The organism is Bacillus luti (genome assembly GCF_001884105.1).
GTDB classification, from domain to species: domain Bacteria; phylum Bacillota; class Bacilli; order Bacillales; family Bacillaceae_G; genus Bacillus_A; species Bacillus_A luti.
In genome coordinates this window covers 57,672-111,820 of sequence record NZ_MACI01000047.1, presented here as the reverse complement: position 1 = coordinate 111,820, position 54,149 = coordinate 57,672, and the positions used below count along the sequence as shown (strand labels likewise).

The 54,149-nt window shown below is 35.9% G+C and carries 61 protein-coding genes and 3 pseudogenes; 40 read left to right on the top strand and 24 right to left on the bottom strand.

What is annotated here, in order from left to right; all coding sequences use genetic code 11:
* Nucleotides 1-185 precede the first annotated feature (185 nt).
* From BAQ48_RS28240 to BAQ48_RS11260, 3 genes are all read left to right on the top strand, one after another.
* Complete coding sequence (locus tag BAQ48_RS28240) at nucleotides 186-389, top strand: hypothetical protein (RefSeq protein ID WP_071711136.1); 204 nt, start codon at nucleotides 186-188, stop codon at nucleotides 387-389.
* 14 nt (nucleotides 390-403) lie between these two features.
* Entirely contained in the window at nucleotides 404-709 is a 306-nt protein-coding gene (locus tag BAQ48_RS11265; protein ID WP_071711135.1) for a DUF2087 domain-containing protein, read from the top strand.
* A 64-nt stretch (nucleotides 710-773) separates the two neighbouring features.
* The gene (locus tag BAQ48_RS11260; RefSeq protein WP_071711134.1) at nucleotides 774-1,283 is read left to right on the top strand and encodes a GNAT family N-acetyltransferase; all 510 of its coding nucleotides are present in this window, start codon (nucleotides 774-776) and stop codon (nucleotides 1,281-1,283) included.
* A gap of 135 nt (nucleotides 1,284-1,418) precedes the next feature.
* On the opposite strand, the gene BAQ48_RS11255 is transcribed toward BAQ48_RS11260, so the two are convergent.
* Nucleotides 1,419-1,919 carry a DinB family protein gene (locus tag BAQ48_RS11255; RefSeq protein ID WP_071711133.1) on the bottom strand — a complete coding sequence of 167 codons (501 nt, stop codon included), beginning with the start codon at nucleotides 1,917-1,919 and terminating at the stop codon, nucleotides 1,419-1,421.
* 92 nt (nucleotides 1,920-2,011) lie between these two features.
* A complete protein-coding gene (locus BAQ48_RS11250; RefSeq protein ID WP_071711132.1) occupies nucleotides 2,012-2,953 on the bottom strand; it encodes a helix-turn-helix transcriptional regulator in 942 nt (313 codons plus the stop codon).
* A 197-nt stretch (nucleotides 2,954-3,150) separates the two neighbouring features.
* Between BAQ48_RS11250 and BAQ48_RS11245 the strand changes: the two genes are divergently transcribed.
* The gene (locus tag BAQ48_RS11245) at nucleotides 3,151-4,164 is read left to right on the top strand and encodes a LacI family DNA-binding transcriptional regulator (protein ID WP_000103723.1); all 1,014 of its coding nucleotides are present in this window, start codon (nucleotides 3,151-3,153) and stop codon (nucleotides 4,162-4,164) included.
* Nucleotides 4,165-4,203: 39 nt separating this feature from the next.
* On the opposite strand, the gene yhfH is transcribed toward BAQ48_RS11245, so the two are convergent.
* Nucleotides 4,204-4,332 (bottom strand): protein YhfH, encoded by a 129-nt coding sequence (gene yhfH, locus BAQ48_RS11240; protein WP_000567010.1) that lies wholly within the window; start codon nucleotides 4,330-4,332, stop codon nucleotides 4,204-4,206.
* A gap of 179 nt (nucleotides 4,333-4,511) precedes the next feature.
* Here yhfH and BAQ48_RS11235 point away from each other — a divergent pair, with 179 nt between their 5' ends.
* The 5 genes and pseudogenes from BAQ48_RS11235 to BAQ48_RS11215 all read left to right on the top strand — a co-directional run bounded on the left by BAQ48_RS11235 (nucleotide 4,512) and on the right by BAQ48_RS11215 (nucleotide 8,901).
* Complete coding sequence (locus BAQ48_RS11235) at nucleotides 4,512-5,246, top strand: MBL fold metallo-hydrolase (RefSeq protein ID WP_071711131.1); 735 nt, start codon at nucleotides 4,512-4,514, stop codon at nucleotides 5,244-5,246.
* 9 nt (nucleotides 5,247-5,255) lie between these two features.
* A complete protein-coding gene (lplA, locus tag BAQ48_RS11230) occupies nucleotides 5,256-6,245 on the top strand; it encodes a lipoate--protein ligase (protein ID WP_071711130.1) in 990 nt (329 codons plus the stop codon).
* Between the two features lie 180 nt (nucleotides 6,246-6,425).
* Nucleotides 6,426-6,843, top strand: a pseudogene (locus BAQ48_RS11225) (hypothetical protein).
* A gap of 161 nt (nucleotides 6,844-7,004) precedes the next feature.
* Nucleotides 7,005-8,537, top strand: coding sequence for a fatty acid--CoA ligase family protein (locus BAQ48_RS11220; protein WP_071711128.1), 1,533 nt, complete (start codon nucleotides 7,005-7,007; stop codon nucleotides 8,535-8,537).
* 112 nt (nucleotides 8,538-8,649) lie between these two features.
* Nucleotides 8,650-8,901, top strand: coding sequence for a hypothetical protein (locus BAQ48_RS11215; protein WP_000435466.1), 252 nt, complete (start codon nucleotides 8,650-8,652; stop codon nucleotides 8,899-8,901).
* 179 nt (nucleotides 8,902-9,080) lie between these two features.
* Here the strand turns inward: BAQ48_RS11215 and BAQ48_RS11210 are convergent, their stop codons facing one another.
* From BAQ48_RS11210 to BAQ48_RS27930, 3 genes are all read right to left on the bottom strand, one after another.
* Complete coding sequence (locus BAQ48_RS11210; RefSeq protein WP_071711127.1) at nucleotides 9,081-9,446, bottom strand: hypothetical protein; 366 nt, start codon at nucleotides 9,444-9,446, stop codon at nucleotides 9,081-9,083.
* Between the two features lie 293 nt (nucleotides 9,447-9,739).
* Complete coding sequence (locus BAQ48_RS11205) at nucleotides 9,740-10,447, bottom strand: M15 family metallopeptidase (RefSeq protein ID WP_071711126.1); 708 nt, start codon at nucleotides 10,445-10,447, stop codon at nucleotides 9,740-9,742.
* A 135-nt stretch (nucleotides 10,448-10,582) separates the two neighbouring features.
* Nucleotides 10,583-10,723: a hypothetical protein gene (locus BAQ48_RS27930; protein ID WP_165613791.1), complete on the bottom strand. Its 141-nt coding sequence runs from the start codon at nucleotides 10,721-10,723 to the stop codon at nucleotides 10,583-10,585.
* A gap of 385 nt (nucleotides 10,724-11,108) precedes the next feature.
* On the opposite strand from BAQ48_RS27930, the gene BAQ48_RS11200 reads away from it, so the two are divergent.
* A complete protein-coding gene (locus tag BAQ48_RS11200) occupies nucleotides 11,109-12,215 on the top strand; it encodes a metallophosphoesterase (RefSeq protein ID WP_071711125.1) in 1,107 nt (368 codons plus the stop codon).
* Between the two features lie 73 nt (nucleotides 12,216-12,288).
* On the opposite strand, the pseudogene BAQ48_RS11195 reads toward BAQ48_RS11200, so the two are convergent.
* A pseudogene (locus BAQ48_RS11195) lies at nucleotides 12,289-12,635 on the bottom strand (CPBP family intramembrane glutamic endopeptidase); the annotation flags it as partial.
* A 297-nt stretch (nucleotides 12,636-12,932) separates the two neighbouring features.
* On the opposite strand from BAQ48_RS11195, the gene BAQ48_RS11190 reads away from it, so the two are divergent.
* From BAQ48_RS11190 to BAQ48_RS11175, 4 genes are all read left to right on the top strand, one after another.
* Nucleotides 12,933-13,490 carry a TetR/AcrR family transcriptional regulator gene (locus BAQ48_RS11190; RefSeq protein ID WP_071711124.1) on the top strand — a complete coding sequence of 186 codons (558 nt, stop codon included), beginning with the start codon at nucleotides 12,933-12,935 and terminating at the stop codon, nucleotides 13,488-13,490.
* A gap of 14 nt (nucleotides 13,491-13,504) precedes the next feature.
* On the top strand, nucleotides 13,505-13,867 hold the full coding sequence (locus BAQ48_RS11185) for a DMT family transporter (protein ID WP_071711123.1): 363 nt from the start codon (nucleotides 13,505-13,507) through the stop codon (nucleotides 13,865-13,867).
* Nucleotides 13,864-14,280 (top strand): YvaD family protein, encoded by a 417-nt coding sequence (locus BAQ48_RS11180; RefSeq protein ID WP_016093106.1) that lies wholly within the window; start codon nucleotides 13,864-13,866, stop codon nucleotides 14,278-14,280. Before BAQ48_RS11185 ends, BAQ48_RS11180 begins: the two co-directional genes overlap by 4 nt.
* Before the next feature lie 356 nt (nucleotides 14,281-14,636).
* On the top strand, nucleotides 14,637-15,614 hold the full coding sequence (locus tag BAQ48_RS11175) for an HD domain-containing protein (RefSeq protein WP_071711122.1): 978 nt from the start codon (nucleotides 14,637-14,639) through the stop codon (nucleotides 15,612-15,614).
* Between the two features lie 45 nt (nucleotides 15,615-15,659).
* On the opposite strand, the gene BAQ48_RS11170 is transcribed toward BAQ48_RS11175, so the two are convergent.
* Both BAQ48_RS11170 and BAQ48_RS11165 read right to left on the bottom strand, forming a co-directional pair.
* Complete coding sequence (locus BAQ48_RS11170) at nucleotides 15,660-16,778, bottom strand: anti-sigma factor (RefSeq protein ID WP_071711121.1); 1,119 nt, start codon at nucleotides 16,776-16,778, stop codon at nucleotides 15,660-15,662.
* A 5-nt stretch (nucleotides 16,779-16,783) separates the two neighbouring features.
* Nucleotides 16,784-17,287 carry an RNA polymerase sigma factor gene (locus tag BAQ48_RS11165; protein ID WP_116758505.1) on the bottom strand — a complete coding sequence of 168 codons (504 nt, stop codon included), beginning with the start codon at nucleotides 17,285-17,287 and terminating at the stop codon, nucleotides 16,784-16,786.
* Nucleotides 17,288-17,405: 118 nt separating this feature from the next.
* Between BAQ48_RS11165 and BAQ48_RS11160 the strand changes: the two genes are divergently transcribed.
* Both BAQ48_RS11160 and BAQ48_RS11155 read left to right on the top strand, forming a co-directional pair.
* On the top strand, nucleotides 17,406-18,308 hold the full coding sequence (locus BAQ48_RS11160; protein ID WP_071711119.1) for an AraC family transcriptional regulator: 903 nt from the start codon (nucleotides 17,406-17,408) through the stop codon (nucleotides 18,306-18,308).
* A 60-nt stretch (nucleotides 18,309-18,368) separates the two neighbouring features.
* A complete protein-coding gene (locus BAQ48_RS11155; protein WP_071711118.1) occupies nucleotides 18,369-18,734 on the top strand; it encodes a VOC family protein in 366 nt (121 codons plus the stop codon).
* A gap of 197 nt (nucleotides 18,735-18,931) precedes the next feature.
* On the opposite strand, the gene BAQ48_RS11150 is transcribed toward BAQ48_RS11155, so the two are convergent.
* Together BAQ48_RS11150 and BAQ48_RS11145 are read right to left on the bottom strand one after the other, a co-directional pair.
* Nucleotides 18,932-20,674 (bottom strand): sensor histidine kinase, encoded by a 1,743-nt coding sequence (locus tag BAQ48_RS11150; RefSeq protein WP_071711117.1) that lies wholly within the window; start codon nucleotides 20,672-20,674, stop codon nucleotides 18,932-18,934.
* Nucleotides 20,675-20,683: 9 nt separating this feature from the next.
* Nucleotides 20,684-21,388 (bottom strand): response regulator transcription factor, encoded by a 705-nt coding sequence (locus BAQ48_RS11145; protein ID WP_071711116.1) that lies wholly within the window; start codon nucleotides 21,386-21,388, stop codon nucleotides 20,684-20,686.
* Between the two features lie 140 nt (nucleotides 21,389-21,528).
* Between BAQ48_RS11145 and BAQ48_RS11140 the strand changes: the two genes are divergently transcribed.
* The 9 genes from BAQ48_RS11140 to aceA all read left to right on the top strand — a co-directional run bounded on the left by BAQ48_RS11140 (nucleotide 21,529) and on the right by aceA (nucleotide 30,458).
* Nucleotides 21,529-22,377 (top strand): CPBP family intramembrane glutamic endopeptidase, encoded by an 849-nt coding sequence (locus BAQ48_RS11140; RefSeq protein ID WP_071711115.1) that lies wholly within the window; start codon nucleotides 21,529-21,531, stop codon nucleotides 22,375-22,377.
* A 1-nt stretch (nucleotide 22,378) separates the two neighbouring features.
* Nucleotides 22,379-22,735 (top strand): hypothetical protein, encoded by a 357-nt coding sequence (locus tag BAQ48_RS11135; RefSeq protein ID WP_071711114.1) that lies wholly within the window; start codon nucleotides 22,379-22,381, stop codon nucleotides 22,733-22,735.
* Nucleotides 22,736-22,766: 31 nt separating this feature from the next.
* Complete coding sequence (locus BAQ48_RS11130; RefSeq protein ID WP_001006044.1) at nucleotides 22,767-23,066, top strand: DUF2101 family protein; 300 nt, start codon at nucleotides 22,767-22,769, stop codon at nucleotides 23,064-23,066.
* A gap of 173 nt (nucleotides 23,067-23,239) precedes the next feature.
* Nucleotides 23,240-24,505, top strand: coding sequence for a M48 family metallopeptidase (locus BAQ48_RS11125; protein WP_071711113.1), 1,266 nt, complete (start codon nucleotides 23,240-23,242; stop codon nucleotides 24,503-24,505).
* A 96-nt stretch (nucleotides 24,506-24,601) separates the two neighbouring features.
* Nucleotides 24,602-25,501, top strand: coding sequence for a DMT family transporter (locus tag BAQ48_RS11120; protein WP_084064554.1), 900 nt, complete (start codon nucleotides 24,602-24,604; stop codon nucleotides 25,499-25,501).
* Between the two features lie 290 nt (nucleotides 25,502-25,791).
* A complete protein-coding gene (locus tag BAQ48_RS11115; protein ID WP_071711112.1) occupies nucleotides 25,792-26,448 on the top strand; it encodes an S-layer homology domain-containing protein in 657 nt (218 codons plus the stop codon).
* Nucleotides 26,449-26,692: 244 nt separating this feature from the next.
* Nucleotides 26,693-27,361, top strand: coding sequence for an S-layer homology domain-containing protein (locus BAQ48_RS11105; protein WP_071711111.1), 669 nt, complete (start codon nucleotides 26,693-26,695; stop codon nucleotides 27,359-27,361).
* A gap of 208 nt (nucleotides 27,362-27,569) precedes the next feature.
* Entirely contained in the window at nucleotides 27,570-29,159 is a 1,590-nt protein-coding gene (gene aceB, locus BAQ48_RS11100) for a malate synthase A (RefSeq protein WP_071711110.1), read from the top strand.
* A gap of 21 nt (nucleotides 29,160-29,180) precedes the next feature.
* Nucleotides 29,181-30,458, top strand: coding sequence for an isocitrate lyase (gene aceA / locus BAQ48_RS11095; RefSeq protein WP_071711109.1), 1,278 nt, complete (start codon nucleotides 29,181-29,183; stop codon nucleotides 30,456-30,458).
* A 99-nt stretch (nucleotides 30,459-30,557) separates the two neighbouring features.
* On the opposite strand, the gene BAQ48_RS11090 is transcribed toward aceA, so the two are convergent.
* Nucleotides 30,558-31,349: a phosphotransferase gene (locus BAQ48_RS11090; RefSeq protein ID WP_071711108.1), complete on the bottom strand. Its 792-nt coding sequence runs from the start codon at nucleotides 31,347-31,349 to the stop codon at nucleotides 30,558-30,560.
* A 355-nt stretch (nucleotides 31,350-31,704) separates the two neighbouring features.
* Here BAQ48_RS11090 and cspA point away from each other — a divergent pair, with 355 nt between their 5' ends.
* From cspA to BAQ48_RS11035, 11 genes and pseudogenes are all read left to right on the top strand, one after another.
* On the top strand, nucleotides 31,705-31,908 hold the full coding sequence (cspA, locus tag BAQ48_RS11085) for an RNA chaperone/antiterminator CspA (RefSeq protein ID WP_000301522.1): 204 nt from the start codon (nucleotides 31,705-31,707) through the stop codon (nucleotides 31,906-31,908).
* 105 nt (nucleotides 31,909-32,013) lie between these two features.
* A pseudogene (locus tag BAQ48_RS11080) lies at nucleotides 32,014-32,290 on the top strand (hypothetical protein).
* Between the two features lie 360 nt (nucleotides 32,291-32,650).
* Nucleotides 32,651-33,220: a glycosyltransferase family A protein gene (locus tag BAQ48_RS11075; RefSeq protein WP_071711107.1), complete on the top strand. Its 570-nt coding sequence runs from the start codon at nucleotides 32,651-32,653 to the stop codon at nucleotides 33,218-33,220.
* A 150-nt stretch (nucleotides 33,221-33,370) separates the two neighbouring features.
* On the top strand, nucleotides 33,371-34,144 hold the full coding sequence (locus BAQ48_RS11070; RefSeq protein WP_071711106.1) for an FkbM family methyltransferase: 774 nt from the start codon (nucleotides 33,371-33,373) through the stop codon (nucleotides 34,142-34,144).
* Nucleotides 34,145-34,363: 219 nt separating this feature from the next.
* Entirely contained in the window at nucleotides 34,364-34,945 is a 582-nt protein-coding gene (locus tag BAQ48_RS11065) for a competence protein ComK (protein ID WP_071711105.1), read from the top strand.
* 216 nt (nucleotides 34,946-35,161) lie between these two features.
* Nucleotides 35,162-35,758 (top strand): DUF4306 domain-containing protein, encoded by a 597-nt coding sequence (locus tag BAQ48_RS11060; RefSeq protein WP_071711104.1) that lies wholly within the window; start codon nucleotides 35,162-35,164, stop codon nucleotides 35,756-35,758.
* A 305-nt stretch (nucleotides 35,759-36,063) separates the two neighbouring features.
* Nucleotides 36,064-36,657: a TVP38/TMEM64 family protein gene (locus BAQ48_RS11055; protein WP_000347509.1), complete on the top strand. Its 594-nt coding sequence runs from the start codon at nucleotides 36,064-36,066 to the stop codon at nucleotides 36,655-36,657.
* 159 nt (nucleotides 36,658-36,816) lie between these two features.
* A complete protein-coding gene (lepB, locus tag BAQ48_RS11050) occupies nucleotides 36,817-37,380 on the top strand; it encodes a signal peptidase I (RefSeq protein ID WP_071711103.1) in 564 nt (187 codons plus the stop codon).
* 116 nt (nucleotides 37,381-37,496) lie between these two features.
* On the top strand, nucleotides 37,497-41,012 hold the full coding sequence (addB, locus tag BAQ48_RS11045) for a helicase-exonuclease AddAB subunit AddB (protein ID WP_071711102.1): 3,516 nt from the start codon (nucleotides 37,497-37,499) through the stop codon (nucleotides 41,010-41,012).
* Nucleotides 41,009-44,734: a helicase-exonuclease AddAB subunit AddA gene (gene addA / locus BAQ48_RS11040; RefSeq protein ID WP_071711101.1), complete on the top strand. Its 3,726-nt coding sequence runs from the start codon at nucleotides 41,009-41,011 to the stop codon at nucleotides 44,732-44,734. The genes addB and addA overlap by 4 nt, the downstream gene beginning before the upstream one ends.
* A gap of 23 nt (nucleotides 44,735-44,757) precedes the next feature.
* Nucleotides 44,758-45,036, top strand: coding sequence for an RNA polymerase alpha subunit C-terminal domain-containing protein (locus BAQ48_RS11035; RefSeq protein ID WP_071711100.1), 279 nt, complete (start codon nucleotides 44,758-44,760; stop codon nucleotides 45,034-45,036).
* A 93-nt stretch (nucleotides 45,037-45,129) separates the two neighbouring features.
* Here BAQ48_RS11035 and BAQ48_RS11030 read toward each other — a convergent pair whose 3' ends face one another.
* A complete protein-coding gene (locus BAQ48_RS11030) occupies nucleotides 45,130-45,507 on the bottom strand; it encodes a DUF1433 domain-containing protein (protein ID WP_071711099.1) in 378 nt (125 codons plus the stop codon).
* Nucleotides 45,508-45,706: 199 nt separating this feature from the next.
* Entirely contained in the window at nucleotides 45,707-46,084 is a 378-nt protein-coding gene (locus tag BAQ48_RS11025) for a DUF1433 domain-containing protein (protein WP_071711098.1), read from the bottom strand.
* A gap of 58 nt (nucleotides 46,085-46,142) precedes the next feature.
* Here BAQ48_RS11025 and BAQ48_RS11020 point away from each other — a divergent pair, with 58 nt between their 5' ends.
* Nucleotides 46,143-47,312: a hypothetical protein gene (locus BAQ48_RS11020; protein ID WP_071711097.1), complete on the top strand. Its 1,170-nt coding sequence runs from the start codon at nucleotides 46,143-46,145 to the stop codon at nucleotides 47,310-47,312.
* A gap of 10 nt (nucleotides 47,313-47,322) precedes the next feature.
* Nucleotides 47,323-47,703: a hypothetical protein gene (locus tag BAQ48_RS11015; RefSeq protein ID WP_071711096.1), complete on the top strand. Its 381-nt coding sequence runs from the start codon at nucleotides 47,323-47,325 to the stop codon at nucleotides 47,701-47,703.
* Between the two features lie 265 nt (nucleotides 47,704-47,968).
* Here the strand turns inward: BAQ48_RS11015 and gerPF are convergent, their stop codons facing one another.
* The 7 genes from gerPF to BAQ48_RS10980 form a co-directional block, all read right to left on the bottom strand.
* Nucleotides 47,969-48,184, bottom strand: a complete 216-nt coding sequence (gene gerPF / locus BAQ48_RS11010; RefSeq protein WP_001141570.1) for a spore germination protein GerPF — start codon at nucleotides 48,182-48,184, stop codon at nucleotides 47,969-47,971.
* A 42-nt stretch (nucleotides 48,185-48,226) separates the two neighbouring features.
* Entirely contained in the window at nucleotides 48,227-48,613 is a 387-nt protein-coding gene (locus BAQ48_RS11005) for a spore germination protein GerPE (RefSeq protein WP_000902343.1), read from the bottom strand.
* A 15-nt stretch (nucleotides 48,614-48,628) separates the two neighbouring features.
* Complete coding sequence (gene gerPD / locus BAQ48_RS11000) at nucleotides 48,629-48,823, bottom strand: spore germination protein GerPD (protein ID WP_001102342.1); 195 nt, start codon at nucleotides 48,821-48,823, stop codon at nucleotides 48,629-48,631.
* 6 nt (nucleotides 48,824-48,829) lie between these two features.
* Nucleotides 48,830-49,444, bottom strand: a complete 615-nt coding sequence (gene gerPC, locus BAQ48_RS10995) for a spore germination protein GerPC (RefSeq protein WP_001070758.1) — start codon at nucleotides 49,442-49,444, stop codon at nucleotides 48,830-48,832.
* Between the two features lie 68 nt (nucleotides 49,445-49,512).
* Nucleotides 49,513-49,719 carry a spore germination protein GerPB gene (gene gerPB / locus BAQ48_RS10990; RefSeq protein ID WP_001012506.1) on the bottom strand — a complete coding sequence of 69 codons (207 nt, stop codon included), beginning with the start codon at nucleotides 49,717-49,719 and terminating at the stop codon, nucleotides 49,513-49,515.
* 14 nt (nucleotides 49,720-49,733) lie between these two features.
* Nucleotides 49,734-49,955, bottom strand: coding sequence for a spore germination protein GerPA (gerPA, locus tag BAQ48_RS10985; protein ID WP_001111191.1), 222 nt, complete (start codon nucleotides 49,953-49,955; stop codon nucleotides 49,734-49,736).
* A gap of 98 nt (nucleotides 49,956-50,053) precedes the next feature.
* The gene (locus BAQ48_RS10980) at nucleotides 50,054-50,230 is read right to left on the bottom strand and encodes an aspartyl-phosphate phosphatase Spo0E family protein (protein WP_000462856.1); all 177 of its coding nucleotides are present in this window, start codon (nucleotides 50,228-50,230) and stop codon (nucleotides 50,054-50,056) included.
* A 246-nt stretch (nucleotides 50,231-50,476) separates the two neighbouring features.
* On the opposite strand from BAQ48_RS10980, the gene BAQ48_RS10975 reads away from it, so the two are divergent.
* A complete protein-coding gene (locus tag BAQ48_RS10975; RefSeq protein ID WP_001213068.1) occupies nucleotides 50,477-51,376 on the top strand; it encodes a fumarylacetoacetate hydrolase family protein in 900 nt (299 codons plus the stop codon).
* Between the two features lie 34 nt (nucleotides 51,377-51,410).
* On the opposite strand, the gene BAQ48_RS10970 is transcribed toward BAQ48_RS10975, so the two are convergent.
* Together BAQ48_RS10970 and rocD are read right to left on the bottom strand one after the other, a co-directional pair.
* A complete protein-coding gene (locus BAQ48_RS10970) occupies nucleotides 51,411-51,695 on the bottom strand; it encodes a hypothetical protein (RefSeq protein ID WP_071711095.1) in 285 nt (94 codons plus the stop codon).
* A gap of 107 nt (nucleotides 51,696-51,802) precedes the next feature.
* Entirely contained in the window at nucleotides 51,803-52,993 is a 1,191-nt protein-coding gene (gene rocD / locus BAQ48_RS10965) for an ornithine aminotransferase (RefSeq protein ID WP_071711094.1), read from the bottom strand.
* 150 nt (nucleotides 52,994-53,143) lie between these two features.
* On the opposite strand from rocD, the gene BAQ48_RS10960 reads away from it, so the two are divergent.
* Nucleotides 53,144-53,512, top strand: coding sequence for a YisL family protein (locus tag BAQ48_RS10960; protein WP_000233505.1), 369 nt, complete (start codon nucleotides 53,144-53,146; stop codon nucleotides 53,510-53,512).
* Between the two features lie 54 nt (nucleotides 53,513-53,566).
* On the opposite strand, the gene BAQ48_RS10955 is transcribed toward BAQ48_RS10960, so the two are convergent.
* Nucleotides 53,567-54,121: a DUF2777 domain-containing protein gene (locus BAQ48_RS10955; protein ID WP_071711093.1), complete on the bottom strand. Its 555-nt coding sequence runs from the start codon at nucleotides 54,119-54,121 to the stop codon at nucleotides 53,567-53,569.
* Nucleotides 54,122-54,149 lie beyond the last annotated feature (28 nt).

Here is a 54,149-nt window from a genome sequence, read left to right as displayed (position 1 = left end):
GGGGATCAACTGCCCATAAAAGTCCGATTGGTGAAGGCTAATAATCAGTGGGGGATGAAGAAAACCCCCACTAATTAAAGTTTCACTTTATGTGGAAATGCCTTTTGATTTACATTAGAAGAGAAGGGGAGAGTAAAAAAGGATTACAAATATTTGAATAGAATCATATATAAAGAGGAGGGGCTATGAGAAGACATTTTAACTATTATTTCATACTGTATCCATGCATCTATTTCTTAGTTCTCACACTATCACCTATCCTGTTTCGTAAAGAAGAATATACAAGTGTAAACGATACGTTAGCATTTCTTGCATTCTACTATTTCCTTATAAGCATAGGTTATGCGCTGGATCTTTTCAGTGAAAAAGAAAAGGAAAAGGATAAATAATAAGGAGGAGCAAAATGACAGAAAGCGAAATGAAATTCAGAGATACGACCATTCGTAACTTTTTCGATAAAGAAGACCGCTTAAAATCGATTCCAGGTCAAAAGAAGAAAAAATTAGTATTGTTAGAGCATTTAGTTAGCAAATTAAATGCAGAGAATCAATATACGGAAAAAGAAATGAATACATTCATCAAACAATATCATGAGGACTTTTGTACAATTAGACGCGAGTTTATCGTGCACGGATTTATGGATCGAGAGGATAATATGTACCAAATAAACGGGAGAGAAGTTTGGACGAAGTGGGAGGAGTTAAAATAATGAATCAGCGGGCAATCCCTATGTTATTTATTCATCTTTGTAGTAAAAAGTACGAGGTGATTCAGTGATACGATTAGCAAAAGAGGTTGATGCGGAATCCATTATGGAGATTAGAAAAGAAATTATATTATCGGAAAGTACTACAAAGTTTTTTATAGTGTCTCCAAATCAATTACAAAATGATATTGGTGCAGAAAGAGAAAAAATACGGAAAAGCAATGAAAAAGGTAATCTTTACATAGTTTATGAAGTTGATAGTAAGGTAGTTGGCTTTTTACTTTTCAATCGATATGAACTAGAACGTTTACGACATGCGGGCACAATGGGAATGGGGATTAGAGAGGCGTACTGTAATCAAGGCATTGGTACGAAGCTAATTGAATTTCTTATTAGTTGGGCTAAAGAGCAGAAAGGTTTAGAGAAAATTTGCTTAGGCGTAGTTTCTATTAATGATAGGGCGATTAAGGTGTATAAACGTATGGGATTTGTAGAGGAAGGAAGACAAAGAAAGCAAATTAAATATGAAGATGGATCATATGGAGATGACGTATTGATGGGGTTTTATATTGAATAAAAAAGAGAAGTCTTCGGTTAGTAGCAAGGTAACATGCTTGGATACGGGATTTTATGAGTAGTCATATAGTAAGTGAATATTTTAGTGAAGAAACTGCCAATATTGGCAGTCTCTTTTTAGTGGAAAGGTTTACGCTTAGCAAACCTTTAGTTCCAGTCGATCTTTCTGACGAAGATGATGTGCAAAATGCATAGAAATAAGTTGGAACCATTCTGCTGCATTTAAGTAACCAAGCCCGGGATGTTCGACTTTACAATCATCTGCGATAGAAGGGAGTGTTGGTTCCGTATTTTTTACAATTGTAATTAATTCTAGAAATTGCTTCTGCACTTCTTCTTTGTTAGCTGGGTTTTCAGGTGTATATCCTGAATGACCAGGTACTTTTATTTGTATATCCGGGAAAGCACCAAGTTTATATACTTTTTCACCCATATCTGTTTTTGTGTTAGTTATTGATGGTGTTTCAGTTTTACATTGTGTGATTGCATTTAATTGCATGTATGTGGAGGCAATTAAATGATTATACATTTGACCGAGAGACCATTCCCCACTAGAAGGCTTCATCCTAAATTGTTCTATAGAGTACTTTTCTAATTCCCCTATGTAGTACGTTGCTAACTCTTCAAAATTCTTCATATCACTAACTCCTTTTTATGAAAATGTATTTGTTACTATCTACTATAAAGAAGTAATGCTGACAACATTATGTCAGTAGTGAAATGCAACAATTAAAGTTGCAACATTTTTTTTGCTTCATCACGGATTTTCTCAGAAAGAATTTTTGGTTCAAGTACTTGCACTTGGCTTCCCCAGCTTAATACCCATTGAAATACTTCGTCTATGTTTCTTGATTTCAAAAAGACGTGAAAACCATTGTCTCTATGCTCATATGAATCTATAAAAAAATATCGTGATTCAATAATTTTATGTGCAATATGAGATGGAAACAATAAATGGATTGTAACAGTACGATTGCTTTCGGGCTTATAGTTTTGTAAAGAAAAGTCTTTTGGTTTCGTAAAGAATTCTTGCTCTTGCTGTAACGTATCCATACGATCTAAACGAAAATTACGTATTTGTTTTCGAAGTAAACAATGAGCAACGATGTACCAAATTCCTGAAATATTGACTAAGCCGTAAGGATGAACGGTCCGTTTTATTTTTGTAGTTTCTCTTGGTTTACGATAAGAAAAAGAGATAGCCTGTTCTTTTTGGATAGATTCTTGCAACAGGATAAGTTCGGTTTCAAGTTTTTCTTGTTCAGATTGTTTGTGTGAAAATATAGGAGAAAGGAAACGGAAAGTTTCTCGTAATTCTAGGGCTTTCTTTTGTTGATCAGCAGGGAGGACAATTTCAAGTTTCTCTTTTGCTGATTGCGCATGTATAGAAAAAGAAGAGGTGAAAGTTTTCTCGATATAATCACCGCCTAATAAAAGAGTAACAGCCTCTTCAGGCGTAAGTTGAATGGGTGGTAAGAAATAACCATCCATTAATGAATAACCGTGGCCAGGCATGGCGAAAAGTGGGACGCCAGATTCACTAAGTGCATCCATATCTCGATAAATTGTTCTTATACTTGTCTCAAATTTTTCAGCTAAGCTTTGTGCTGTAACAGTTTGTTTTCTTTGTAATTCAATTAATATAGCTAATAAACGATCCGTCCGATTCATGAAATATCTCCCTTTATCTTTTATAAATATGCCTACTGTATACTTCTAAAAGCAGTATAAATTCCCCTCCCATTAACATACTTTTCCCTATGTATAATATTAATATAGTAAAATCATAACAACCTATATTGCAGTTTCCAATAATATACTATATAATCAGATTAAGAAAACGTTTTCATGCAAAGGGGGAGAATTTCGTGTCGACTATCGAGGACGTGGCGAAATTAGCGGGGTTATCAAGGACAACGGTTTCTAGGGTGATTAATAATCATCCATATGTTTCAGATGAGAAGAAAAAAAGGGTTCAATTAGCAATGAAGCATTTAGGATTCGTTCCTAATTCTGCGGCGAGAAGACTTCGTAAACAAAAGACGGAAACAATTGCGGTGCTAGTTCCAAGGATTACAAATCCTTTCTTCAGTCGATTTATTGAAGCAATCGAGATTGCTGCTTCTGAACATAAATATAAACTGATTATTTGTCAAACAAGATATTTACCGGAAAAAGAGATGGAGTATTTACAATTATTATCTACGAAACAAGTAGATGGGATTATTCTATGTTCACTAGAAAATCCGTGGGAAGATGTAGAGCCATACTTACAACACGGTCCAATCGTGTTATGTAATGAATATATTGAGGAAGCAAATGTTCCAACAGTGAAGTTTGATCATGCGCAAGGAGCATACATAGCTGCTAAGCATGTGTTAGAACAAGGGTATCGTAATCTTATTTTTTGCCGTGGTAACGAAACCAAAGTTGTTAGCCAACAGCGAAAAATGGGCTTTTTGCGTGCGATTACTGAAAAGAGTAGAGAAGTGGAAGCGATCGATTTTCTTGAAAACGCTTTCTCTTGGGATGATGGAAAGAGGATATTCCATGAAGTATTAAAGGACAAAAAAAATCCTACCGCGATTTTGGCAGGAGGCGACGAGGTAGCAGCTGGAATTATTTCAGAGGCGAAACGCCATGACTGGAGCATTCCAGATGATCTCGCTGTTATCGGTTTTGATAATCAAATTTTAGCACAGATTACAGAACCAGGTATTACGACAATTGAACAGCCAATCGATGAGATGGCTCGAAAAGTTGTCGACCTGATGATGGATAAAATCCATACGAAAAATTATAGGAAAAAAGAATTGTATGAGTTTGAACTGGAGCTCTTGGTGAAAGGTTCAACGATGAAGGATACGATGTTATTAGCCTAGTAGACTATGTCTGCTAGGTTTTTTTCTGTTCACAAATTACTATTCTTCGTGAACGCAATCGTCACATTTGTTATGGTATGCTTCGTGCTGCTCATCAATTTCTTTCCCGCAGTGCGCACAAGTTTTCGTCGGTAAATTCCTGAAAAACTCCATTGGTTGATCGATCATGTCAATCCCTCCATTTCCATTTCTTACTATCATTGTATTAGTACAAAAAACAAAAGTCAACAACTGTTTTATAACAAATTGAAAATTAATGAAAAAGTTTAGGAAATGGATTATAGTTAACAATGTAGGATGTAAGTAAAAACTGCATGGCTACTCGGTTTTAGAAAGGAAGGATACATATGAAAATGACTGTTGTCGGCTTTTGGGGCGGCTTTCCAGAAGCGGGAGAAGCAACGTCGGGGTATTTGTTTGAACACGATGGTTTTCGTTTACTTGTCGACTGTGGTAGTGGTGTACTAGCACAGATTCAAAAATATATAACGCCATCTGATATAGATGCAGTTGTACTGTCGCACTATCATCACGATCATGTTGCAGACATTGGGGTATTGCAATATGCGAGATTAATTACGAGTGCCACAAAAGGACAACTACCGGAGTTACCAATATACGGTCATACGTTTGATGAGAATGGATTCCAATCTTTAACGCATGAACCACACACGAAAGGAATCGCGTACAACCCAGAAGAAACACTGCAAGTTGGACCGTTCTCTATTTCATTTTTAAAAACTGTTCATCCTGTTACATGCTTTGCGATGCGTATTACAGCTGGTGATGATATCGTAGTATACAGCGCTGATTCTAGTTATATTCCTGAATTCATTCCATTCACAAAAGATGCGGATCTTTTCATTTGTGAGTGTAATATGTATGCACATCAAGAAGCGGCAAAAGCAGGGCATATGAATAGTACAGAAGTAGCAAGTATTGCGAAAGATGCAAACGTAAAGGAACTTTTACTAACGCACTTACCGCATACAGGCAACCCATCTGATTTAGTAACAGAAGCAAAACAAATTTTCAGTGGTCATATTACGCTAGCGCATAGTGGCTACGTATGGAACTCATGAGGTGATACGATGTTATTTATTGATAATAAAGGGATTACAGATCCTAGAATAAACTTAGCAATTGAAGAATACTGTGTAAAAAACTTAGATATTAACGAAACATATTTACTGTTCTACATTAACGAACCTTCGATTATCATTGGTAAAAACCAAAACACAGTAGAAGAAATTAATGCAGATTACGTAAAAGAAAAGGGTATTCATGTCGTTCGTCGTTTATCCGGCGGAGGCGCAGTATATCACGATTTAGGAAACTTAAACTTCAGCTTTATTACGAAAGATGATGGAGATAGTTTCAGCAACTTCAAAAAATTCACAGAACCTGTAACGAAAGCGCTTGGTAAATTAGGCGTAAATGCAGAACTAAGTGGTCGTAACGACATTTTAGCTGAAGGTAGAAAAATTTCAGGTAACGCGCAGTTCTCAACGAAAGGTCGTATGTTCAGTCACGGTACGTTACTATTTGACTCTGAAATCGATCACGTTGTATCAGCATTAAAAGTAAAAATGGATAAGATTCAATCAAAAGGAATTAAATCAATTCGTAGCCGCGTTGCGAATATTACAGAATTCCTAAACGAAAAAATGACGACAGAAGAGTTTAGACAACTTCTTCTAGAAACAATTTTCGAAGGGGAAACAGAAATTCCAACGTACGAATTAACAGAAGAGGATTGGAAAGAAATCCACAAACTTTCTGAAGAGCGCTACCAAAATTGGGACTGGAACTACGGAAAATCTCCGAAGTTCAACTTACAACATTCACACCGCTTCACAGTTGGACAAGTTGACGTTCGTCTAGAAGTGAAAAAAGGAACAGTAACAGAATGCAAAATTTACGGTGACTTCTTCGGCTCACTAGATGTTCATGACATTGAAGAGCGTCTAACAGGCGTACAATTCGATAAAGATGCATTCACTACAGCTTTAGAAGGCGTAGATATCGCACGTTACTTCGGTAATATTACAACAGAAGATTTCTTACATTTATTCTTCTAACAATGAGGGAGGCTGTCATAACTGGCAGCCTCTTTCTTTTTGCGTGGATTGTCATGTTTTGTCGGTAAGTCGATATATTTGAAAAATCGCCGATATAATTTCATGTATCACAAAACATCTATTTCCAAGACATCTGCCCCTCATAAAGGAATATATATATTTAAAAGGAGGCGGATCGATATGAAAAGGGTAATGTACGTTGTATTATTGCTCAGCTTCGTCATCGGAATGACAGCGTGTAACAGTGAATTGCCCTCAAGTCGTACAATTTTATCTATCGGAAAACCAGCGGGAGATCATGTCATATATTATACGAATACAGATAACAGGCAAAAGATACAGGATATACAAGACATATTCCAAAATAAGAGATGGAAAAGAAATGAAACGTTCAGCACTGTGAATAAAACGCCAGATGTTGTTTTATCGATAAATGAAGACTACAAAGGATTACCAACATTATATGTTACGGTGTTCTTTCATGAAGATGGAGCGGACGTTATGAATTTGTACGGGGAGTATACGAGCTTAAATAAAGAAGAAGTTGAAAGACTTAGAGAAAAGATATCCTAAAATGATTTTAGGGATCGTTTCATAAATTACTTGCAAACAAAATTCCCTTATCCTTCCAAAGTAAACTAAGAGGAGGTGACTCATGTATATGCAGTTAATGGAATATCACTTGCCACTTTAATTTTCTTTTAATATAATTAATTTAGAATTTTTAAATATTCTAAATTTTATAAAGGTGGGGTTTGTGTGAATCTCGTTCAATCTTTGGCTGAAACGGCAAAAAAGAAGGGGGATAAACCGGCTTATGTTTTTATGGATCAGTCGGTCTCGTATGACCAATTAAACAAAATGGTCACGAGGTTTTCTAGCAATTTAGCAAAAATGGGCATTGGAAAAGGGGACAATGTCGCATTAGTTGTTGGGAATTCACCACATTTTTTGGTCGGTTTATATGGAACAATGAAAGCGGGAGCAACTGTCATTCCAGTTAATCCAATTTATACAGCAGACGAAATACATTACATTTTACAAAATGGAGATGTAAAAACAATCATCGTACTCGACGTCCTTCTACCTGTTATACAATCTCTTACAACAAGACTTCCTTCATTAGAAAATATCATCATATGCGAAACCTCATCAGATTTTAACCATACAGAAACCGAAAAAATGAAAACGTTTACTAGTTTTGTAGGAACTGGAGATACAACTTACGAAGGTCCTGAACTAGATGAAGAAGATGTAGCGGTTATCCTATACACGTCAGGCACAACTGGAAAACCGAAAGGCGCTATGTTAACAAATAAGAATTTATATAGTAATGCGAGCGATGTGGCGTCGTATTTACAATATACGGCTGATGACCGCGTCGTTGCGGCACTGCCGATGTTCCACGTGTTCTGTTTAACAGTTGCGGTAAACGCACCGATTGTGAACGGAGCAACGATTTTAATGTTACCAAAGTTTAGTCCGAAAGAAGTATTCCGTATTTGTCGTACGTATGAGCCAACAATTTTTGCTGGCGTACCGACGATGTACAATTACTTATATTTATTTGAAGAAGCGAGCGCAGAAGATGTGAAGACACTTCGCCTTTGTATTTCAGGTGGTGCGTCAATGCCTGTTGCGCTTCTGCAAAACTTTGAAAAACGTTTTGACGTAATTGTTTCAGAAGGATATGGTTTATCAGAAGCATCACCAGTTACTTGTTTCAATCCGTTAGATCGTCCTCGTAAACCAGGGTCAATTGGCACAAATATTTGGCATGTAGAAAATAAAATTGTAAATGAACTTGGGGAAGAAGTACCAGTCGGTGCAGTCGGTGAATTAATCGTTCGCGGACCTAACGTGATGAAAGGTTACTATAATGCGCCAGAAGATACAGCTGCGACATTAAAAGACGGCTGGCTATATACAGGTGACTTAGCGAAAATGGATGAAGAAGGTTACTTCTATATCGTTGACCGCAAAAAAGACATCGTCCTAGTTGGCGGTTATAACGTATATCCGCGTGAAGTAGAAGAAGTATTGTACACGCACGAATCTGTAGCGGAAGTTGTCGTAATTGGCGTACCGGACGAAAACTTAGGAGAAGCAGTACGAGCTTACGTCGTTCTGAAGCAAACGAGCGTAACAGAAGAAGAGCTCATGCATTACTGCACGTTACATTTAGCGAAATATAAAGTACCAATGAGTATTGAATTTTTAGCAGAATTGCCGAAGAATACGACAGGTAAATTACTGCGAAGAGCATTACGAGAAAAAGCGGTACAAGTGTAAAAATAGAGGCGACCACCGTGATGAAGGTGGTTGCCTTCATATTTTTTAGCATTGGTTAAGCTATGATGCCATATATTTAAACCGTAATATGACTAGTAAGGAGGAGATATACGTGGAGCAAAAGGAATTACGTTTGCGGCGAGTCCAATATCTTATTTGTGACATTATGGATGAAATGAATGCTGAAAATGAAAAGAAAAACTTAGAAACATTGCAGAAAGTAATTGACCAGCTCTCAGGTGCAATTGGAGATTTAGTAGATCCATCTGGCACGTACTCGATTGATTATTTAGAAAGAAAAGTCCATACAGCGCACTACTTATTATTTAAAAATGATCGTAAAGCATATTTATGTAACAAATAAACATTCATCGTATAACGGGATGTTTATTATTTTTAACACTTATTGATAATAGTTATCAATAAGGAAGTGAGTGGAACGTGTTGAAGTCGATTAATGGATTTGCTAATAATAAAGCCCGGAATAAAAGCCTTGCTACATACTTGTAGTAAGGCTCTTTACAGTTGTCTTATTCGGGAAAATTATTCATTAGAAGTAGCATCAATCGCTTGAATAGCAAGCTCCAACGATGTAATCCTTCTTTCTAAAAGAGTTCTTTGAGGACTACCAACCTTTGACTTAACATAAGCCTTTTCAATGGATGGAAGCAAACCAGTAAGAACAGTACGAGCTTCTGCTAAATCGCCCTGATTGTAAGGATGAGGCTTTTGATTCCAAACACTCTCTAGCATTGCTAAGCCAATGCTAGCTGCCTTGAGGCGTTTCTTTACTAAAGTAGCATTGGCACCTTTCTGAGTCATTTGTGAAAAGGCACTCTCGAGTTTACGGATTGTTGACTGTAAGGATTTTATAGATTCCTCTTTATGTACATCTGATACGTTTTCCATATTAGTACTATCCTTTCTTCTTTTTTAAATGGTGTTGTTTACTACTTGATTAAATTGTTAAGAATAGCGTGTTACTTGCAATATTTTAACATAAATAGAGAACTTTCTTTGAAGGGGCGTTTAATCCGTACTTCTCAGTTTTATATTCATTTAGAAACTATTCGAGTTCATTTACGAAAAAATTCCACTGCCCTGTTTTTATTACCGAATAATTCTATAGGTACAGAGGTGTAGGATGCATTATATAATTTTTTCATCATATTCCTCATAAGGTAGTTTTAACAAGGTGATGGTTATTTTTCATTGTGATATTCTTCTAAAGTAATACCTTTCTCGTATATCTCTGTTGCAATGTCACCTACGTATCGAATATGCCATGGTTCATATGAATAACCTGTAATGTGCTCTTTTCCTTTTAAATAACGTATAATAAAGCCAGCACGATGAGCATTGTTTTTAAGCCATTTTCCTTCAATCGTATTCGCGAATTGAGTTTCTAGTGTATTATTGACGCTACTCGCAGAAACATCCATCGTTAACCCTGTTTGATGTTCGCTATGACCTGGCTTTGCAGAAATTTTATCAGCTTGGACTTGACCTTGTTTCGCTACATGTCGTCTATAAACAGTTTTTTGATATTGTTCAGAACGAAATCCGGATATAGCATGTAATACGATTCCATCTTGTTTCGCTAAGGCAAATAATTTTTCCAAAGCGATAGCAGCTTCACTTCGTAAATGACTTTTTTCTTGAATCCCGTCAAATGCAAATGTCACCTTAGGTACAACTAAATCGTCAGGTCTATAATTACTTGGAAGTTTCCTATTTTTATTAACTACTACATCCACAGTATCGGGGGATGCAATAGTTACAGATCCATCATTATTTTGTATATCGTCTTTACCTTTAGCAATGTCAGTGATGCTATGTAAAAAAATATATATACATAGGAAGAGAAGAATAGCTCCGCCTATGAACATACCTATTAATTTTCTAATCATTTTATTTACTCCTTATAGCGATTCATTTTAAAATTCACATCGTATTGTGATGAAGCTAACTAGTGAATTGTTTTTGCATTTCTATATTATTTCGTATTAGTCATTTATTTTAATTTAAAGATTAATGCTACCAATTTAAAAAAGTTGAGCTGATTTTATTAAATCCATATGAAAATATTTTTTTGTTTCTATAAATCTCTTAGTATCTTCGCTAGTTTCCATAACAACAGAAATCAGCCTGTTTTGCTGTACCTGTAAAATAATATTTTCCTTCATCATTGTTACTAGCAAAGTGTATATTTCAGGTTTTGTTGCAAAGTTTCTGAAGACATAAAGAGAGGCGGAATAGTGTCATAGAACCAGATTTTTATTATTACATTGCAATAGTAAATAAACTATCTAATAACCTTACGTAGAGGTGACAATCTTGTAAGGTTTCATAAGTAGAAAATGAATGTAAAAAAGCATTTGTTTGTTATGGGGTATAATAAAGCCACAAAACATGAAGTATTGGCTGTTTAAATCGTGAAGCTAATCCAATTGAGGTGTTAGATGCAAATCTAACAATTAGAGGTCTTTACTATGATAAACAAAGTGCTTAATATTTACGTTTAACGTGCATAACAAGATATAATAGAAGAAATCAATAAGGAGGTTCGCTGTGAAGAATCGTCGTTATTTCAATATATTTACTATGTTACTTGTATACACACTACTTATGTTTTACATTGGCTGGAACGGTTGGGTTTGGCTTAGTACCGTGTTTGGCTGGGAGTCTTGGGGATATTACGCTTTCGTAGTCGCATTTATTTCATATGCGTACATTCTTGTGCAAGTGTTTAAGTTCCTTCCATTCCTACGAACGATTGGTTCGATTTGGTTTGCGGTCATCCAATACGCGCTTATATTGTTGCCACTTGCTGATATTACAGTTTTCCTTTTACAGTTTGGGGTGGAGAAAGAGGCGGCAATTATTTGGACAGGGGCGGCTGTGTTAGCTGCATTTATCTTTATCTTTGCGTATGGAGTATTCAACGCATATAGCCCGGTAGTAAGAAAATATGAAGTACATATACCGAAAAAAGTAGAAGGGCATAAAAGTTTACGCATTGCGATGGCTTCTGATATGCATTTTGGTAAACTGTCTGGTGTTTCGCATTTAAAGAGACTTGTTCGTCATGTAAATGAAATGAAGCCAGATATTATTTTACTGCCTGGTGATATTATCGATGACCACCCAGGTGTATTCATTCAAAAAAACATGGGGCACATTATGAAACAAATGAAAGCTCCATTAGGCGTATACGGCGTATTAGGAAATCACGAATATTACGGAAGAGCGGTTCCTGAATTCTTGCAGGAGATGGATAAGATTGATATTCGTATTCTTTTAGATGAAGTGATCACAATTGAAGATGAGTTTTATCTCGTTGGAAGAAGAGATAAAACTGAGCGAGATCGTCAAAGTTTTGAGAAGCTTATGAGTACGGTAGATAAATCGATGCCTGTTATCGCAATGGATCACCAGCCATTTGAATTGAAACAAGCAGCGGATGCGGGTGTAGATTTATTATTATCCGGTCACACGCACCGCGGACAAATGGCACCAAATCATATTGTAACGAGAAGAATGTACGAATTAGATTGGGGATATGCACAAAAAGGTGCATTCCACGCCATTGTTTCTTCAGGTTTTGGATTTTGGGGACCACCGCTTAGACTTGGAAGTAGGTCAGAGATTGTGCAGGTGGAGGTTACGTTTGAATAGGATTATATATAAAAGGACTATACATGATTACTATGTATAGTTCTTTTTATTTTTTAGTTCGCAATCGCGCCCTTTACTTGAATATAATCTCAATTAGTTGTAGTGGATGTGCATTAATTAGTCCATGTACAATAATAATTGCCCATACCTTGCGATAACGTGTCCACAAATATCCAAGGAATAGACCTACGATACCATGGTTCACAATAACCGTAGCTGTATCAATATCCCAATGACCAGAGCCGTGTAATGCGATATGCCAGCTCGCTCATAATAATGATGTAAGAAGAATAGCCGGCCAAGTACCTAGTAATAATTCCAAACGTGTTTGCAGCCAGACCCTATAAAAATCTCTTCAAGTACACTATTTATAAGAAACCCTACGAGTAAAATCGTGGGTTCCATTCTCGCTGAAACAAATTGTAACTGCGCATATAGTTTTTTACTTTTTGCATCTAATTTCTTAAATTTATGTGATCAAGATACTATAAATGCACCTTTATCGTCTCAGTAATCTTATGTTTTACTATTTTTTAGTTTTTTGAAACGACGATTGAGATATTAAATAGCTGAACTCGGAGAACTAACAGATGCGATTTTAATTCGTTACATAAAAGAGAGTTTGTGAAATACTAGTTGTGCAGAAAGTGTTAAATATTGTAAAATAAAATGGTACCAATAAAACTAATTGGGTACCAAAGGTTTAGGGGGCGGATTATGAAACAAAGAATATTAACAGAAACAATTTATCAAATTCAAACGAAGGGATTTACATTTACAATTAGTGACTTGGCAAAACAATTAGCTGTGAGTAAGAGGACAATCTATGAACACTACTCTTCAAAAGATGAGATAGTAGATGAAGTTATTCTCAATGTTATAGAAAGTATTCAAGAAAAGGAAAAAAATATCGCTGAAGATGATACGTTACAAACAGTTGAAAAAATAAGAAGTATTTTAATTTGTATTCCACAACAATTTAAATTCATGGATGCACGTTTATTAGCAGAACTAAAAAAACACCATTATAATCAATGGTTGAAATTAGATCGATTTTTACGTGAAGGTTGGTCTACTGTAATACGGTTAATAGAGGAGGGAATGAGGGAAGGGAGTATTAGACAAATTCAAGTTCCGTTTTTTATTGAAGTATATTTAGGAGCACTGAATCGCATATATGATCCTATGTTTATTGAAAAGAGTGATTATACATTAGGAAGTATGCTTGAATCAATTATGGACATGTTGTTGTATGGGATTTCCAATTCGAAATAGAAGGTGGGAGAATAATGCAGTGGATTTATTTATGCTTCGCAATTTTATTTGAAGTAGCTGGTACAACTGCGATGAAACTATCTGATGGATTAACGAAACTTGTCCCAAGTATTCTTATTTTTGTATTTTATGTAGTAAGTTTTTCATTTCTTTCATTCGCATTAAAGGGGATGGAGATGTCCGTTGCATATGCAGTTTGGTCAGGTATGGGAATTGTAACGATTACAATAATTGGTTTTGTGTATTTTGGAGAAAGTATCAATGTAATTAAGATACTAGCGATTCTTTTTATTTTAATTGGAGTTGTAATCTTAAATTTTAATAGTGCAGCACATGAACAGAAGAAAAAAGAAGTAGTGGAGGAGCGTGTACATTGAACCGTTTAAAATATTTTTTCCTTATTACTGATATTGGGTTCGTTATGTATTGGTTCATAACAATTTTTCATATGATTCCACAAGAATATTTGTTTAAAGATTATCAAAATCCTATTTTAGTGGCATGGAATTGGTCTTTTCTACCTTTAGATTTATTAATCTCGTTGACGGGATTTTTAAGTTTGTATTTGCACTTTAAACAAAATCCTATTTGGAGCCATTTTGCGTTCGTATCATTAATTTTAACTTTTTGTTCAGGGTTACAAGCTCTAGCATTTTGGACAATCCGTTTAGATTTCGATATTTCTTGGTGGATTCCTAATTTATATTTATTAGTCTATCCATGTTTCTATTTAAAAATTATTTGGAGAGAGTGTGGCTGGCATGAGATAAGAGAGAAGAAAATTCAATAGATATAATCGGAGTGGAAGAAAAAAGGAACTCGCCATCAAGTTAAGAAGTACATTGTTCCTAAAAATAAAAAAACGAACTGAATTCCCATGGACAACTATGAAGAGATAAAATTTTCTTTTTGGGATACTTTAATATCTTAGCTTGATAGAAATGAAAGTCCCCATATTTTTCAATAAAAAAAGCCTCCACATAAGAAGTACTCAATAAAAACAAATGAATTAAAACAAATAACAGACATGTATAATATACAACATTTAAAAAGTATCGAAATATTCAGGATTATCATTTGTGTTGATGTCGATTTTATAAAAGAGGTACGATTATAAAACGCGGTTGAAATAAAGGGGGATTATAAGTGCTTATATCAGATGTACTATACGGAGAATTTGAAATAGATCAAGTGTTAGAAGAGTTGATTGTAAGTAAGCCTGTGCAAAGATTGAAAGGTATTCATCAAAACGGAGCGAGTTACTTAATGAACGAGAAGTGGAATGTAACGCGTTTGGATCATTCAGTTGGTACTATGTTGTTAATTAAAAAACTTGGTGGTTCAGTAGAAGAACAAATTGCGGGTTTACTGCATGACGTATCGCATACTGCTTTTTCTCATGTGATTGATTACGTTTTTGATAACGACAATGAAAGTTATCATGAAGAGATATTTAGCTCGGTTGTGAAAAACTCAGAAATTCCAGCGATTCTTGCGAAGCATGGTTATAACTATGAAGATATTTTGTTAGATGATTCGAAGTGGACGTTACTCGAAAGGTCCGCGCCAGAATTATGTGCAGACCGAGTGGATTATACGTTACGAGATATGTATACATACGGATATATTTCTTTGGAAGAGGTTCATAGCTTTTTAGAGGATGTCATCGAAGTGGACGGGAAAATGGTGCTTCAAAATATCGAAATTGCAGAATGGTTTACAAAAACGTATTACAAAGAGGTAATTGATTTCTTTATGAAGCCAATGAATATATACGGAAATGATATGTTAGCGAAAACGTTAAAGTTGGCTCTTCATAAAAAGGTCATTCATGCAGACGATTTCCTTCTTGAAGATGACGAGCTTATAGTGAAATTACAGCGATGTAACGATCCAGAAGTGGAAGATTTATTACGGAAAATCCATCCAAATGTAGCAGTAAAAGAAGATAGAAACGATTATGATTTGTATCAGAAAAATAAAGTACGCCTTATTGATCCGCCGGTATGTCGCGCCGGGGAAGTTGTTCCATCGTCTGTCGTGTCAGAAAACATAAGACAGATGAGTGATACAGCTTATGAAAAAGCGGTGAGAGGGACGTATGTGAAAGTGATTTCGGATTAATGGAAAGGAAAAGGTGTCATCAATTATGATGACACCTTTTCGCTGTTAATAATCAAACCAATTCCAAACCTCAATATCTCCAAGAGTCGCATAACGAACGTGAGGCGAGTTTTGTAATTTTAATAACTCTTTCGACGGTCCGGTAATGACGATCCCGTATACTTTTACACCGTTCTCTTTTACATACTCATAACGCTTATCTAAGTTCAGCTCTTTTTCAGGAGTCCAAGTAGTTTTACTTACAGTTTTTTTATGCTCAGAAAGAATGCGCATCATTTCGATTACTTCATCTTCTTTTGTCTTCGGTCGTTCTGCTTCACTATCAGGGAGGTTTACATGTTCTGGAAATCCGATAACCTCTCCGCCATGTAGGATGAAATCTTCCTCATCTATTCTCTCTTGTCCTGTGTCTAAAGCGTACCATACAGGAGTTGGTGGCATTTCTTGTGCTTCAAATATGCTATATAGTATGGATTCTAGTTCTTTTAACGTATATGGTTTGTCAAAAGATATCGCTACTTCAGCAACGGTTCCCTCATGTACTTTTGCAAGTGTATCCCACACTTTTTTAGATGGTTCTTTCAAATGATCACCTTGCTTTATTTTCGGATGGACAAAGGAAAGTTTAGAGTAATTCAATTTGTTTGCCCAAGATTTATTTGTAGCAGTTACAGACGATAAGAAGCTTTTCGTTGTTACTGTACCGAATTCAACTTCTTTTTTGCCGACAGTTTTAACTAAATTCATTTCATTTTCTGTACGGAAAAAGGGTTTGATTTTTGTACTGCCTCCAGTGGAACGACTATTTGGAATTGTTGCTTCTAGTGCGAGTGCTGGAATCTCATTTACTTCAGCTAACTTTTTCATATTATTGAAGTAAAGAGAAGACGAAAAATGATCGGCAAAATAGATTGCTATACAAACCGCAAGGACAAAACTAACAGTTTGCCAACGCTGTTTCCACTTTATTTTCCAAAACGGGACATTAAGATTTTGTGGTGGTAGTCTTTTCTTGATCGGCTCACTCTTCGTAAGCAATTCATCCAAATACACTTCACATTCCTCACAAGTTTCTATATGACTTTCTAATTCTTCTTGTTCATCACGTGTGAGTGTTCCTTTTTCATATTTTTCCCATAGTTTTTTAAATGCTGCACAACCCATCTGTATCACTCCTCTATGTTTCTTGCTTCTTTCCGTCCGCGGTGTAATTCAATTTTCACTTTCGCTAATGAGAGACCGGTCATTTCTGCTATTTCTTTATACGAGAATCCGTAGTAATCTCGTAGTAGTAGGACATTTCGTCTTTTAAGGGGAAGAGAAGATAAACTATCTAACCAACTAGCAATCTCATGTTTTACGAAATATTCATGTTCTGTACTTGGCACGTTTGGTAAATGGAATTCTTCCACTTTTGTTGTTTTATATTTTTTCTCTTTTCGATACCAATCGATAAAGGCGTTGTAGGCAATTGTAAATAACCACGGCCTAATTTCTTCACCTTTGTAATAATCAATATGGACGAGCATGCGATAAAAGGTTTCCTGCATGAGATCTTCCGCACAGTGAGAATCTCCGGTTAGGGAGAGAAGATAGCGAAATAAATCATGCATATGATCTGAATAAATATCTTCTAATGATTGGTTGCGTTTCACTAATTTCCCTCCCTTCATACATAACAACGAAATACATATAAAAAAGTTACATTTGTTTTTAAAATTATAGTAAAAAACGTCAAGAATTGGATTGCGTTCTCTTTTATCATAATACATATAAGGCGGGTGAACAGAGATGGAAAGCTATGAAACACAAATTCAAAGGTCAATTGATTATATTGAGGAAGATGTAATGGAAAAACAGACGTTGCGTAATTTAGCTCGCATTGCAGGTTTTTCTGAGTCGCATTTTCATCGTGTATTTCAGGCGTTAGTAGGTGATACAGTAATGGAGTATGTTCGAAAGAGGAGGTTAGCCCGGGCAGCTTATCAAATTTCTCATACGGATGAAAAAGTTATTGATATCGCGTTTGAGCATGGCTTTCAATCTCATGAAACGTTCACGAGAGCCTTTAAAAAATTATTTCAAATGACACCGAGTGAATATCGAAAACAAGAAATCGAAACACCGATGTATTACAGCGTGAATGTAAAGCAAAGAAAATTAAATCCGTATTTAGGGGGCATACAAATGGAATATCGTATTGTAAATAAACCAGAATTTTTAGTGGCGGGTTATGAACTGAAGACGACAAGTAAAGAAGGGAAAAACCATCAAGACATTCCAGTATTTTGGCAAGAATATTTACAAAAAGATCTTGGAACAACGATTCCGAATCGTAAAGATACGAGCCAATGGGTAGAGCTTGGATTATGTACAGATTTTAATTTAGAAACAGGAGACTTCACTTATATTATCGGAATGGAAGTTACAGACTTTGAAAATGTACCAAATGAAGTTGCAAAGCGTACTTTCCCAGCAGCAACATATGCTGTATTTACAACACCGAAAGTTCCTCATGAAGAAATGGTATCGTCTATTCACCAAACGTGGAATGCAGTATTCTCAGAATGGTTCCCGCATTCAGGCTATGAACATTGCGGCGTGACAGAGTTTGAACTGTACGATGAGCGTTGCCACGAAGATAAGAGTGAGTTTGCACAAGTAGAGCTTTGGATACCGGTGAAGAAAAAATAATAGGGTAAGAGCGAATCATTGGGAGATGGTTCGCTTTTTCATAAAGGGGGAAATGGAAAGATGTTCAAAAAACTAGAATGTGTATCTATACATACGAAGGATATAGAAAGATCAGTTTCTTTCTATAAAGAAATGGGAATGGAGCAAAACTGGGTTATAGAAAGAGAATTAGAAGAAGGGGCTATTTGGACATTAATAGGATTGAAATTTTCAGATGAGAAAAGTTCGGAGTTAGTAATAAGCAATCATCCGGATATTAATTTTATGGAAGTCGAAGTATTAGTAGAAGATGTGCAACAAACGTATGAAAGTTTAAAAGATAATAAAGATGTAAAATGGATTCGTGAACCATTTCCAACAGAATCAGGACACGTTGCGGTAATGGAAGCGCCTGATGAGAATGTGTTTGTGTTAGTAGGGAAATAGCTGAAATATGGAGTGACCTTTCATAGTGAGTTATGAAAGGTTATTTTGTATGGTAAGGAGAGGGGATTGTTATAGTCGGTTTTTGTCGGTAAATCGATATAAATGGAGTTACATCGATATAACTTAAAAATCCAGAATATAATTTCATGTACTGCCGAACTCCCCAAAAAAAGAAAAGGCACAACACAGCGCCTCTTCTATGAACGAAACGGAAATACAAGAATAATCGTCGTTCCTTTTCCAATTTCACTTTCAACGGAGATTGTCCCGTTATGAGCATGAACGAGCTGTTTTGTAATAGCGAGTCCAAGTCCAGTTCCGATGTTGCTTTCTTCCGTATTTGTTCCCCTGTAATATCTTTCAAATAGAAGTTCTTTCGTTTTTTCATCCATGCCTTTTCCGTTATCCGAAATAGATAGTGTAAAGAAATTTTCGTTTTGTGAAAGGTTTACGATTACATTCGTCGTCTCATTATTATGTTTTATAGCGTTTGCGAGTAAGTTTTCGATAATACGCTGGAACCATTTTTCTTCAATAAAATATTGAATTTTGTTTGAGCTTGGTACGAATTCAATATTTTGATTTTGAAGTGTCGGATTATTAATGAATTGTAATAATACTTTTTGGACGAATTGATTCATTTCAATATTTACGTGCTGCGCAGGAAGACTGTTATTTTTTAATTGATACGTTAAGCTTAAGTCATCAATTAATGTCGTCATATATTGAGATTTCTCTTTCATAACGCTGCCGAATTGTTGAATGTCGCGATCAGTCCAGTTGTACTGCTGTGATTCTAGTAATAATGCGTAGCCATATATAGAGCTAAGTGGCGTTTTTAAATCATGTGTGAGACCGGTAATCCATTCTTCACGTGTTTGCTGCAGTACTTGCCTCATTGCATCATTTTTTTTAAGTGTAATAGAAAGATGCTCTAGTGAATTTGTAACATCACTAAATAAGCGGAATGACCATTTTTCTTTACCGGATCGCCGGAACCTGACAGGTTTCCCTTTTTTACTAACAGGTTCTTCGTACTTTCCACCAGCTATATTCTTAAGCCAGCGCATCGCATGCAATAACGGTTTTCCAAATTTATTACCGTACCAAATAGAAAGAATGACTAAATAAACAAATACGATAAGCAGGATTAATCCGCATCCGATTAGAAACTTTTTAGCAAATACATCTTCTATTTCATCATCTGGGTAGTAGTGCTCGTTTTTGGCAGTTACAACGAGAAGAAGACCGCTATTTGCATCGTAAAAGCTAGACGTGTTTTCTTTATGATTCCACGGTTCTTTTGCGTTAAGAGCAGCTTGTATGGCAGAAAACGTTTTTTTCTTTCCATTTGGATAGGAGAATACTTCTTCGCCGCCACTATTAAAGATTTGAAGCGTTGCTTTTTCTTTAGAAAGTAACTGTTTTTCTTCTTCTGTTAATGTGAATGTATCCGTAGATACAGAAGGGTGCTCTTTCTGGAGTGATTTCAGTACTCCATTGCTTTTTAACGTACCGCCGTAAATAACAAGTACGTTTTTTTCTTCTAATTCAATTTCCCAATATGTAAATGTATAAGGGCTTTCTATATGATTCTGTATATATGAGAATAATGATACTTTCGTATAAGATGTTGGTACGTCACTAGGCGTATTAAAGTGATAGAGAACTTTTCCGTTTTCCGCCACAATTTGAATCCAATCATTTTTCTCTTTAATTAAGTCTTTTACTTCAGTTTTTAACGAAATATCGCCATCTTCTGAAGAGATATATCTTGAAATCATAAAATTATCAGAATCTGGAATGTTCGGTTCGTATGAAGTACTCGTAACAAGAAAAATTAAATAAGTGAAAGCAGCTACTACAGCTATCAATAGTGTAACCAAAACAAATACGTGTTGCAGGATAAACTGGATAATAAGTCGTTTATTAAAGTTCATATCGTCACCCTACTTTGTAATGAACTTATAGCCAAGTCCGCGCACAGTTTTTATATATTCTGGTTTACTTGGGTCTTGTTCAATTTTTTCACGTAGTTTTCGAATGTGGACCATAACGGTATTGTCATCGCCATTGTAGGCAGGTGCTCCCCAAACTTTTTCGTATATTTCTTCCTTCGAAAATACATAGTTCGGATTCTCGCAAAAGAAGAGTAATAGCTGAAATAGCTGGGCGGAACATTCGACAACATGTCCACCTACTGTAAGTTCTGCGGAATATCGATCAATTTCAAATCTGCCAAATGAACTGGAGTGTGCTTTTTGTTCGTGTGGTACTGCTTGCTTCATATGTCTACGGAGTTGTGCTTTTATACGTGCTACTACTTCTAGTGGATTAAATGGCTTCGTAATATAATCATCTGCACCGTATGAAAAACCACATATTTTATCTAAATCGGATGCTTTCGCTGATAAGAAGAAAATTGGACAATCTGTTTGTTGGCGAATGATTGGACAAATATCAAAACCAGATTGTCCAGGAAGCATGACATCTAAAATGATTAAATCGTAGTTGTGTTGCCCAGTGAGAGATAAAGCCATTTCCGCTGAAGTAGCAGTTGTAATATGAGAAAAACCTTCTTTTTCAAGAATGGTAGTTAGTAGTTGTAATATTGCTGTTTCGTCATCAACGAGTAAAATATTTGCTTCATACATAAGAATCCCTCCTAATTTCCTCGAATATCATACCATCATTTTGTAACTTATGGAATTTTTAAGGAAATTTTAAGGTTTTCTTTCACAAAAAATTAAGAATCAAATGATATGATAAAAGTAACATAGGGGAGGAGATGAGTGTGAATCCGTTTCAAATGATGCGAGCTAGATATTTTTTAATTGTATTTGCACTATTAACTTTAGTAGCGAGAAGTAGTGGGGAATTGCTAGAAAGTACATTTCATATACAAAATTCTTCTTTCATAAATATTTTTATATTCTATATCCTTCCGATTACATGGATTTTTTATGAGTATAGAAAACACCGTGTTTCATTTGCATGTTTTATTAATAAAAATGAAACATTTAACTTGGTGCAAGTTTTTTACATAACGATTATATTATGCATGTTCAGTTACGGTTATCTCATTTTGTACATGTACAGCTTTGCATGGATTACACCAGATTTTATTATGAACGCTTTGCATGAACCAATTGTAGATAGTGCCGGGGGATATGTATATCAATTTATTATGGTCGTATTTATCGCACCAATTATTGGGGAGTTTGTATTTCGCGGATTTTTACTGCAGCGCTTTGCTGCAAAATGGGGAACGAGTATAGCGATGATTGCAGTCGCATTTTTATTTGCAATGTTACATGTCGATTTCCTCGGTGCGGCCTTATTTAGCATCGTATTATCCATTGTATATATTCGTACGAAAAGCTTACTCATGCCAATTGCGATCCATATGTTAAACAATGCATTTGTAATCGGTGCTTCGTTTCTAGTAAGTAGGGAAAAAATCATGAGTTTTGCAGATTTCTCAAACTACACGACGTTTTTCCCGGGACTTATAATTTTTATAACGGGATTAAATTTAGTACTCATCTTTTTATTTGTTAACCGCAAATATTGGAGTAAAGAAGTTCCAGTTATATATGGAGAGCAGGCAAAGAGTTTTTCAGATGTAGTGGGGGATAAATGAAATGAAGAAGACGATTGAAAAAATATTGAAAGACATTATAGATGCTACGTCTCTTACAGATATGTGTGATAAAAGCGTGTGTCATTGGGTGCAACCTGTAGTAGATACGATTGTGTTTCCAGAGTATTACTTATTTTCTAGTACTCATTTAAAAGAAAATATTATTTCTCTTCTTATTGTGTTAGGGGTTTTACTAATATTTGGTTTAATTGTAGAAGAAATGATGAAGCGCATCTTCAAAAAAAATGAAGAGAAGTATATGTGGGTTCATACAGTATTCGAGAAAGTAATAGTGGCTTTCCTTTTGTTTTATAGTATGAAAACAATCATTTACGTTATAGCTTTGAAACATCATTAATTCGAAATTTGAAAGGAATGTATAAAATTACATGAATGAAACGATATCATCAAATAAGTTTTTTTATTTGATTTTACTTAGTATAGTGCTAATAACGACAGGAAATGTTATTCTTCGCTGGGAAGAAGCTTACTTTTTCATGTATTTAGCGCTCCATTTATTAGGGATTTTATGTATAAGTGGCGGAATAGTTACTGAAAAAAAGAGTGAAGAAAGTATTAACTATATGTGTGTGATCGGTCTTATTTTACTTTTAGCTGTGCAAGGTATTATGAAATATAGTTCTTTTTCTTTACATGATTTTAGTTTGTTAATAGATGTTCTACCTTAAGAAGAGCACTTGTTTTAATAAGTATGCGGGTGTGTTTCTAACTGAATAGAGTGTATACAGGTAGGCGAAACTCTTCTTATGTAGAAGAGTTTTTTTATGTCATTAGCTTGTTCTAATTTAGCATGTACGAACTTACAATAATAATAGACAGGCAGCATAGAGGAGGGAATAGCGTGAGGAAAGTTATTGGGTGGTCGCTTTTTTTGTACGTTGGATTTGCGTTACTTATATATTGGTATTTATTTGGATGGAATCATGAACTCATTCCGGAGATGTATAAAGGAACGAGTGCAGATCCAGAAACTTTTATGAATGCAAGAGAGCTTACGCTAAGCCAAGATTATTCGCGCGTGAAAAATTTACTGTACTTTTTAGCGACGCCTCTTGAATGGATTATTTTATTATTTGTTCTTGTGCTCGGTGTTTCAAGAAAGTTTGAGAAATGGTCGAAGGAAACGACGAAAATAAGTGTCTTACAAGTTGCGATTTATTTCTTTTACTTATCATTACTTACTACAGTTCTTGCTCTGCCGATGCAATGGATTAGCCGTAAAGTATCCGTTGATTACGGCATTTCAACGCAAAGTACACAAAGCTGGATAAAAGATCATGTTATCGGTTTTTGGGAGAGTTATGCGACGATGTTAATCGTAGTTACGGTTCTTCTATGGCTTATTCGTAAATTCCCGAAGAGATGGTGGGTAGCAGGGTGGGCACTATCTGTTCCGTTTACAATCTTTTTAACATTCATACAGCCTGTCGTTATTGATCCACTGTATAACGACTTCTCGACGCTGAAAAATAAAGAATTAGAAACGAAAATTTTAGCGATAGCAGACAAAGCTGACATTCCTGCTAAACATGTATATGAAGTAAATATGTCGAAAAAAACGAATGCGTTAAATGCATACGTAACAGGAATTGGCCCTAACGCCCGCATTGTAATGTGGGATACAACGCTTAAGCAATTAAAAGATAAAGAGATTTTATTTATAATGGCCCATGAAATGGGGCATTATGTTATGAAACATATATATTGGGGCGTTGCGAGTTATGTGTTGCTATCGTTTATAGGTATGTATCTCATTAGTCGTATTATAAATATGTGTATTCGAAAATGGGGAGATACGCTGCAAATTTCAAAAGTGGCATGTTTCTCAATTTTACCTTTATTTTTCTTAATTTCTTCTGTACTATCCTTCGCGTCACAACCAGCAACAAACTATGTTTCACGTATAGAAGAACGCGCGGCGGATCAATATGCTTTAAATATGACGAAGGACGGGAAATCTGGTGTGAAAACATTTCAATATTTATCAAAAACAAGCTTAAGCCAAGTGAATCCACCTGCGTTAGTGAAATTTTTCTTATATACACACCCACCAATTTTTGAAAGAATTCATACGTTTGAACAATATGAAAAAACGAAGAAGCAGTAGTGTACTGCTTCTTTTTATTATGGCATATTCGAGTTTTGGAAAATTATAGTGTATAATAAAAAGAATATTCAGTGAAATGTTTAGGAGGTTAATATTTTGTTTCATTCAAAATCAATGCCGGCTATCAAAATGATTCTTTCGATGTCTATTTTCGGATCGATTGGATTTTTTTCTGTCCAAACGGGTTTACCATCGTTTGAATTAGTATTCGTTCGTTGTATTTGTGCTACTTTATTTTTAACGTTATGTTGGTTCGTAACAGGACAATATAAAAATGAAAAATGGAATAAAAAAGAGATCGTGCAAATATTAGCGTGCGGCGTATTTCTCGTTTTTAACTGGGTATTTCTATTTAAAGCGTTTGAAGTTATGTCAATTACCATTGCGATTTCTGTCTACCATCTTGCTCCAATTATCGTATTAATGATTGGGAGTATCGTATTTAAAGAGAAGTTAACAATATTTGCGGTCATGTCGATTGCTATCTGTTTCTTCGGTACAGTTTTAGTAGCTGGAGTAGATGGAAGTGTGTCGCTCGAGAAACTCATGTCATCTGGAATGGTATGGGCACTACTTGCGGCGTTATTCTATGCTTTTACTACTTTACTAGGGAAAGGAATCAAGCATACGAGCGCATATGCAATGACATTTTTACAAACATTTTTAGGCATTTTTTTATTGCTACCATTCGTAGATTTCGGGAAATTTCAAGGATTAACAGAGATGAACTGGATGATGATTACAGCGACAGGGCTTATACATACTGGGTTTGTATATTATTTATTTTTTGACAGTTTAAGAGATTTATCGACGAGACTCATTTCTGTACTCGTATTTTTAGACCCTGCTGTTGCAATACTATTAGACACAGTCTTTACCGGATTTAGACCGACTAGCATGCAAGTAGTAGGTATTGTTCTTATATTCGTAGGGATGGCACTAACGTTTCGCAAGGGAACAGAGAAGGATCTATCGGTGAATACGAGCGCAACATAATTCACTTTTTTCGCTTTTTGTGTCGATAAAGTGAAATTTAAAAATGCAAAGGAGTTCACAAAGAGATTGTAGAATATTTTATTATATAACACCTAAGATGTGACAACTTCCTTTTGAAAAAGAAAGAAGGAGGTATAAAGCAAAAAGGTAGTCAAAATGTTTCTTCTAGAAGATTGGCATTTTATCTTACATTCACCATCAATTTAGTACTCCTGAAACAATGAAGTTCAATGCTTCGTATTATCAATTATTTTTCTATTTAATATAAATAGAAATAGGGAGAGAGGACAATGAAGAAAAAAATATTGGGTGTAATGATGATTGCGACAATGGTAGGAGGTATATTTGCAGGACCGAATGTGGCGCCTGTAAAAGCGGAAGAGTATCCGGAAATGATTGTATTTGATGATGTTCCATACGGATTTTGGGCATATGATGCTATTTTAGATTTAGCTTATAATAAAATTATAGTTGGGTATGGAAATGGAAAGTATGGTGTTAACGATCTTACAACACGTGAACAAGTGGCAGGCGTTATTTACAAAACTCTTGAAATGAAAGACGAAGGAGCAGTAGCGAATCCATACAAAGATATTTCTGAAAGTTCTACTAGTTTCAAGAAGGAAATTTTAGCGTTAACAAAACGTGGTGTTTTTAAAGGTGATACAAACGGAAACTTTAGACCGAAAGCACCCATTTCTCGAGCTGAAATGGCAGTAGTACTTCAAAAGGCATATACTTTCGAAGCGAAACAAAAGCATACATTTAAAGATGTACCGAAAGGACATTGGGCAGAAGAGGCAATTAGTGCACTGCAATCTAATCAAGTTGTTACAGGAACTGGAAACGGTATGTATGAATTAAATTCCTTTGTACCGAGAGCACAATATGCACAGTTTATAAACAATGCGATTATTAATTATCATTTGAAAGAGGACTGGAAATAGAGTGAAATAGGAAAGCACAAATAGAAATATTTGTGCTTTTTTGTTTGTTTAAAAAGGAATAATTATCCGTTAATATGTATGTTTATTGTTGTACATAAGCTTGATAATCAACCTCATAAAAAAGAAATGATGTGTAATATGATTCACAAAAATGTCACGAATTTTGTCGGAAAATATATTGTTGCTATACCGTTTTTTCTGTATATTTTTTAAAAAAACATATACATATTGGGGAGATAATTTCATGAGCAAAAAATTATTAAAAACAGCTACAGCATTAACAATTATGGGTGGGGTGTTATTCTCAGCAGAGAGTAATTATGTAAAAGCGGAAAGTGCACCGCTACAAAATACAAATACAATTGTATTTAAAGATGTACCAGAAGGACATTGGTCATATGAAGCGATTCATAGTTTAGCGGCAAATGAAATTATCTTTGGATATGGAAATGACATATTTGGTTTTGGGGATGATGTAACACGTGAGCAAGTGGCAGCTTTAATTTATCGTGTGTTTGATATAGAAGAACAAGATGAATATGAAAACCCATATGAAGATATCGATGAAAACTCGACAAACTTTATCGAGGAAATATTGGCTTTAACGGAACTGGAAATTTTCATGGGAGACGAGCATGGAAACTTTAGACCGAAGGCGACGTTAACGCGTGCAGAAATGGCGCAAGTTCTTACGAATGCTTTTGACTTACAGGCAAAGGGACCTCATACGTTTAATGATGTTGCAGCAGATTCATGGGCAAAGAACGCAATTAGTGCAATCCAAACAAATGATATTACAGCGGGAATCGGAGAAAATAAATTTGGCCCGTCTATGAAAGTAACAAGAGAACAATACGCACAGTTTTTATATAAAACAATGTTGCAGAATGTGGAAGAAGCAGAGCAACAATAAAGTTTAATGAATGAAAGTAGAATAATACAAAAAGGTCATTGTTGTATAACAGCGGCCTTTTTTGTATGGGATAAAGCGCGGAATCATCGCGTTTTGGAAAAAAATGAAATGAATTTTCAAAAAAAACTTCCTTTTCTGAAGATTTGTTATATAATATAAAACATGAAATCAAATCTGTTATAAAACAGTTTAAGAAGGGGATGCTAATATGTCGACGCAAACTTCACGGGTTACACTCGTAGGAGAAATGTTACCAGCGTACAACGAAATATTGACACCTGAGGCGCTTAAGTTTTTAAAGAAACTGCATGAAAATTTTAATGAGCGCCGCATAGAACTTTTACAAAAGCGTGTAGAGAAACAAAAACGAATTGATGCAGGAAAATTTCCGAAGTTTTTAGAAGAAACAAAGCACATTCGTGAATCGGATTGGACAATTGCCAAGCTGCCAAAAGATTTAGAGGATCGCCGCGTAGAGATTACTGGACCGGTAGATAGAAAGATGGTTATTAACGCCTTGAATTCAGGAGCGCATCTTTTTATGGCGGATTTTGAAGATTCGAATTCACCAACTTGGGAAAATGCGGTGGAAGGCCAACTGAACTTACGAGATGCAGTAAAGGGAACGATTTCATATAAGAATGATAAAGGAAAAGAATATAGATTAAATGATAAAACAGCAGTACTTATCGTACGTCCAAGAGGATGGCATTTAGAAGAAAAACATATGAAAGTTGACGGACAAAATATGTCTGGTAGCTTAGTAGATTTCGGACTGTATTTTTTCCATAATGCGAAAGCTCTTTTAGCAAAAGGGAGCGGCCCATATTTCTACTTACCGAAAATGGAAAGTCATTTGGAAGCAAGGTTGTGGAATGATGTATTCGTGTTTGCTCAAACATACATCGGGATTCCAAATGGAACAATTAAAGCGACGGTGTTACTGGAAACGATTCACGCTTCGTTTGAAATGGATGAAATTTTGTATGAGTTAAAAGATCATTCTGCTGGATTAAACTGCGGACGTTGGGATTATATTTTCAGCTTTTTAAAGGCTTTCCGGAATCATAATGCATTTTTACTACCAGATAGAGCGCAAGTCACGATGACGGCGCCGTTTATGCGCACGTATTCGTTGAAAGTAATTCAAACATGTCATCGCCGTAATGCACCGGCTATTGGAGGGATGGCAGCACAAATTCCGATTAAAAATAGTCCGGAAGCAAATGAAGCTGCTTTTGAAAAGGTGCGTGCTGATAAGGAGCGCGAAGCTTTAGACGGTCATGACGGGACTTGGGTTGCCCACCCGGGACTTGTACCAGTCGCGATGGAAATATTTAATCACATTATGAAAACACCGAATCAAATTTTTAGAAAACGTGAAGAAATACATGTTACAGAAAAAGATTTATTAGAAGTGCCGGTGGGAACGATTACAGAAGAGGGTCTTCGTACGAATATTAGTGTAGGTATTCAATATATTGCATCTTGGTTAAGCGGACGGGGAGCAGCACCAATTTATAACTTAATGGAAGATGCGGCAACAGCGGAAATTTCAAGAGCACAAGTGTGGCAATGGATTCGTCATGAAGGCGGAAAGTTACATGATGGCCGTAATATTACGCTTGCATTAATGGAAGAATTGAAAGAAGAAGAATTAGCAAAAATAGAAAGAGAGATTGGTAAGGAAGCCTTTAAGAAAGGGAGATTCAGAGAGGCAACAACGTTATTTACAAATCTCGTTCGGAATGATGAATTCGTACCATTTTTAACATTACCGGGTTATGAAATTTTATAAAACGAAAAGGGGATGGAACATATGAAAAACGAAAGAATCGAGAAATTACAAGAAAGCTGGGAATTAGATAAGCGGTGGAAAGGGATCACACGTCCATATTCAGCAGAGGATGTAATTCGTCTGCGCGGATCGATTGATATTGAGCATACATTAGCGCGCCGCGGTGCAGAAAAGCTTTGGGAGTCACTTCATAAGGAAGATTATATTAACGCACTTGGCGCACTAACAGGAAACCAAGCGATGCAACAAGTAAAAGCAGGGTTAAAAGCAATTTATTTAAGCGGTTGGCAAGTAGCAGCTGATGCAAACCTTTCTGGACATATGTATCCAGACCAAAGTTTATATCCAGCGAACAGCGTACCTGCTGTAGTAAAACGAATTAATCAAACGCTTCAACGTGCGGATCAAATTCAGCATATGGAAGGAAGCGGAGATACAGATTATTTTGTACCAATCGTTGCAGATGCAGAAGCTGGATTTGGCGGACAATTAAACGTATTTGAACTTATGAAAGGTATGATTGAAGCGGGTGCATCAGGCGTACACTTTGAAGATCAATTATCTTCAGAGAAAAAATGTGGTCATTTAGGCGGAAAAGTATTACTACCGACGCAAACAGCGGTGCGCAATTTAATTTCCGCACGCCTTGCGGCAGACGTAATGGGCGTGCCAACAATTATCGTTGCAAGAACAGATGCGGATGCGGCAGATTTAATTACGAGTGATATCGACCCAGTTGATAAAGAGTTTATTACAGGAGAAAGAACACCAGAAGGGTTTTACCGTACGAAAGCAGGTCTTGATCAAGCAATTGCACGTGGTTTAGCATATGCTCCTTATGCAGATCTCGTTTGGTGCGAAACGTCTGAACCAAATTTAGAAGATGCGAAACGATTTGCGGACGCAATTCATAAGGAGCATCCAGGAAAGCTACTTGCTTACAACTGTTCACCTTCATTTAACTGGAAACAAAAATTAGATGAAAAAACAATTGCGAGCTTCCAAAAAGAAATCGCGTCTTACGGTTATAAGTTCCAGTTCGTAACACTAGCTGGATTCCACTCATTAAACTATGGCATGTTTGAATTAGCACGTGGCTATAAAGAGCGCGGCATGGCAGCGTACTCTGAGTTACAACAAGCAGAATTTGCGGCTGAAAAACACGGTTACTCTGCAACGCGTCATCAACGCGAAGTAGGAACAGGTTACTTTGATGAAGTAGCACAAGTCATTACAGGCGGTACGTCATCAACGACAGCATTAAAAGGATCTACAGAAGAGGCGCAGTTTACGAAATAAAAGGAAGGGGCACCTTTTGAAGGGTGCCCCTTGTTATTTTATGAACGATTTGAGAGTAAATGAAATGATACCAATGATCCGGCAAAAAAGATACTATGATCAAATCCACTCTTTCTCATGCTCACGAATAAACTTCATATCTTTTTCATAATGCTCTAAATGTCCTTCATCTATCATTCTTTGGAAATTCACGTCGCCTTCTTGTGCTTTTCGTTTCATATATGTACATAATCCTTCTAACCGTAGTAACACCATTCCTACATAATCTTCATCCATGCTTTTACCGTAGGATTGAGCAAACAATTTCACTCTTTCTTTTATGCGGCTGGCATGTTGCGATGAGTCATAATGAACGGCGTCTCCGGACTCTGTATAATATACTCTACTTAAAGGCACGCAAGTATAAAGCGTATAAGCGATGTCCCAAAGTCTTGGTCCAGGGGCAGCAACATCAAAATCAATAATGCCCACTGGTTTCTCGTCATTAAAAATAATATTATATATGGCAAAATCATTGTGGCATAAAACTTCAATGTTATTTGGCGTATGATCCATCGGTTTCCACTCATCCGATAACGGAAAGTCACTTACCGCATCATGGTAAAGACGAAGCATCTTTGCTATTTCTTTTAAAGTATCATTAGATTGCATATATTCTTTTAAAGGATAATTCCCAGCTTCTCCTTCAATAAAGGATAAAATCTCTCTATCTTTTTCATCTATCCCTAAAAACTTCGGTGCATAATGAAAACCTTTGTTTTCTAAATGATGTAATAACGTATGGATTTTTGCGCTGCCTTGCTTTAATTCGCGCCGAACAGTATTTTCAGAACGATATACGTTAGAGACGTTTCCCCCTGTTAGCTTTTCTTCTTTCTCATAGTTTGGCATATAATCCCCTCCATTTAACTATTGTGAAATTATATTTTAACACCTTAGAATAAGGAATGTAATCGTATTCAAATAATGTGTTTGTTCCTGTTCAAATAAGATATTTATAATTATATACGCGACTTAATTTGTCAGTTATTTTCAAAAAAGATTGTACATTTTATTTTAAGTGTGCTATGATGATGTCAGTTGAATAGTTAAATTAAGCAATCCATATGTTATCAAGTGCTGAAAACGAACGAGAAAAAGTATGTGAGAACTAGTTTATGTTTCGTATTTGATAATGTGTGGATTCTTTTTTTAGACAGGAAGACTAAAAAATTAAAAATTTGTATTTTCTTAGGAGGAAATAATCATGGCAGTAACAGGACAAGTAAAATGGTTTAACAACGAAAAAGGCTTCGGTTTCATCGAAGTTCCAGGCGAAAACGACGTATTCGTACACTTCTCTGCAATCGAAACTGAAGGTTTCAAATCTCTAGAAGAAGGTCAAAAAGTTAGCTTCGAAATCGAAGAAGGTAACCGTGGACCTCAAGCTAAAAACGTAATCAAACTATAATTTATAGTTGATGATGGAAAAAAGGATGGCTCATGCCATCCTTTTTTTGTTGTTGAAATATATGAGCACATTGATTATATTGGGGGGAGAAGGCGGGGGATATATATGATAGAGAAGTATACAAGTGAAGTAATACTAGATGTCCGTATAGGTAACAAAGAGGACTTAAAACATACGATTGAAGAGATAAAGGCGTACGCGAAAACGTATGAACATGATAAAGTGACGTTAATTGATTTGAAGAAATCTCATTCGAATATTTAATCTTAATATCAATATATAATGCTATTTCGAATTTTGAAGGGATACAGAGAATCTTGGAAGAAAATATAAATATGAAGAAGAAAAAATAGTAGGTTTTTTTGAGGATGAAGAAGAGTAAATATAAAGGTAGTAGAGATGTAAAAGGCGTTCCATGAAGGAAGGTCTTTTACTATATTTTCATGTGCTATACATGTAGATTTCTGAAACGTTTTGTAAAGAACGATCCGGCAAAAAGAAAGTGAATATAATACTATTTGATTTGTCCATGTATCTGTTCACTTTTGAATATTTATGAGTTTTATACTACCCTCATTACTGTTGCATCTGTCTATGTAATATGCGAACCGTTCATAAAAATCATGAACAAAACAGAGAATCTTACATATTGTAAAGATAGGTTGAAAATGCATACTACATCATTTTGTATCCTAATATGTAACTAAGCAAGCGTATGTAATTTTGAAAAAGAGGTGAGGAGTTGACGAATATTGTACTTTCGATTCTAATTCCTTCTGTTCCAGAACGGATGACTCATTTAAAGCAAATGCTTGATACATTATATGAACAAGCTAAAGATAAACCTGTAGAAATACTTGTATTGCTCGAAAATAAAAAGAGAACGACTGGAGAAAAGCGTAATATTCTTATTGAACAAGCGCAAGGTGAATACGTTGCTTTTGTAGATGATGATGATCGAGTAGAGCCGAATTATATTGATACGCTATGTACTACTATTGCTTCAAATGCTACAGCTGATTGTATCGTGTTCGATGTTTTAGTAAATTTCAATAATCTTTTCAGTAAAGTTACTAAATTCGGAAAAGAACTCGAGCATACAGAAGATGAAAATTTTTATTATAGAAAACCGAATCATATAATGTGTTATGCAAAACGAATTGCCGTACAACATAAATTTTTAAATGTAAGTTATGGGGAAGATGATGAATGGGGTGCTAGAGTATCACAAGATATTGTGAATCAAGTGAAAATTCCAGCTACATTATATCATTATGATTATGTGCCAAAGCCACCAACTTGGTATACGTGAATGCAATCTATATAAGCCCTCTTTAAAAATGTATTATGTGTAAATTTATTTGAATGCAAAGCATAGTAATGTATTAAATATTTATAAAGTAATGATATGAAAAATATAAGTAGGGTTTATATAGATGAGAACGATTAAAGGAGTGATATGATGTTTGTAAAGCCAATCCAAGTTACAAAGAATGATGTACACTTCAATGTGATTTCTAATCCACAGACAATATGGATCTGGAATGACATGAACCGAGGGAAATGGGAAGAAGAAACATTTAAGATTTTTGATAGATTTTTAAGTCCCGCACACTCATATTTAGATATAGGAGCTTGGATCGGTCCAACTGTATTATACGGTGCACATAGAGCTAAACGTGTGTATGGAATGGAGCCAGATCCTATCGCTTTTCAGGAGCTGCTAGCAAATTGTGCATTAAATCATTCTATTGCTTCAAAGATTACCCCTATTAATGCGGCTATAGCTGAAGAATCTGGCGATATTAACCTATACATGAGACATACATTTGGAGATTCTACTTCTAGTCTGGTTCCAACTATTTCAGATCACTCTTGCAAAGTGCGAGCTCTTACAATATACGATTTAATAAATAATAATAACATACAAGATATAAACTTTATTAAAATGGATATTGAGGGCGGGGAGTATACTCTTATTCCGCAATTGCAGGAATTTTTAACATCGCATAAACCAACTCTATATTTGTCACTACACCCAAAATTCTTACATGAACATCTTCATTTTGTATCAATTGAAGATAAAACCTCTCCTACGATTCAAACTGAAAAATTGCTTGATAGTCTACAGAGTTACAAAAATATATATGATATTTCTGGTAATCGTGTCAATCGTGATCATATTCACACCATTACGAATACCGGAGAATTTGTATTTACGGATGAAAATTGGTAAGTATAAATGATACATTCATTTCCTTATGTAGAATCCTCTTTTTATATGAATTAATTATTTATTATTACTATATTATCATTAATAAATTTATAATGTGTTTAATAAATGATAAACCTTTGTAAATAATCGTAGATTGTAAGGTGTTTCCCTTTTTTTAGTGCTAACATTATACATGCAGCTGCTAGTATAAATAGAAAATAAAAAGGGAGATAGTAGAGTATGGAAAATAAAGTAGAACGCTATGTCGAAAATTATGTTGTAAATAAAAATACGATGGCCTTACTTCCTGTTATCCTTAGTGAAAAGAAAATTGTTACGCGAGTTGTCGAAATAGAAGATTCTTTTTTCGTATTTCAAAAGCCTCTAGATATTATAGAAAGAAGTTGCCGCAAGCATGGTTCTAGTTTCTTAGGCAGAAAAGAAGGAACGAAAGAGTTAACTCATATTACACATAAAGCACCGATTGCGATTAGTCCGACGGATCAACTTTATTTTTTCCCTACCTATTCTTATTCTAGAAAAGAGTGCGCGTGGTTATCTCATTTTTATATTGAAAGTAATAAAGAATTAAAAGATGGAAATCTTATTATTAGATTTATAAATGGCTTTGCTGTGAAGCTAGAAATATCAAAAACTAGTTTTGAAAATCAACAAAATCGTACAGCGAAATTGCGTACAGAGTATGAAGATCGTCGGAAGAAACAAGGGAGTCCTTGTTTTAAAGAGGTTGATCAAAGAGATGGATTAACGTTAAGACCAGCTTATGAGAAAGTGTATGTTGTTAGAGAAGAGGATATATGAGAGGAAAAGGATGGGGAGACTCATCCTTTTTGATTTCATTATATATACCGTCTACGCTGTAAGATTCATAAATAAAACGAGAGAAATGTACAAACTTTTTGTTCTCGGAGGGCTAAAGAGAATATAGAATTACAATATAATGGTAATTATCCTATATATTTAATATAGTGTGAACATACATCATATTTTTTCCATGCTGTATAAAAAGGAGATGGTATGCTGAAAAGGACCATGTTATTTTGGGTGCAATATATTCTTGCTTTGCCTATATTTTTTATTACATTTATGTTTACAAGTTTCACTGGTAGTCAGTTGATGATAGATGCTGATAAACGAAATTTTGTTTTCACACCTCAAAATGCAACTGATTATAGTCAAATTAGTGAAATTGATAAATTGCTATTTGCTTTTTCAATTCAACCGTTTGTCACTATAGTATGTTTTCTGTCAATCGTGTATGTACTAACACTTATTGTCTTTCAAATTATTGAATGTAAGAAGCAAAGAAAGATATTACATAGCCTGCAATATATGATTCTTATACCAATGTTTCTTTACTTGTGGTTAGGAACAATGAATTTTTCCGCAGTTAATTTAACGTGGATAGATAATTGGAAAGATTACCTCATCTTCACTCCTGCAACTATAACGAATGAAGAAGATATATATATGATTGATAAGTTTCTATACAAATTTCGAATGTTACCTATTCCGAGTACAGTATTAATACTATCTTTCTTATATATGTTAATACTCATCGTAATTGACAGTGTACGCTTGCTAAAAAAAATGCTTGTAAGAACTAGCAAATAGATGATTGTTTGAAGGGAAAATAATGATCCATCGCTACTTATATGGAAAAGACTAATTATTACTTTTAGTATTCTCTTTTTTCTCATCAAACGTAACCATTAAGTTATAATCGGACACGTTATTTAAATTAACTTCACATCCTGTCGAATATTGATAGATTATCATAGCATAATAATGAAGGAATTCTAATGAAAGGTATGGAAAGTTTAATAAATACATCTCCATATGTCGTATCTACCATTTCCTCTTTCATTTCCGCAGTGATACAGTAGAGGTAGTAATAGAGTAAAGGGGTAAAGTGTAGAATGGATTTTCAGTCGATCAAAGAGTATTTTTCACCAGAAAATATGGATCATATTGTGGAAAGTTATAAAGCGTTCGGACCACTTCTTGGTATTGGTTTACCGATGATAGAAGCGCTAATTCCAGCATTACCACTTATTGTGTTTGTACTAGCGAATGCTGTTGCATTTGGATTTTGGCTCGGTTTTCTATATTCATGGCTTGGCTCAGTAATAGGTGCCATGCTTGTCTTTTTCATTATCCGTCATTTTGGACGCAGTCGTTTCTTCTCTTTTGTAAATAAGCATGAGAGAGTGCGAAAGGCAATGGGGTGGATTGAAAGAAAAGGATTCGCACCGATTTTCGTCATATTTTGTTTTCCGTTTACACCGTCTGCGCTTATAAACGTTGTCGCTGGTTTATCTCGCATTAGCGTAAAACAGTTTGGACTTGCACTCGCATTCGGAAAGCTTGTGATGATTTTTATTTTAACGTATATCGGTCATGATTTAATGTCATTTATTCATAATCCGGTGAAATCAGTAATTGTAGCAATTAGTATTTTTATTTTATGGTATGTCGGTAAAAAAATTGAAGTAAGGTTAGAACTACATTAAGAATAGTCTTCTTTGTCCCGCATTAACGGGCAGTAAAACTCCCACGAAAAAATTCGGCTCAAGCAAAGAAGTTAGGTGGGGGATGAACAAAACCCCCCACCGATTAAGTTTCACTTTATAAAGGCAAGCTTCATTATTAAAGGGTAAGGGGAGAAGCGGATGAAGAAAACTTTGAAAAAAGAAGGCATAGAGTGGATACGAACAATTTTAATTGGTGTATTATTAGCTGTATTTTTTCGAACGTTTTTCTTTTCAACGTACGTTGTAGAGGGGAAGTCAATGATGCCGACATTGCAAGATGGCAATATGCTCGTTGTCAATAAGGTGAGTTATCAAGTAGGGGACTTAAACAGATTCGATGTTGTTGTGTTTCATGCGAATAAAAAAGAGGACTATGTAAAACGAATTATCGGTTTACCTGGGGATCATATCGAATATAAGCATGATAAACTTTACATAAATGGACAATTCGTGGATGAGCCTTATTTAGAAACATTTAAGAAAGAGATAAATGGACGGCAACTAACAGGCGATTTTAAACTAGAAGAGTTAACGAAAGAAAAGTCTGTACCGCCCGGTTATATTTTTGTAATTGGTGATAATCGACTTGGCAGTTGGGATAGTAGACACTTCGGATTTGTGAAAGCTGATACAGTTGTCGGTAAAGTTGATTTACGATATTGGCCAATTAAAGAGGTACAAATGAATTTTTCAAAAGGTTGATATAATGAAGTAGAAGTATAGAAAAGACAAACAACTCCGTTTGTCTTTTTTCGTGTACTATAATACAATTATAGTAGCAAACTAACGTTCGTTATGTAAGTGAAAGGTGGGGTTACATGTCACTTCGATTTGTGATTGGTAGAGCGGGAAGTGGAAAAAGTACACTTTGTTTACACGAAGTACAGGAAGAGTTAAAGCAGCGCCCGAGAGGGAAAACAATATTATATCTTGTGCCAGAACAGATGACATTCCAAACGCAGCAGGCGTTAATTGGAAGCGAGGATGTAAGAGGTTCTATTCGGGCACAAGTTTTTAGTTTTTCACGATTAGCGTGGAAAGTGTTGCAAGAAGTTGGCGGAGCGAGCCGTCTTCATATTGATGAAGCGGGCGTACATATGTTACTTCGTAAAATTGTAGAGTCGCGTAAAGATGGACTATCAGTGTTCCAAAAAGCAGCGGAGCAAAATGGTTTCTTTGAACATCTTGGTAGTATGATTGCAGAGTTTAAACGGTATAATGTGACGCCATCTAACGTATATGAAATGTGGCAACAACTAGATGCGCATAGTAGCAGTGCAGAACAAAAGTTATTAGCGAATAAAGTATATGATTTACAACTATTATACGATGATTTTGAACGTGCTTTAATTGGAAAGTATTTAGATTCAGAAGACTATCTGCAATTACTCGTGGAAAAACTTCCGCAGTCTGAATATGTAAATGGCGCTGAAATTTATATAGATGGATTTCATTCGTTTTCCCCGCAAGAGCTAGAAATTTTAAGAAAGCTCATGATGTGCGGAGCGAGAGTCACAATTACGTTGACGATAGATGAAAAAACGTTAGCGCAGCCAGTAAATGAACTAGATCTATTTTATGAGACGACGTTAACATATGAAAAAATAAAGCAAGTAGCACGTGAAGAGAAAATAGAAATTGAAAAAACAATTCCACTTATGGAACAGCCTCGTTTTCATTCTCCGGCATTAGCTCATTTAGAAACGCATTATGAAGCTCGTCCAAATGAAAAGTTTCATGGTGAAGCAAGCGTAACAATTAGTACAGCAGCGAATTTACGAGCTGAAGTAGAAGGAGTTGCTCGTGAAATTCGTAAACTTGTCGCGGATGAACAGTATCGTTACCGAGATATTGCAGTCCTTCTTCGTAACGGAGAAAGTTATTACGATGTAATGCGAACGTTATTTACGGATTATAATATTCCGCATTTCATCGATGAAAAACGCCCGATGTCACATCATCCATTAGTAGAATGCATTCGTTCTGCACTCGAGATTATTAGCGGGAATTGGCGCTATGACGCAGTGTTTCGCTGCGTTAAAACGGAGCTTTTATATCCGCTAGACGTAAGAAAAGAAGCGATGCGCGAAGAGATGGATGAGTTTGAGAATTACTGCCTAGCGTACGGTGTACAAGGGAAGCGATGGATTTCTGAGGATCCGTGGATGTATCGCCGCTATCGTTCACTTGACGATACAAGCGGAATGATAACTGACAGTGAACGTGAAATGGAAGAGAAAATAAACAGGCTGCGTGACGTTGTAAGAACGCCTGTTATTCGCATGCAAAAAAGGTTAAAGCGTGCGGGAACTGTTATGCAAATGTGCGAAGCCGTTTACTTATTTTTAGAAGAACTTGATGTTCCGAAGAAGTTAGAGGAATTACGTATACGTGCAGAAGAGAGTGGAGATTTCTTATTTGCGACAGACCATGAGCAAGTTTGGGAAGAAGTAATGAGCCTTCTTGATACGTTTGTAGAGATGCTCGGTGAAGAGAAAATGTCACTTTCTATGTTTACGGACGTTATGTCGACAGGTCTTGAAGCACTTCAATTCGCTAACATTCCGCCGTCATTAGACCAAGTATTAGTTGCTAATATTGATCACTCCAGGTTATCAAACGTGAAAGCAACATTCATTATCGGCGTAAATGAAGGCGTCATACCAGCAGCACCGATGGATGAAGGAATGCTTTCTGATGAGGAAAGAGAAGTTCTTGGCGCGGCAGGAATTGAATTAGCGCCAACGACGAGACAAACTTTATTAGAAGAACAGTTCGTTATGTACCAAATGGTAACGAGAGCGACTGAGAAATTATACATTTCATGTCCACTTGCAGATGAAGAAGGAAAGACGTTACTTGCGTCTAGCTTTATTAAGAAAATAAAAAGAATGTTCCCAGATGTAAAAGACTCGTTCATTACGAATGACGTAAACGACTTATCGCGTTCAGAACAAATTTCATACGTAGCAACACCAGAAGTAACGTTATCTTACGTTATGCAGCAATTGCAAACGTGGAAGCGATACGGATTTGAAGGGAATTTAGACTTTTGGTGGGACGTATATAACTTCTACGTAACTTCAGATGAATGGAAACAAAAAAGTAGCCGCGTGCTATCAAGTTTGTTTTACCGAAATCGTGCGCAGAAACTAAGTACAGCTGTAAGTAGAGATTTATATGGAGATACAATTAAGGGAAGTGTCTCTCGTATGGAACTATTTAACCGTTGTGCGTACGCTCATTTTGCGCAGCATGGTTTATCGCTAAGAGAGCGTGATATTTTCAAACTTGATGCGCCAGATATCGGTGAGTTATTCCATGCGGCACTAAAGAAAATTGCGGACAAGTTATTACGTGAAAATCGCACTTGGGCGGATTTATCAATAAAAGAGTGTGAGCATCTTTCTGTTTTAGTAATAGAAGAAATCGCCCCGTTATTACAAAGGCAAATTTTATTAAGTTCGAACCGTCATTTCTATTTAAAACAAAAACTACAACAAATCATTTTCCGTACATCAATCATTCTTCGTGAGCATGCGAAGTCGAGCGGGTTTGTACCAGTTGACCTAGAAGTGCCGTTCGGTATGGGCGGTACAGGATCGCTTCCGCCAATGGAATTTGCGTTGCCAAATGGTGTGAAGATGGAAGTTGTCGGCCGTATTGACCGTGTTGATAAGGCGGAAGATGAAAGTGGTACGTTCCTACGTATTATTGATTATAAATCAAGTGCAAAAGCGCTAGACTTAACGGAAGTGTATTATGGATTAGCACTTCAAATGTTAACGTATTTAGATGTTGTTACTTCAAATGCACAGACGTGGATGAAAAAAGGCCATGCAGCATCACCAGCTGGTGTACTGTATTTCCATATTCATAATCCAATCGTTGAGATGAAAGGTGACGCAACGGAAGCAGAAATTGAAAAAGAAATTTTAAAGAAATTTAAAATGAAAGGACTCGTACTAGGAGATGCTGACGTTGTCCGTTTAATGGATAACAAACTTTCAACAGGAAGCTCAGATATTATTTCCGCTGGTTTGAAAAAAGACGGTAGCTTTAGTGCGCGTTCTAGCATTGCAAGTGAGCAAGAGTTTAACGTACTTCAAAAATACGTACACCATACGTTTGAAAACATCGGAAAAGACATTACAGAAGGTGTTATCGATATTGCTCCTTATAAAATGGGGAATAAAGCGGCATGTACGTTCTGTAACTTCAAATCTGTTTGTCAGTTTGATGAGTCACTTGAAGATAATCAGTTCCGTGCGTTAAAAGATATGAAAGATAGTGAAGCGATGGAGAAAATAAGAGAGGAGGTTGGCGGAGAATGATAGAAAATTGGCCTAAAAAACCAGAAGGTAGTCAATGGACAGATGATCAGTGGAAAGCCGTTGTAGCGAACGGGCGTGATATTTTAGTCGCAGCAGCAGCTGGATCAGGTAAAACAGCAGTATTAGTTGAACGTATTATTAAAAAGATTATAAACGAAGAAAATCCAGTCGATGTCGACCGCCTGCTCGTTGTAACATTTACGAATGCAGCGGCGCAAGAGATGAAAAACAGAATCGGAGAAGCATTAGAAAAAGTATTAATTGATGAACCAGGTTCGCAGCACGTAAGAAAGCAGCTGAGCCTATTAAATAAAGCTTCCATTTCAACGATTCACTCATTTTGTTTACAAGTAATTAGAGGATATTACTACATGCTTGATGTAGATCCTCGTTTCCGCATTGCGAATCAAACAGAAAATGAACTGTTAAAAGAAGAAGTGCTAGATGACATATTAGAAGAAGAGTATGGAATTGAAGATAATACGATATTCTTTGAACTTGTTGATCGTTATACGAGTGACCGTAGTGATGATGACTTACAGCGTATGATTTTAGCACTTCATACAGAATCAAGAGCGCATCCAAATCCCGAGAAATGGCTTGATAAATTAGTAGAAGCATACGACGTCGAAGGAAAGACCATTGAAGATTTAGTGTACGCTTCTTACTTATTAGAAGATGTGAAGTTCCAGCTTGAAACAGCGGAACAGCATATTCGTAAAGCGACGGAACTCGCAATGCTTCCTGACGGTCCAGCGCCTCGCGTTGAAACTCTGCAAGCAGACGTAGCTTTACTTGGAACGTTATCATCCGCTGCTCGTGAATCGTGGACAAGTGTGTATGAAGCGATGCAAAACGTATCGTGGCAAACGTTAAAACGTATTAAGAAAAGTGATTATAACGAAGATATTGTCAAACAAGTAGACTCTCTTCGTAATAAAGCGAAAGATGAAGTGAAGAAATTACAAGAAGAGCTATTTAGCCGCAAACCTGAAAGCTTTTTACGAGATTTTCAAGATATGCATCCTGTATTAGAAAAACTCGTACAGCTTGTAAAAGTATTTACAGAGCGTTTCCAAGCGATGAAGCGAGATAAAGGAATGGTCGATTTCACAGATTTAGAGCATTTCTGTTTACAAATTTTAAGCGAGCAAAGTGAAAACGGTGAAATGAAGCCATCAGCTGTAGCGCTTCAATATCGTAATAAATTTGCTGAAGTGTTAGTCGATGAATATCAAGATACGAACTTCGTACAGGAATCGATTATTAAATTTGTAACGAAAGATTCTGAGAGTGAAGGAAACTTGTTCATGGTTGGCGACGTGAAGCAGTCGATTTATCGTTTCCGACTAGCAGAACCAGGCTTATTCCTAGGAAAGTATAAACGCTTTACGCAAGAAGGATTAGGCGGCGGAATGAAGATAGACTTAGCGAAAAATTTCCGTAGTCGTCATGAAGTGCTAGCAGGAACGAACTTCATCTTCAAACAAATTATGGGCGAAGAAGTTGGGGAAATCGATTACGATGCTGACGCTGAATTAAAGCTAGGTGCTAGCTATCCAATAGGTGAAGATGTAGCGGCTGAACTATTATGCATTCAGCAAACAGAAGAAGAAGTGATAGATGGAGAAGAAGGTGCAGAAGTCGAAAAGGCACAGCTTGAAGCTCGTCTTATAGCACAGCGTATTAAGGCGATGGTCGATTCAGGTTATGAAGTGTATGACCGTAAAAATGATAGTATGCGCCCGGTACAATACCGTGATTTCGTTATTTTACTTCGCTCCATGCCGTGGGCGCCGCAAATTATGGAAGAGTTAAAGCTGCAAGGAATTCCAGTATATGCAGACCTTGCGACTGGTTATTTTGAAGCGACAGAAGTAAATATTATGATGAACGTATTCCGCGTTATTGATAATCCGATGCAAGATATTCCGCTTGCAGCTGTACTTCGTTCACCGATCGTGGGACTAAATGATGAAGAACTTGCGACGCTTCGTGCTCATGGGAAAAAAGGGTCATTTTATGAAGTAATGAGCTCGTTCTTAAAAGGAGCACCGCTTGAAGAAGAGCAAGAACTACATGATAAATTAGAGTGGTTCTATAACTTACTGCAAGGATGGCGTGAATTTGCGCGTCAACAATCCCTTTCTGATTTAATTTGGAAAGTGTACGGTGAGACAGGTTATTACGACTTCGTTGGTGGTTTACCAGCAGGAAAGCAAAGACAAGCAAACTTACGCGTACTATATGACCGCGCAAGACAATATGAAGCAACATCATTTAGAGGATTATTCCGCTTCTTACGTTTTATTGAACGTATTTTAGAACGCGGTGATGATATGGGTACGGCAAGAGCTCTCGGTGAACAAGAAGACGTCGTTCGTATTATGACGATTCATAAAAGTAAAGGACTTGAGTTCCCAGTCGTATTTGTAGCTGGACTTGGCCGTCGTTTTAATACACAAGATTTAATGAAACGCTTCTTACTCCATAAAGATTTCGGTTTCGGTTCACAATTTATCGATCCGCGTAAACGTATTAAATATACGACATTATCACAACTTGCGATTAAGCGTAAAATGAAAATGGAATTAATTGCGGAAGAAATGCGCGTATTATACGTAGCATTAACGCGTGCGAAAGAGAAGTTAATTTTAATCGGAACGGTTAAGGATGCAAATAAAGAAATGGAAAAATGGCTTGATGCGAGAGAGCATAGTGAATGGTTATTACCAGATCATATACGTGCCGGAGCGTCTTGTTATTTAGACTGGATTGCCCCTTCATTATATAGGCATCGTGATAGTGAAATGCTTCTTGAATTAGGGCAAGGAAATATTCCAGGTGAAATTTATGAGTATGATACGAACTGGAAAGTGGAGGTTGTTGACGGTAACACGTTACTTGCGCCAGAACCAGTTCAAGAAGAGAAACAAGAATTATTAGAAGCACTTCGTGAGAAAAAGGCTGTTCCGTTAGAAAGTGAACGAAAAGAAGAAGTGTATGACAGATTACTGTGGAAGTACGGATATGAGGAAGCAACCTCTCACCGTGCGAAGCAATCTGTTACAGAAATAAAAAGAAACTATCAATCAGAAGATGGTAGTGATAACGCCTTTATTAAAAAACTACGTGCACCAATTAAAACGCGTCCTCGTTTCATGGAGAAAAAAGGATTAACGTACGCAGAGCGCGGAACAGCAGTCCATGCCGTTATGCAGCATGTAGATTTGAAGAAACCGATTACGGCCGAAACGCTACAAGAACAAATCGCAGCAATGGTAAATAAGGAATTATTAACATTCGAGCAGGCAGAAGAAATAGCAATTGAAAAAGTAATTTCATTCTTTGACAGTGACTTAGGTAAAAGGGTATTAGCAGCAAAAAGTGTAGAGCGTGAAGTACCATTTACGATGATGCTTGCAGCAGAAGAAGCATATCAAGATTGGCAAGGAAAGAGCGAAGAAGCAATCCTTGTCCAAGGAGTTATTGACTGCATGATTGAAGAGGAAGACGGCATTACGTTAATCGACTTTAAAACGGATACGATTGAAGGAAAGTTCCCAGGCGGATTCGATCAAGCGAAACCAATTTTAGAGGATCGATATAAAGTGCAGCTTTCGTTATATGCAAAAGCACTCGAGAAAAGCTTACAACATCCTGTGAAAGAGAAATGCTTATACTTCTTTGATGGGAATCATGTTGTGCATATTGAGGAATAAAGAGCAGAAAGGGACTATAAAACATGACAACGTTAAGAACTTGTGAACAAGGACACGAGTACTATAAAAGTAGCGATTGTCCAACTTGCCCAACCTGTGAGAAAGAGAGTGCGCCGAAAGAAGGTTTTCTCTCTCTTCTTTCAGCACCAGCAAGAAGGGCACTAGAACATCATGGAATTCACACTGTAGAAGAACTCTCAAAGTATAGTGAGAAAGAAATTTTAAAACTGCATGGTATGGGACCTGCGTCTTTGCCGAAGTTTAGAAAGGCTTTGGAGGAGAGCGGGTTATCATTTAAATAAAAAGAGTATTATATAACTTCCTTAGTCCTTATAAAAAGCTTCCCGCTACATTCTTTTTAAAACGGGACGCAAAAGAGAAGAGTAGTGCAAAGACTACTCTTCTTTTTTCTCTTCTTTTTCAATTTCGGTTACAGATTTCTCAGGATCTTTTATAAGTTTCCCAAGTTCTCCAGAACGTCCAAAATCATCTTCAAAATTCTCTGTAGTACTAATATGGGCTATAAACCATAATTTTTCATCTTTATTTATATAACCTTTCAATTTAGGAACACCCATTGGACTTACACTGTGCTCCTTAAATGTAATCGTTTTTACATCCTTAATATTATAATGTATATACTTTTCTACTCTTGCTTCTTGTACTTTCCAAAACTTTTCTTCCTGTTCTTTTTGTTTTAAGTATTCCATAGTAAAATACCCTCCTGCTATAATACAAATAATAAATGTAAAAATTACCAATTTGTTTTTCATAGGATATCCCCTTGAAGTTGAATATAGTTAAAATATACCATGGAATGAGTTGGAACATAATTTGCTGCACTGAATATTTATTGTTTACTTAGTGATAAAGCAAAAATAGGGTAGATGAAGGTGTCGTGGAAAATAAGGTCGTAGATTATACACGTAAAAAAGATACTGTAGGACGCAAAAGAGAAGAGTAGTGTAAAGACTACTCTTCTCTTTTCTCTTCTTTTGCAATTTCGGTTAAAGATTTTGCTGGTTTTTTTATCATTTCATCTAATTCTCCAGAACATGTAAAATCATCTTCAAAATTTTCTGTAGTACTAATATAAGCTATAAAATCTAATTTTTCATCATTGTTTATATAACCTTTTAATCTAGGAACACCCATTGGACTTACACTGTGCTCCTTAAATGTAATCGTTTTTACATCCTTAATATTATAATGTATATACTTTTCTACTCTTGCTTCTTGTACTTTCCAAAACTTTTCTTCCTGTTCTTTTTGTTTTAAGTATTCCATAGTAAAATACCCTCCTGCTATAATACAAATAATAAATGTAAAAATTACCAATTTGTTTTTCATAGGATATCCCCTTGAAGTTGAATATAGTTAAAATATACCATGAAATGGGTTGAAACATATGAATGAATTTAAAAAGAATCCTATTGCGACAGATGAAGATTATTTTAAACTCTCGGATCATGTTTATGATGACGAAGTCTTAAAAAAGGGAGCAAAAATAACAGGATTTAATGGTCAAGAATGGAAAGTTATAGAAACAATAGATGCAGATAAAGAGAAAATAAAAAACGGATTGCAAGCAATCGCTGTAGTACCTGCAGAAGAATATAAACCAAATAAAAAACATTATGAAAATATCATCTATTCATTCCGTGGAACAGAGTTTGGGAAATTTGATGGAGACTTATCTACAGACACATTTCAGATTTCAGCTGGGATGAAAAAAAACTTAGGTATGGTAGATGGAAAGGTACAAAATCTACCTACATCATTTGATAGTGCGCTAGAGTTTGTAGATAAAGTGAATAAAAAATATGAACCAACTTCTGTTCACACTACTGGACACAGTAAAGGGGCCGCAGAAGCTCAATATGTAGCAGCAGAGAGAAATTTTTATACAACAACATTTGCTGCACCGAATATTTATCGCTTACTTAGTGATAAAGCAAAAAAACGGGTAGATGAAGGTATCATGGAAAATAAGGCTGTAGATTATACACATAAAAAAGATGCTGTAGGAAATTTTGAACAGTTCGGGGCACCTACGATTGGTAAACAATTTACAACAAAAAGTAATGGGGTAGATAGGGTCCTTGCGGTGTTATTTATGGGAGAACATCCTATGAAGACCTTTAAAGACATGTTCGGCAAAAATGGTAGTGTCCGATTAGAGTTAGAGCCTGATGAAATTATTAAACATGCAAGAGAATTTCAGCGGTTAAGCGATGTATTATCTACTGTAATTAGAAATATAGAGGAGTTTCAACAAAAAGAAGCAGAGAGAATATCAGAATTAAAAAGAAAATTAAAATATGAAACACAACCAGGTGGAAAATATCATCTTTTAGCAGAATATGAAATAGACGATGCTATTCGAGAAGTCGCAAAAACAACTCAAAGTGGTCAAGAATATTTTTATAATGTACAACTTGCAGAAGAATTAATACATAATTTAAAAAAGAAACAAAGAGAATTTCAACAGTTTGGGGAAGAAATTATCTATGCAGCTAATTCATTAAGAGACAAAGATGGTCAATTAAATAAAAATTTCAAAGGATTAGTAAGGTGAGGGGTGCAAAATGAATTTCATTGAAGAAATAAGAAAAATAGAAAATCAAATTGCTAATACAACAGGGGACTTAGCTAATCAAGTTATTGATGAATTACAAGCTGCTAAAAAACAAATCGAAAGACAAATGGAACGTGTAATGCTAAAAACAGAGGTAGACCTGAAAGCATTAGATATTATAAAGGAGGACAACCATACTTTACAAAAAAATATTAGGGAGTTTCACGTTCTGCAAACCAGTATCCGTAATATAGCATCAAAATTAGAGGGGAGTTTTGAAAGTAAAACAGGTACTGCAATACAAGAAGTATTAAAAAAACATGAAAAAGAAACATCCCATAACCTCTTAGATAAATATATTCATCTATCAAATAGTTGTGGGAAAAGGTGAAGGATTTCTTTCAAGCATCCTGGTTCAGTGTTTAGCAGATTTTTTAAGATATTAGTAAAAATGGGGAAAAGCGCGGCGGTACCAGAGGCCAACGGAGCAACTTCTAATGGCTTCATAAAATATGAACCAAGGGAATTTCTATTTGAGTATGCCAAAAATACAGCGGTTTATTCAAAGGTTGTAAAAAAACGTCTCCGATACCTTTGGCATCGGAGACGTTTTTTACTGTCTATCCATAGAGATAGTGCGAAGTGGTCTCTCTTTTTTACGCTGTTCCAATCTGGTCTTGATCCGCCACATCAGAATCAAACGTATTTGTTGCACTAACGCCGCTAAACGTATTCACGACAAATCCAACATTGGAAGCGCCAGATCCATTATAAGCTTTCGTATTTTCTTTCGGAGATACGTTATAGAAATCCCCTAAATTGAAAGAGCCATTACTGTTTTGAACGACAAGATTTCCAACAACAGAGGGCATACCATCCACCTACTTTTCTAAGCTTTTTAATTACTATATGAATTACTGAGCGGAAGGTTCATCCGTAATATATTGGCGGATTTGCATAATACGAGAGTTATTAAAACCGTAATCAACATTTCCGATTTGAAAGCAACCAGAATTTAAAAGTGTTCGCAATTCAACGTTATTTACTTCAAGAAAAGGGCATTCATTTACAATATTTAATTTTACATCGGTCGTTCGCGTTGGAATTGTGATGTGCTCATCTGTAAAGATTTCAAAGGCATCGAAGCGACCTTCACCTTTTATATAACAAGGAATTTCTCGGTGGACGGCAAGAGCTCTACTTTTTAATTCCATTTGATTGGCATCCCCAACTTGAAATACGGCAGTAATCCCTAAAGAAATAATCGAAACATTTTGGACAACTGATACATGATGTAACATAAGTTTTCAGTCTCCTTAACCTGGAGTAGGGGGGACATCTGTTACTAATGGTACAAATGGCCCCTCGGTAACAGTTTCAAATGGTGTATCAAGAATAGAAGATAGAATGAGGAGGTTGGCATCTCCAATTAAAAAGAGTGCGGACGAAGATACACCATTCATTTTAATCTGTCCGACTTTTAACTCGCGATTTACAACATTAACATTCATACATACTTACTCCTTTCGGAAATTTCCCGGTATGTGTTGAATAAAAGATAGGAAGGCTTTGTCGATGTCATGTTTCATAGCTTGAAGGATGATATCTCGTAAATAATCTGGATTTGTTGAAGCCTCTTCATAAGATTGAGCTTGTGATAAATAATAAGGAAGTCTATGTTCCATCTGTTTTTTTATGTCATCCACCATCATTTGTCGATACATTTCATCAAGTGGTGTTCTCTCTTCTTGTTCAAAATGGAGAATACGATTATATGCTTCTTCATCTAAGTATCGATGCATTTCCTGGAGGATACCTTGATAAAAGTCTGGGTTTGTTTCGGTTTCAGGATTTACCTTCAATGTTTCTGTATCCACTTGAAAATCCTCAATTTGTTGTCCTTTTGTTGAAAATGGATTTAAACCAATGTTTAACGTACCATTTAAGTTTTCTACTTTTAATTGATCGAATTTGTATTCCACTTTTCCTATAGAAGAGGAGGGACGACTTTTTAATTCAGTAAGCTCTTCTTGTAGTAGGCGGACTTGTTCTTCTAGGGTAAGGATAGTTGCTTGCTGCATTTGGAGAGCTTGTTGAAGTTGGTGTAAGTAAGTATATATATCTTGATTCATTTTGTGAAACCTCCTTTTCAATAGGGAGGGTAAATATATTCCTGCTATATATTTATGACAAGGATGCCTTAAGAAGAACTAGTTGATGGTTTGATAGAAATAATTTGTCCTTTCGCCTGTAATGGGCGAAGAGGTTCTGTAAATCCGCCAGAATTTGAAAATTTAGATAGAGCCTTAATACTTCCGGCAGTGCCAATTTGGAATACAGAAGAAGTTGTAATGCTATCAATCTTAATGCTGTTGATGATGATACTTTGGTTTACATAAAAATTCAATGTAATCGCCCCCTTTAAGTTGAACCAATGATTGCTTGATCGATTACATCTGAATCGTTGACAGTCGTTGAACTTTGATAATTGTAGACAGAAACATTATCCCCAACATTAAAGGAACCGGCCCCAGCGAAAGCACGTGAATAACTAATGGGCCTAATCGCAAATACATCTCCAATATGAAAAATCCCACTCGATCCAATATTAACGATACGAATATGTCCAACCATAGCCGGCATACAAAACACCCTTCGTTTTAAAATTTTCTTTTCTATTATTGTATGGGCGTTTTTAATAAAATGTGTACTTTTTTGAAATAAAAGAAACACATCCGATATTACGAATGTGTTTCGAACATTTGAGTTTGCGTGTAATCTGTGTGCATGTGCCAAATGACATTTAAGAGCCTGTCCAATTCTTGGCTACAATTTACTGTTTTTTGAGAAGTCATTCCGTAGCGTTCAGCAAAATAGATCATTTTTTCACGTTTTTTTTCGATAGCTTGCTCAAACATTGAAATCGGCTCCATCTCTCAATAAATTTTATGTATATATGTAGTACATATTATACAAAAATTCCATAAAAAAGAAACACTTTCGCTAAAAAAAGTATAATTTCTACATTTTATGTCAAATAGTTGCTGAGTAACGAATAGGATGCGAGAAGAATATTGTAAAAATTAGCGTGCATGAGAAGGTTTTTTTCTTACGGATGCGAATACAATTAAAGGGTATGAGTTTTAGGATGGAGAGTGGAAATATTGCGTTTTGTAACGGCGAAGAAAGAAGAAAAGGTATTCGTAGGTATTGTGGATGAGGAAGAAGAGAAGGTATTGCATTTAAGGGAAGCGCAAAGGCAAAAAGGGGAAAAGGTTACAATCCCGATTACAATGTTAGAATGTATTGAAAGAGGGAATGAATGCTTTGAGAAGGTATGTGAAATTGTAAATTGGGCAAAAGAGAACGGGGAAGCGGCGTATTATCCGTTAACAGAGGTGAAAATATTAGCACCGATTCCAAGGCCGAGAAAGAATATTCTGTGCGTTGGAAAAAACTATCGTGAGCATGCGATGGAAATGGGCGGAGTAGAGTCTATTCCAGAAAATATAATGATCTTTACGAAAGCACCAACAACAGTTATTGGCATGAATGAGCAAATTAATGGTCACCCTCACGCAACGGATGAACTAGACTATGAAGGCGAACTAGCTATCATTATTGGCAAGCGAGGGAAACAAATAAAAAAAGAAAAAGCGCTTGAGCATGTTTTTGGTTATACGGTTATAAATGATGTAACTGCTCGAGACATTCAAAGGAAGCATAAACAGTTTTTCCTTGGGAAAAGCTTCGATACGTTTTGTCCGATGGGACCGTATTTAATTCATAAATCTATGGTTAGAACGCCAAACGCATTACACATTGAAACAGTAGTGAATGGAGAAGTAAGGCAACAGTCAAACACAAATAAAATGATTTTTTCAGTAGAAGAAATTATTTCAACGATAAGTAAAGGGATGACATTAGAACCAGGCGATATTATCGCAACAGGAACGCCGGCAGGTGTAGGAAAAGGCTTTACACCACCGAAATTTTTACATGCAGGTGATGAAGTGGTCATTACAGTAGAAGGAATTGGTACTTTGCGAAATATAGTGAAATGAAGAAAGGGCTATCTTATTAAAAGATAGCTCTTTTTTATGGCCTTGGATTATTAAAAAAATCTAAAATAGCGAAAATATATAATCCGATAAGTGCTAATGTACAAATCCCGATTAGCATAACGGCAATAGAACTTCTTTCACGACCAAATCCGATAACTGTAAGGAAAACGGCAGCCCAAAATGAGGCTTTAAGTAATGTAAATGTATGGGGATTTGAATAGTGACTGAGTAATGTTGTGGATAATAGGAATCCGATGAATGTAATGGAAATAAGAATGGTAGCTAAATAGTTAATATGTTTCCCGTATTTTAATAGCACACAGTTCCTCCTCCTTTTTAAGAAAATTGAATATTCAATCTTATTTTAAGGTAAATGATTAGAGAAAGGAAGAGGTTGTCCCAACGTGTAGGACAACCTCTCTATCATTACGATAATACAGCTTTAATTTTTTGGAATGCCCACTCTAAATCTTCTTCAGAGATTACTAGAGGTGGTGCGATACGAATTACATTTTCATGTGTTTCTTTACATAATAGACCAGCAGCTTTTAGTTGTTCACAGTAAGGACGAGCTGGCTCGTTTAATTCAATACCGATGAATAAACCTTTACCGCGAACTTCAGTGATCATTGGGTTATCAATTTCTTTTAATTGCCCAACTAATTTTTCTCCTAATTGAAGAGAACGCTCTGTTAATTTTTCTTCTTCTAATACTTCAAGAGCTGCGATAGACACAGCACATGCAAGTGGATTACCACCGAATGTAGAACCGTGAGAACCTGGCTCGAATACGCCTAAAATGTCGCGGTTTGCTGCTACGCAAGAAATTGGGAACACACCGCCGCCAAGTGCTTTACCAAGTATGTACATGTCAGGAGTTACATTGTCCCAGTCGCAAGCAAATACTTTACCAGTACGGCCTAAGCCTGTTTGGATTTCATCTGCTACGAATAAAACGTTTTCTTTTTTACATACTTCAAAAGCTTCTTTTAAGTAACCAGCTGGTGGGATGTTAATTCCTGCTTCACCTTGAATTGGCTCTAAAATGAATGCTGCTGTGTTTGGTGTAATTGCAGCTTTTAATGCTTCTAAATCACCGTAAGGAATTACAATGATGCCAGGAAGCATTGGACCGAATCCACGCTTGTACTCTTCGTTTGAAGACATAGAAACAGAGCCCATCGTACGTCCGTGGAAGTTATCTTCACAAACGATGATTTCAGCGCGGTTTGCTTCTACTTTCTTCACATCATAAGCCCAGCGGCGAACTGTTTTAATTGCAGTTTCAACAGCTTCAGCACCTGTGTTCATAGGAAGTACCATTTCTTTATTAGTTAGTTTCGCAACTTTTTCGTACCAAGGACCTAATTGATCACTATGGAAAGCACGAGAAGTTAACGTAACACGGTTAGCTTGTTCGATTAGAGCGTTAATAATTTTTGGATGGCGATGACCTTGGTTTACTGCAGAATATGCACTTAATAAGTCCATATAGCGGTTTCCTTCAGGGTCTTCTACCCAAACACCTTCTGCTTTAGAAATAACGATTGGAAGTGGGTGGTAGTTATTTGCTCCGTATGTGTCTGTAAGTTCGATAATATCCTTAGTTTGAATCATGATTGTTCCCCCTTTTGTTATTACAAGAAGTTTGTAAATACTCTAAATATTATAGCATTTAAATGTAAAAAAGCGAAACATTTCCTGAAAATAAATGAACATGTTATCATATAGAGTGAAAAAGTGTGAAAAGAGGAGGTAAGGAATACGATGGTACATATGCATATTACAGCATGGGCGTTAGGTTTAATTTTATTCTTTGTGGCGTATTCACTTTATTCGGCAGGAAGAAAAGGTAAAGGTGTACATATGGGGCTTCGCCTAATGTATATACTCATTATTGTGACAGGTTTCATGTTGTACATGAGTATTGTGAAGACAGCAACAGGTAGCATGCACATGTGGTACGGCATGAAAATGTTAGCTGGTATTTTAGTAATTGGCGGCATGGAAATGGTTCTTGTAAAAATGAGCAAAAACAAACCAACAGGGGCGGTTTGGGGCTTATTTATTGTCGCGTTAGTAGCAGTAATTTATTTAGGACTAAAATTACCGATTGGCTGGTACGTGTTCAAATAAAAATAAAACCACCTTTTGATCTCAAGTATTTGGGAGATAAGGTGGTTTTTATTTTTATGTCGCATCGATATGCAACTCTTCTCCATTTACTTTCGTAAAACGGAACGTGTTTTTATTTGAAGTAGCGTGACGGACGAAATGGTGCTGCAGTGCACAAATCATCTCTTCGTTATCGAATAAAAGAATGTTTACTCCTTCGCATGCTTCCTCTTTTGGTAAGAAGGATAAATAATTATGACAATACATGCAATCATATAAAGAGTAGTGAAGGGATTGTAATGATTCAGTTAATAATGTAAAGACAGAATCAGGTAATTCCTCAAGCCATTCATTATAGCTAAGAAGTAATTTTTTTCGAATGCGTATCATTTCACCGTTTTGCAAATGGTGCTGCTCATTGGCGATTTGTAATATATCTTGTTCGTAGAAACGGGCAGGTAGCCAATTGTTGTTATACAAAATTTCAAACCCATCTTCAGCAATGTCTTCTAATAAAAAAGCTTCTTCATTTTCGTCATCAAAGAACACCCATTCATTATTTATACATTCTACATTACCGACTGTATGAGCGCGGGGTTGGTTATATAAAATATGTTTACGTTGTATCATACATGATTTCTCCTTTATTGAAAGTAGT

What these genes read in the sequence shown, in the direction of transcription:
- BAQ48_RS11265 (WP_071711135.1), top strand. Translation starts at nt 404, where the DNA reads ATGACAGAAAGCGAAATGAAATTCAGAGATACGACCATTCGTAACTTT.
- BAQ48_RS27930 (WP_165613791.1), bottom strand. Translation starts at nt 10,723, where the DNA reads ATGAAGGAAAATATTATTTTACAGGTACAGCAAAACAGGCTGATTTCT.
- addA (WP_071711101.1), top strand. Translation starts at nt 41,009, where the DNA reads ATGATAGAAAATTGGCCTAAAAAACCAGAAGGTAGTCAATGGACAGAT.
- BAQ48_RS11155 (WP_071711118.1), top strand. Translation starts at nt 18,369, where the DNA reads ATGTTCAAAAAACTAGAATGTGTATCTATACATACGAAGGATATAGAA.
- BAQ48_RS11105 (WP_071711111.1), top strand. Translation starts at nt 26,693, where the DNA reads ATGAGCAAAAAATTATTAAAAACAGCTACAGCATTAACAATTATGGGT.
- gerPC (WP_001070758.1), bottom strand. Translation starts at nt 49,444, where the DNA reads ATGAATCAAGATATATATACTTACTTACACCAACTTCAACAAGCTCTC.
- BAQ48_RS11030 (WP_071711099.1), bottom strand. Translation starts at nt 45,507, where the DNA reads ATGAAAAACAAATTGGTAATTTTTACATTTATTATTTGTATTATAGCA.
- BAQ48_RS11165 (WP_116758505.1), bottom strand. Translation starts at nt 17,287, where the DNA reads ATGAAGGGAGGGAAATTAGTGAAACGCAACCAATCATTAGAAGATATT.
- BAQ48_RS11145 (WP_071711116.1), bottom strand. Translation starts at nt 21,388, where the DNA reads ATGTATGAAGCAAATATTTTACTCGTTGATGACGAAACAGCAATATTA.
- gerPF (WP_001141570.1), bottom strand. Translation starts at nt 48,184, where the DNA reads ATGCCCTCTGTTGTTGGAAATCTTGTCGTTCAAAACAGTAATGGCTCT.
- BAQ48_RS11160 (WP_071711119.1), top strand. Translation starts at nt 17,406, where the DNA reads ATGGAAAGCTATGAAACACAAATTCAAAGGTCAATTGATTATATTGAG.
- BAQ48_RS11115 (WP_071711112.1), top strand. Translation starts at nt 25,792, where the DNA reads ATGAAGAAAAAAATATTGGGTGTAATGATGATTGCGACAATGGTAGGA.
- BAQ48_RS11255 (WP_071711133.1), bottom strand. Translation starts at nt 1,919, where the DNA reads ATGAAGAATTTTGAAGAGTTAGCAACGTACTACATAGGGGAATTAGAA.
- BAQ48_RS11235 (WP_071711131.1), top strand. Translation starts at nt 4,512, where the DNA reads ATGAAAATGACTGTTGTCGGCTTTTGGGGCGGCTTTCCAGAAGCGGGA.
- BAQ48_RS11190 (WP_071711124.1), top strand. Translation starts at nt 12,933, where the DNA reads ATGAAACAAAGAATATTAACAGAAACAATTTATCAAATTCAAACGAAG.
- lplA (WP_071711130.1), top strand. Translation starts at nt 5,256, where the DNA reads ATGTTATTTATTGATAATAAAGGGATTACAGATCCTAGAATAAACTTA.
- BAQ48_RS11015 (WP_071711096.1), top strand. Translation starts at nt 47,323, where the DNA reads ATGAATTTCATTGAAGAAATAAGAAAAATAGAAAATCAAATTGCTAAT.
- cspA (WP_000301522.1), top strand. Translation starts at nt 31,705, where the DNA reads ATGGCAGTAACAGGACAAGTAAAATGGTTTAACAACGAAAAAGGCTTC.
- BAQ48_RS11185 (WP_071711123.1), top strand. Translation starts at nt 13,505, where the DNA reads ATGCAGTGGATTTATTTATGCTTCGCAATTTTATTTGAAGTAGCTGGT.
- rocD (WP_071711094.1), bottom strand. Translation starts at nt 52,993, where the DNA reads ATGATTCAAACTAAGGATATTATCGAACTTACAGACACATACGGAGCA.
- BAQ48_RS10980 (WP_000462856.1), bottom strand. Translation starts at nt 50,230, where the DNA reads ATGTTTGAGCAAGCTATCGAAAAAAAACGTGAAAAAATGATCTATTTT.
- gerPA (WP_001111191.1), bottom strand. Translation starts at nt 49,955, where the DNA reads ATGCCGGCTATGGTTGGACATATTCGTATCGTTAATATTGGATCGAGT.
- yhfH (WP_000567010.1), bottom strand. Translation starts at nt 4,332, where the DNA reads ATGATCGATCAACCAATGGAGTTTTTCAGGAATTTACCGACGAAAACT.
- aceA (WP_071711109.1), top strand. Translation starts at nt 29,181, where the DNA reads ATGAAAAACGAAAGAATCGAGAAATTACAAGAAAGCTGGGAATTAGAT.
- BAQ48_RS11210 (WP_071711127.1), bottom strand. Translation starts at nt 9,446, where the DNA reads ATGGAAAACGTATCAGATGTACATAAAGAGGAATCTATAAAATCCTTA.
- BAQ48_RS28240 (WP_071711136.1), top strand. Translation starts at nt 186, where the DNA reads ATGAGAAGACATTTTAACTATTATTTCATACTGTATCCATGCATCTAT.
- BAQ48_RS11135 (WP_071711114.1), top strand. Translation starts at nt 22,379, where the DNA reads ATGAAGAAGACGATTGAAAAAATATTGAAAGACATTATAGATGCTACG.
- BAQ48_RS10955 (WP_071711093.1), bottom strand. Translation starts at nt 54,121, where the DNA reads ATGATACAACGTAAACATATTTTATATAACCAACCCCGCGCTCATACA.
- BAQ48_RS11170 (WP_071711121.1), bottom strand. Translation starts at nt 16,778, where the DNA reads ATGGGTTGTGCAGCATTTAAAAAACTATGGGAAAAATATGAAAAAGGA.
- gerPD (WP_001102342.1), bottom strand. Translation starts at nt 48,823, where the DNA reads ATGAATGTTAATGTTGTAAATCGCGAGTTAAAAGTCGGACAGATTAAA.
- BAQ48_RS11055 (WP_000347509.1), top strand. Translation starts at nt 36,064, where the DNA reads ATGGATTTTCAGTCGATCAAAGAGTATTTTTCACCAGAAAATATGGAT.
- BAQ48_RS11130 (WP_001006044.1), top strand. Translation starts at nt 22,767, where the DNA reads ATGAATGAAACGATATCATCAAATAAGTTTTTTTATTTGATTTTACTT.
- BAQ48_RS11150 (WP_071711117.1), bottom strand. Translation starts at nt 20,674, where the DNA reads ATGAACTTTAATAAACGACTTATTATCCAGTTTATCCTGCAACACGTA.
- BAQ48_RS11205 (WP_071711126.1), bottom strand. Translation starts at nt 10,447, where the DNA reads ATGATTAGAAAATTAATAGGTATGTTCATAGGCGGAGCTATTCTTCTC.
- BAQ48_RS11065 (WP_071711105.1), top strand. Translation starts at nt 34,364, where the DNA reads ATGGAAAATAAAGTAGAACGCTATGTCGAAAATTATGTTGTAAATAAA.
- BAQ48_RS11250 (WP_071711132.1), bottom strand. Translation starts at nt 2,953, where the DNA reads ATGAATCGGACGGATCGTTTATTAGCTATATTAATTGAATTACAAAGA.
- BAQ48_RS11070 (WP_071711106.1), top strand. Translation starts at nt 33,371, where the DNA reads ATGTTTGTAAAGCCAATCCAAGTTACAAAGAATGATGTACACTTCAAT.
- aceB (WP_071711110.1), top strand. Translation starts at nt 27,570, where the DNA reads ATGTCGACGCAAACTTCACGGGTTACACTCGTAGGAGAAATGTTACCA.
- BAQ48_RS10960 (WP_000233505.1), top strand. Translation starts at nt 53,144, where the DNA reads ATGGTACATATGCATATTACAGCATGGGCGTTAGGTTTAATTTTATTC.
- addB (WP_071711102.1), top strand. Translation starts at nt 37,497, where the DNA reads ATGTCACTTCGATTTGTGATTGGTAGAGCGGGAAGTGGAAAAAGTACA.
- BAQ48_RS11090 (WP_071711108.1), bottom strand. Translation starts at nt 31,349, where the DNA reads ATGCCAAACTATGAGAAAGAAGAAAAGCTAACAGGGGGAAACGTCTCT.
- BAQ48_RS11005 (WP_000902343.1), bottom strand. Translation starts at nt 48,613, where the DNA reads ATGTTACATCATGTATCAGTTGTCCAAAATGTTTCGATTATTTCTTTA.
- lepB (WP_071711103.1), top strand. Translation starts at nt 36,817, where the DNA reads ATGAAGAAAACTTTGAAAAAAGAAGGCATAGAGTGGATACGAACAATT.
- BAQ48_RS11035 (WP_071711100.1), top strand. Translation starts at nt 44,758, where the DNA reads ATGACAACGTTAAGAACTTGTGAACAAGGACACGAGTACTATAAAAGT.
- BAQ48_RS11020 (WP_071711097.1), top strand. Translation starts at nt 46,143, where the DNA reads ATGAATGAATTTAAAAAGAATCCTATTGCGACAGATGAAGATTATTTT.
- BAQ48_RS11060 (WP_071711104.1), top strand. Translation starts at nt 35,162, where the DNA reads ATGCTGAAAAGGACCATGTTATTTTGGGTGCAATATATTCTTGCTTTG.
- BAQ48_RS11025 (WP_071711098.1), bottom strand. Translation starts at nt 46,084, where the DNA reads ATGAAAAACAAATTGGTAATTTTTACATTTATTATTTGTATTATAGCA.